The organism is Xenorhabdus aichiensis (assembly GCF_028598775.1).
GTDB lineage: Bacteria > Pseudomonadota > Gammaproteobacteria > Enterobacterales > Enterobacteriaceae > Xenorhabdus > Xenorhabdus bovienii.
On record NZ_JAQRFO010000001.1, the window covers coordinates 173,015 to 230,685 of the forward strand.

General features: G+C 43.2%; 44 protein-coding genes and 1 other annotated feature (2 of these 45 running past the window's edge). Of the genes, 22 read left to right on the forward strand and 22 right to left on the reverse strand.

The features are described from left to right. From pyrF to PSI22_RS00870, 3 genes are all read right to left on the reverse strand, one after another. Positions 1 to 686, reverse strand: the 5' portion of a protein-coding gene (gene pyrF / locus PSI22_RS00860) for an orotidine-5'-phosphate decarboxylase (protein WP_273577877.1). The gene continues 55 nt to the left of window position 1, outside the view; only the first 686 of its 741 coding nucleotides appear in the window; the start codon lies at positions 684 to 686; the stop codon falls past the left edge of the window. A 99-nt stretch (positions 687 to 785) separates the two neighbouring features. Next, positions 786 to 1,955, reverse strand: a complete 1,170-nt coding sequence (lapB, locus tag PSI22_RS00865; protein WP_273577878.1) for a lipopolysaccharide assembly protein LapB — start codon at positions 1,953 to 1,955, stop codon at positions 786 to 788. Positions 1,956 to 1,961: 6 nt separating this feature from the next. Beyond that, complete coding sequence (locus PSI22_RS00870) at positions 1,962 to 2,276, reverse strand: LapA family protein (protein ID WP_273577879.1); 315 nt, start codon at positions 2,274 to 2,276, stop codon at positions 1,962 to 1,964. Positions 2,277 to 2,694: 418 nt separating this feature from the next. Between PSI22_RS00870 and ribA the strand changes: the two genes are divergently transcribed. After that, the gene (gene ribA / locus PSI22_RS00875) at positions 2,695 to 3,303 is read left to right on the forward strand and encodes a GTP cyclohydrolase II (protein WP_273577880.1); all 609 of its coding nucleotides are present in this window, start codon (positions 2,695 to 2,697) and stop codon (positions 3,301 to 3,303) included. A gap of 106 nt (positions 3,304 to 3,409) precedes the next feature. On the opposite strand, the gene acnA is transcribed toward ribA, so the two are convergent. Next, positions 3,410 to 6,085 (reverse strand): aconitate hydratase AcnA, encoded by a 2,676-nt coding sequence (acnA, locus tag PSI22_RS00880; RefSeq protein WP_273577881.1) that lies wholly within the window; start codon positions 6,083 to 6,085, stop codon positions 3,410 to 3,412. 215 nt (positions 6,086 to 6,300) lie between these two features. On the opposite strand from acnA, the gene PSI22_RS00885 reads away from it, so the two are divergent. Continuing rightward, positions 6,301 to 7,122, forward strand: a complete 822-nt coding sequence (locus PSI22_RS00885; RefSeq protein ID WP_273577882.1) for an Evf family palmitoylated virulence factor — start codon at positions 6,301 to 6,303, stop codon at positions 7,120 to 7,122. Between the two features lie 384 nt (positions 7,123 to 7,506). Here the strand turns inward: PSI22_RS00885 and cysB are convergent, their stop codons facing one another. Together cysB and topA are read right to left on the reverse strand one after the other, a co-directional pair. Then, positions 7,507 to 8,481 (reverse strand): HTH-type transcriptional regulator CysB, encoded by a 975-nt coding sequence (cysB, locus tag PSI22_RS00890; RefSeq protein ID WP_038183224.1) that lies wholly within the window; start codon positions 8,479 to 8,481, stop codon positions 7,507 to 7,509. Between the two features lie 339 nt (positions 8,482 to 8,820). Continuing rightward, positions 8,821 to 11,412 carry a type I DNA topoisomerase gene (gene topA, locus PSI22_RS00895; RefSeq protein ID WP_273577883.1) on the reverse strand — a complete coding sequence of 864 codons (2,592 nt, stop codon included), beginning with the start codon at positions 11,410 to 11,412 and terminating at the stop codon, positions 8,821 to 8,823. Positions 11,413 to 11,718: 306 nt separating this feature from the next. Here topA and PSI22_RS00900 point away from each other — a divergent pair, with 306 nt between their 5' ends. Further along, positions 11,719 to 11,970: a YciN family protein gene (locus PSI22_RS00900; protein ID WP_273577884.1), complete on the forward strand. Its 252-nt coding sequence runs from the start codon at positions 11,719 to 11,721 to the stop codon at positions 11,968 to 11,970. Positions 11,971 to 12,097: 127 nt separating this feature from the next. Here the strand turns inward: PSI22_RS00900 and sohB are convergent, their stop codons facing one another. Next, positions 12,098 to 13,144, reverse strand: coding sequence for a protease SohB (sohB, locus tag PSI22_RS00905; protein WP_273577885.1), 1,047 nt, complete (start codon positions 13,142 to 13,144; stop codon positions 12,098 to 12,100). Positions 13,145 to 13,403: 259 nt separating this feature from the next. Here sohB and PSI22_RS00910 point away from each other — a divergent pair, with 259 nt between their 5' ends. Next, on the forward strand, positions 13,404 to 14,168 hold the full coding sequence (locus tag PSI22_RS00910; protein ID WP_273577886.1) for a YciK family oxidoreductase: 765 nt from the start codon (positions 13,404 to 13,406) through the stop codon (positions 14,166 to 14,168). Further along, the gene (gene cobO, locus PSI22_RS00915) at positions 14,168 to 14,764 is read left to right on the forward strand and encodes a cob(I)yrinic acid a,c-diamide adenosyltransferase (protein WP_370688962.1); all 597 of its coding nucleotides are present in this window, start codon (positions 14,168 to 14,170) and stop codon (positions 14,762 to 14,764) included. Before PSI22_RS00910 ends, cobO begins: the two co-directional genes overlap by 1 nt. Before the next feature lie 73 nt (positions 14,765 to 14,837). On the opposite strand, the gene rluB is transcribed toward cobO, so the two are convergent. From rluB to PSI22_RS00945, 6 genes are all read right to left on the reverse strand, one after another. Continuing rightward, a complete protein-coding gene (gene rluB, locus PSI22_RS00920) occupies positions 14,838 to 15,791 on the reverse strand; it encodes a 23S rRNA pseudouridine(2605) synthase RluB (RefSeq protein ID WP_273577887.1) in 954 nt (317 codons plus the stop codon). A gap of 65 nt (positions 15,792 to 15,856) precedes the next feature. Continuing rightward, positions 15,857 to 16,477: an L-threonylcarbamoyladenylate synthase gene (locus PSI22_RS00925; RefSeq protein WP_038197573.1), complete on the reverse strand. Its 621-nt coding sequence runs from the start codon at positions 16,475 to 16,477 to the stop codon at positions 15,857 to 15,859. A gap of 28 nt (positions 16,478 to 16,505) precedes the next feature. Then, a complete protein-coding gene (gene rnm, locus PSI22_RS00930; protein ID WP_273577888.1) occupies positions 16,506 to 17,366 on the reverse strand; it encodes an RNase RNM in 861 nt (286 codons plus the stop codon). Positions 17,367 to 17,642: 276 nt separating this feature from the next. Then, positions 17,643 to 19,823 carry a hypothetical protein gene (locus tag PSI22_RS00935; protein WP_273577889.1) on the reverse strand — a complete coding sequence of 727 codons (2,181 nt, stop codon included), beginning with the start codon at positions 19,821 to 19,823 and terminating at the stop codon, positions 17,643 to 17,645. Then, on the reverse strand, positions 19,775 to 22,648 hold the full coding sequence (locus PSI22_RS00940; RefSeq protein WP_273577890.1) for a trypsin-like serine protease: 2,874 nt from the start codon (positions 22,646 to 22,648) through the stop codon (positions 19,775 to 19,777). Before PSI22_RS00940 ends, PSI22_RS00935 begins: the two co-directional genes overlap by 49 nt. Before the next feature lie 28 nt (positions 22,649 to 22,676). Beyond that, entirely contained in the window at positions 22,677 to 24,476 is a 1,800-nt protein-coding gene (locus PSI22_RS00945) for a hypothetical protein (RefSeq protein ID WP_273577891.1), read from the reverse strand. A gap of 464 nt (positions 24,477 to 24,940) precedes the next feature. After that, positions 24,941 to 25,040: a sequence feature (Trp leader region), on the forward strand. A 38-nt stretch (positions 25,041 to 25,078) separates the two neighbouring features. Between PSI22_RS00945 and PSI22_RS00950 the strand changes: the two genes are divergently transcribed. The 7 genes from PSI22_RS00950 to PSI22_RS00980 all read left to right on the forward strand — a co-directional run bounded on the left by PSI22_RS00950 (position 25,079) and on the right by PSI22_RS00980 (position 32,156). Beyond that, positions 25,079 to 26,638: an anthranilate synthase component 1 gene (locus PSI22_RS00950; RefSeq protein ID WP_273577892.1), complete on the forward strand. Its 1,560-nt coding sequence runs from the start codon at positions 25,079 to 25,081 to the stop codon at positions 26,636 to 26,638. Then, the gene (locus PSI22_RS00955; protein ID WP_273577893.1) at positions 26,638 to 27,216 is read left to right on the forward strand and encodes a glutamine amidotransferase-related protein; all 579 of its coding nucleotides are present in this window, start codon (positions 26,638 to 26,640) and stop codon (positions 27,214 to 27,216) included. The genes PSI22_RS00950 and PSI22_RS00955 overlap by 1 nt, the downstream gene beginning before the upstream one ends. Positions 27,217 to 27,230: 14 nt before the next feature. Further along, complete coding sequence (gene trpD, locus PSI22_RS00960; RefSeq protein ID WP_273577894.1) at positions 27,231 to 28,229, forward strand: anthranilate phosphoribosyltransferase; 999 nt, start codon at positions 27,231 to 27,233, stop codon at positions 28,227 to 28,229. A gap of 2 nt (positions 28,230 to 28,231) precedes the next feature. Continuing rightward, the gene (trpCF, locus tag PSI22_RS00965; RefSeq protein ID WP_273577895.1) at positions 28,232 to 29,596 is read left to right on the forward strand and encodes a bifunctional indole-3-glycerol-phosphate synthase TrpC/phosphoribosylanthranilate isomerase TrpF; all 1,365 of its coding nucleotides are present in this window, start codon (positions 28,232 to 28,234) and stop codon (positions 29,594 to 29,596) included. Positions 29,597 to 29,627: 31 nt separating this feature from the next. After that, positions 29,628 to 30,818, forward strand: a complete 1,191-nt coding sequence (gene trpB, locus PSI22_RS00970) for a tryptophan synthase subunit beta (RefSeq protein WP_273577896.1) — start codon at positions 29,628 to 29,630, stop codon at positions 30,816 to 30,818. Next, on the forward strand, positions 30,818 to 31,624 hold the full coding sequence (gene trpA, locus PSI22_RS00975) for a tryptophan synthase subunit alpha (protein WP_038225135.1): 807 nt from the start codon (positions 30,818 to 30,820) through the stop codon (positions 31,622 to 31,624). Before trpB ends, trpA begins: the two co-directional genes overlap by 1 nt. A 217-nt stretch (positions 31,625 to 31,841) precedes the next feature. Continuing rightward, the gene (locus PSI22_RS00980) at positions 31,842 to 32,156 is read left to right on the forward strand and encodes a BON domain-containing protein (RefSeq protein WP_273577897.1); all 315 of its coding nucleotides are present in this window, start codon (positions 31,842 to 31,844) and stop codon (positions 32,154 to 32,156) included. A 129-nt stretch (positions 32,157 to 32,285) separates the two neighbouring features. Here the strand turns inward: PSI22_RS00980 and ompW are convergent, their stop codons facing one another. Next, positions 32,286 to 32,930 carry an outer membrane protein OmpW gene (gene ompW / locus PSI22_RS00985; protein ID WP_273577898.1) on the reverse strand — a complete coding sequence of 215 codons (645 nt, stop codon included), beginning with the start codon at positions 32,928 to 32,930 and terminating at the stop codon, positions 32,286 to 32,288. Between the two features lie 463 nt (positions 32,931 to 33,393). On the opposite strand from ompW, the gene PSI22_RS00990 reads away from it, so the two are divergent. The 6 genes from PSI22_RS00990 to PSI22_RS01015 all read left to right on the forward strand — a co-directional run bounded on the left by PSI22_RS00990 (position 33,394) and on the right by PSI22_RS01015 (position 38,770). After that, complete coding sequence (locus tag PSI22_RS00990) at positions 33,394 to 34,152, forward strand: YciC family protein (RefSeq protein WP_273577899.1); 759 nt, start codon at positions 33,394 to 33,396, stop codon at positions 34,150 to 34,152. Between the two features lie 290 nt (positions 34,153 to 34,442). Continuing rightward, a protein-coding gene (locus PSI22_RS00995) for an IS6 family transposase (RefSeq protein WP_273577900.1) occupies positions 34,443 to 35,137 on the forward strand; the annotation gives its coding sequence in 2 pieces (ribosomal slippage) (positions 34,443 to 35,007 and positions 35,007 to 35,137; 696 coding nt in all). A 171-nt stretch (positions 35,138 to 35,308) separates the two neighbouring features. After that, positions 35,309 to 36,670 (forward strand): DNA-3-methyladenine glycosylase 2, encoded by a 1,362-nt coding sequence (locus PSI22_RS01000; protein WP_273577901.1) that lies wholly within the window; start codon positions 35,309 to 35,311, stop codon positions 36,668 to 36,670. A gap of 82 nt (positions 36,671 to 36,752) precedes the next feature. Continuing rightward, entirely contained in the window at positions 36,753 to 37,088 is a 336-nt protein-coding gene (locus PSI22_RS01005; protein WP_273577902.1) for a hypothetical protein, read from the forward strand. Position 37,089: 1 nt separating this feature from the next. Further along, positions 37,090 to 37,983 (forward strand): class I SAM-dependent methyltransferase, encoded by an 894-nt coding sequence (locus PSI22_RS01010; RefSeq protein WP_273577903.1) that lies wholly within the window; start codon positions 37,090 to 37,092, stop codon positions 37,981 to 37,983. 1 nt (position 37,984) lies between these two features. Next, positions 37,985 to 38,770, forward strand: a complete 786-nt coding sequence (locus PSI22_RS01015) for an isocitrate lyase/PEP mutase family protein (RefSeq protein ID WP_273577904.1) — start codon at positions 37,985 to 37,987, stop codon at positions 38,768 to 38,770. Positions 38,771 to 39,059: 289 nt separating this feature from the next. On the opposite strand, the gene PSI22_RS01020 is transcribed toward PSI22_RS01015, so the two are convergent. Together PSI22_RS01020 and PSI22_RS01025 are read right to left on the reverse strand one after the other, a co-directional pair. Then, complete coding sequence (locus PSI22_RS01020; protein ID WP_273577905.1) at positions 39,060 to 46,685, reverse strand: TcdA/TcdB pore-forming domain-containing protein; 7,626 nt, start codon at positions 46,683 to 46,685, stop codon at positions 39,060 to 39,062. A 703-nt stretch (positions 46,686 to 47,388) separates the two neighbouring features. After that, positions 47,389 to 49,101 (reverse strand): SulP family inorganic anion transporter, encoded by a 1,713-nt coding sequence (locus PSI22_RS01025; RefSeq protein ID WP_273577906.1) that lies wholly within the window; start codon positions 49,099 to 49,101, stop codon positions 47,389 to 47,391. 225 nt (positions 49,102 to 49,326) lie between these two features. Here PSI22_RS01025 and PSI22_RS01030 point away from each other — a divergent pair, with 225 nt between their 5' ends. Both PSI22_RS01030 and yciA read left to right on the forward strand, forming a co-directional pair. Continuing rightward, entirely contained in the window at positions 49,327 to 49,863 is a 537-nt protein-coding gene (locus tag PSI22_RS01030; protein WP_273577907.1) for a septation protein A, read from the forward strand. Between the two features lie 72 nt (positions 49,864 to 49,935). After that, the gene (gene yciA, locus PSI22_RS01035; protein ID WP_273577908.1) at positions 49,936 to 50,370 is read left to right on the forward strand and encodes an acyl-CoA thioester hydrolase YciA; all 435 of its coding nucleotides are present in this window, start codon (positions 49,936 to 49,938) and stop codon (positions 50,368 to 50,370) included. A 105-nt stretch (positions 50,371 to 50,475) separates the two neighbouring features. Here yciA and tonB read toward each other — a convergent pair whose 3' ends face one another. Together tonB and PSI22_RS01045 are read right to left on the reverse strand one after the other, a co-directional pair. After that, entirely contained in the window at positions 50,476 to 51,162 is a 687-nt protein-coding gene (tonB, locus tag PSI22_RS01040; RefSeq protein ID WP_370688963.1) for a TonB system transport protein TonB, read from the reverse strand. Between the two features lie 119 nt (positions 51,163 to 51,281). Then, entirely contained in the window at positions 51,282 to 51,461 is a 180-nt protein-coding gene (locus tag PSI22_RS01045; RefSeq protein ID WP_273577910.1) for a YciY family protein, read from the reverse strand. A 319-nt stretch (positions 51,462 to 51,780) separates the two neighbouring features. On the opposite strand from PSI22_RS01045, the gene cls reads away from it, so the two are divergent. Together cls and PSI22_RS01055 are read left to right on the forward strand one after the other, a co-directional pair. Beyond that, positions 51,781 to 53,241, forward strand: coding sequence for a cardiolipin synthase (gene cls, locus PSI22_RS01050; RefSeq protein ID WP_273577911.1), 1,461 nt, complete (start codon positions 51,781 to 51,783; stop codon positions 53,239 to 53,241). 152 nt (positions 53,242 to 53,393) lie between these two features. Next, positions 53,394 to 53,747 carry an HI1450 family dsDNA-mimic protein gene (locus PSI22_RS01055; RefSeq protein ID WP_273577912.1) on the forward strand — a complete coding sequence of 118 codons (354 nt, stop codon included), beginning with the start codon at positions 53,394 to 53,396 and terminating at the stop codon, positions 53,745 to 53,747. A 94-nt stretch (positions 53,748 to 53,841) separates the two neighbouring features. Here the strand turns inward: PSI22_RS01055 and oppF are convergent, their stop codons facing one another. The 4 genes in view from oppF to oppB are tightly spaced (at most 14 nt apart) and all read right to left on the reverse strand, a layout consistent with a single transcriptional unit that may run on beyond the window. Further along, a complete protein-coding gene (gene oppF / locus PSI22_RS01060) occupies positions 53,842 to 54,843 on the reverse strand; it encodes a murein tripeptide/oligopeptide ABC transporter ATP binding protein OppF (RefSeq protein ID WP_273577913.1) in 1,002 nt (333 codons plus the stop codon). Then, entirely contained in the window at positions 54,840 to 55,847 is a 1,008-nt protein-coding gene (locus PSI22_RS01065) for an ABC transporter ATP-binding protein (RefSeq protein WP_273577914.1), read from the reverse strand. Before PSI22_RS01065 ends, oppF begins: the two co-directional genes overlap by 4 nt. A 9-nt stretch (positions 55,848 to 55,856) precedes the next feature. Further along, positions 55,857 to 56,765, reverse strand: coding sequence for an oligopeptide ABC transporter permease OppC (gene oppC / locus PSI22_RS01070; protein WP_038195238.1), 909 nt, complete (start codon positions 56,763 to 56,765; stop codon positions 55,857 to 55,859). 14 nt (positions 56,766 to 56,779) lie between these two features. Next, positions 56,780 to 57,671 carry the 3' portion of an oligopeptide ABC transporter permease OppB gene (oppB, locus tag PSI22_RS01075; RefSeq protein WP_273577915.1) on the reverse strand. Its footprint extends 29 nt past the window's final position, so 892 of the gene's 921 nt are visible here — the last part of the coding sequence; its start codon lies off the right edge, out of view; its stop codon occupies positions 56,780 to 56,782.

Below are 57,671 nucleotides of genomic sequence, written 5' to 3' on the forward strand. Positions count from 1 at the left end.
TTTTCTGCTCGGGTAATCGGACGCCCGATCACCATATAATCCACGCCAGCCTGAATGGCTTGAGGCGGTGTCATGATGCGGCGCTGATCTCCAGCCTCTACGCCTTCAGGGCGAATGCCTGGCGTAACCAGTTGGAATTCCTGTCCGCAGACTGCTTTCAATTGCTGTGCTTCATGAGCAGAACATACCACACCATCCAAACCACATTGTTTTGTCAATGTCGCCAAACGCTCTGCGTGCTGTGCTGGTGTCACATCAATACCAACGCCCAGCAGATCGGATTGTTCCATACTGGTTAAAACTGTCACTGCGATCAACAAAGGCGCGTCTTTACCATATGGCAACAAAGCCTCTTTAGCGGCGGTCATCATTCTCGCACCACCACTGGCATGAACATTCACCATCCAAACACCCAATTCAGCCGCTACTGCTACCGCTCTTGCCGTTGTATTAGGAATATCGTGAAATTTGAGATCCAAAAACACCTCGAAGCCACGCTGATGCAATACCTGAATAAATTGCGGGCCATTCAGCGTAAACATCTCTTTACCCACTTTAAGACGGCAGGACTGCGGATCAATCTTGTCAACAAATGCTAACGCCGCGTCCTGATTGTCATAATCCAATGCGACAATAACAGGTGAATCAATCTGCTTACCTAAAGTTTGAGCTGTGTGGGATGTCATTTTTCAGCCTTTAATTTACTAATGAAAAGTAAACATGTCCGTAATGAAACATGTATTAATGAAAACACGCAGATATAGCCGCTCATAATAGTGACACTGTCACTGACCATCCAGACCCCGGATTGGTTTGATAGTGTCCCATGAACGACATGATGGGCAATGCCAATAAAGTGAGCGGGAAGTGAAACCACATTTATGGCACCGATAGTCGGGTTTAGTACGGATCTGTTCACCCACCATATTGCGCAGAAGGAGCAAGCTCTCTTTGGCACGCCCCTCTTCTGCGTCTGCCAAATGGTAGTCCATCAGGCGATAAAACAGCCGCATAGTTGGATGGCGTTCCAACTGGCGGTTAATATAATTTTGAGCGATATCACGCCCTTCTTTTTTCTCGATAATATCAGCCAGGTAAAGCTCTGCAATGGCGCCACATTTTTCTTCCACGCAACATTGAACAAAAGCCTCCCATTCTTCCGGTTGAGACAAGTTCTGGTAACATTCTTCCAGCATTGGCAAAGATTCACTGACCAGTTGTTTATCCTGTTCGAGAATACGTTTCAGCAGCTCCGTCGCTTTGGCATATTCCTTCTGCGCTATATAAATGCGGCCGAACATAATTGACACACGGGCACAGTTTTTATCTGCCTGAGCCGCCTTGTTGAGATGCCCTAGTGCTTCAGTGAAATCATCACTGCCCATGCATTGTAGCGCTAACTCGCAGTAAAAATGGGCGATCTCTTCCCGAAAGTGGTGTTTACCTAGTTTGACTAGCTTCTCAGAAACATCGATGGCTTTGTTCCAGTCACTGGTTGACTGATAGATGGTTAATAAGGAATTAAAAGCATTCTCACGGAAATCGGCTTCATCAACTAATTGAATGAACATGTTTTCTGCTCGGTCATACACACCAGCAGCCATATAGTCACGCCCAAGCTGTTGGATAGCTAACAAACGCTGTTCAAATGTCAGAGATGCACTTTCCATAAGTGACTGGTGAATGCGGATAGCTCTTTCAACTTCACCACGGGAACGGAATAGATTTCCCAGCGTTAAATGTGCCTCAAATGCTGAACTATCTTCTTTTAGCATATCAAGAAATAAATCGACCGCCTTATCTTGTTGATTAGAAAGTAAAAAATTAACACCATCAACATATTCACGTGAGAGACGGTCAGCAGATTGCTGTTTATCTTGTTGAGCACTTCTGCGCCCCATATACCAGCCATAAGCAGCGGCAATAGGAAGCAACAGAAACAACAGCTCTAACATGGAAAATTATTCCTTGGTCAATACTACAGGCGATGCGGTTTTTACGGATGATTCAGCCGGCTGTTCCAATTGGGCTTCCAGACGCTTAATTTTACGTTTCGCACGTCGCAATGACACACAGACACGCAGGTAAAAACCCCCACAAATCCCCCAGCCAAGCACAAAACCGATAGCAAACAATACGGACAGCAGTGTGGATATCGAGTAATCACCTTTGGCAATCAGATAATTAAATGTCACTACCTGATCATTATTTGCTCCCAGAGTCACTGAGATAACAAAAACAACCAGTGCCAGTAATAAAATTAGAAAATATTTCACATTCTTTCCTGTTATCGATTGTTGCTAATTGATTATGCCAAATAACAGACATAGCGGCTCGTTAAATTAGCATTTCTCGTCCACGCAAAGGAAGTAATTTATTGCAACAAATGTTGATTTGCTCCTTTTTGTGACATTATTCTATTTATCTGCTGACAAATACACCCATTTTGACCCAAATAGCGACATCCTGTGTACCAGTGTCTATCTGCAAAAATTTGTTTATAGTTTAGCATGTTAACATTCTCTTCATCCGTTCACTTGGTGCTTTTATATACGGACAGGTGAATTATTTCTGTTATAATCTGTAAGCATTATATGCGCTGTAATCAGAAAAAATTTTTTGCGTAGTTTTAGCTGATTTCTAAACGGGTATTGTTCTAAGTATCGCAATATTTATAACGAGCTAAATCAACATATGAATACTAAAATACAGCTAAAACGAGTAGCTGAAGCGAAACTGCCCACGCCTTGGGGCGAATTTCTGATGATTGGATTTGAAGAAATTAAAACGGGCCGTGACCATGTTGCTCTTGTTTTCGGTGATATTTCCGGCGATGAACCTGTTCTATCACGAATCCATTCAGAATGTCTTACTGGGGATGCTTTATTCAGTCTGAGATGTGACTGTGGTTTTCAGTTGGAAACTGCTCTTTCACAAATTAGCAAGGAAGGTAGAGGTGTTCTGCTGTATCATCGGCAAGAAGGCCGAAATATTGGTCTGCTGAATAAGATTCGCGCCTATGCATTACAGGATAAGGGCGTTGATACCGTAGAAGCCAACCATCAACTAGGCTTTGCTGCTGATGAGCGAGATTTCACCCTATGCTCAGATATGTATAAGTTGCTGGGTATTCATGCAATCCGTCTTCTAACAAACAACCCTAAAAAAGTTGAGATCATGATAGAAGCAGGCATTAATATCGTCGAGCGTGTACCACTGGTTGTAGGGCGTAATCCTAAAAACGCTTATTATCTGGATACCAAAGCCAGCCGAATGGGTCATTTACTATCCAAATCAAACTGAAATTTCTCTGTTTATCTCTACAAAAAAATAAAAACTGCGTCGGTCGGTGTAGACGCAGTTTCTTTCTAAATGTTCATATTCCTGAAGATGAATTATACGGTCACTATTATTTCAGCATATTACGGATCACATAATGCAAGATACCATCATTATAGAAATACGCCAGTTCCGTATTGGTATCGATGCGACAACGGGCATCAATGACAGTTTCTTTTCCATTGGCATAATTGATTTTCACCGCAATAGTCTGCCCGGGTTCAATATATCCCAATCCTGCAATATCGATTCGTTCATCACCAGTCAGGTTTAGCGTCTTACGGCTGACACCTTGTGGGAATTCCAGTGGCAATACGCCCATTCCAATCAGATTAGAACGGTGGATACGTTCAAAAGATTCCGCAATCACGACCCTTGCCCCCAGCAGCCTAGTTCCTTTCGCTGCCCAATCACGGCTTGAACCGGAACCATATTCTTTACCTGCAATAATGGCCAACGGTGTCTTTTCTTCCTGATAAAGCATGGCCGCGTCATAAATCGCCAACTGAGCTTGAGATGGAATATGGCGAGTGTATCCTCCTTCCACACCAGGCACCATTTCGTTGCGGATACGGATATTGGCAAACGTCCCACGCATCATAACTTCATGATTGCCACGCCTTGAACCGTAAGAGTTAAAATCTTTCGGCGAAACGCCATGTTCCTGCAAGTATCGTCCTGCTGGGCTGTCAGCTTTTATATTTCCCGCCGGAGAAATATGATCCGTTGTGACTGAATCCCCCAAGATCACAAGTATATTGGCTTGGTGGATATCAGTTATCGGCTTGGGCTCAATCGTCATATCGCTGAAAAAAGGGGGAAGGCGAATATAGGTTGAATCCTGCTGCCAAGAATAAGTTTCTGAGCTTTCCACTTCCAACGATTGCCAATTTTCATCACCATCAAAAACGGCATTGTATTCTTTGTGGAACATCTCTGTACTGACTTTACCAACAGCTTCAGCGACTTCTTGACTATCCGGCCAGATATCTTGCAGATAGATATCATGTCCTTGTTGATCTTGCCCTAATGGCTCCCTAGTGAGATCTTTTTTCATATTGCCAGAAAGTGCATAGGCAACCACCAGTGGCGGAGATGCCAGCCAGTTAGTTTTCACCAGAGGATGAATGCGCCCTTCAAAATTCCGGTTACCGGAAAGCACCGCGCCAACCATCAGATCAGATTGCTTAATCGCTACTTCAATCGGCTCTGGCAATGGGCCTGAGTTACCGATACAAGTGGTACAACCATATCCCACTAGATTGAAACCCAGTTTTTCCAGATATGGCATGAGCCCTGCCAGTTCAAGGTAATCCGTTACTACCTTGGAGCCGGGTGCCAGCGAGGTTTTAACCCACGGTTGACGTTGCAAACCTTTTTCAATTGCTTTTTTGGCAAGTAAACCTGCTGTCATCAAGACACTGGGATTAGATGTATTTGTACAGGAAGTGATGGCAGCAATAACTACAGCGCCATCTTGCAGTACAAAAGTCTGATTATCGAGAATGACTGACGTATCCGCCTGATGCTCCTGTATTTTATGGATGTCCAGTTCCATGGCAGCTTGGAATGCCTGTGGTACATCGCCAAGTGCCACTCTATCCTGAGGGCGTTTCGGCCCTGCCAAGCTAACTTCAACCGTGGACATATCCAACTCAAGGTTGTTGGTGAAAATGGGTTCATCCCCTGCGTTACGCCATAATCCCTGCTTCTTACAGTAGGCTTCAACTAAGGCAATTTCATCTTCATTGCGTCCAGTTAAGCGCAAATAGCCCAGTGTAATATCATCAACGGGGAAGAAACCGCAGGTTGCGCCATATTCAGGCGCCATATTGGCAATAGTCGCTCTATCTGCCAATGGCAAATCAGACAGCCCATCACCATAGAATTCGACAAACTTGCCAACCACGCCATGCTTGCGCAGCATCTGCGTCACCGTCAGGACAAGGTCGGTTGCCGTGATCCCTTCCCGCAATTTCCCGATCAGTTTAAAACCAACGACATCCGGGATCAGCATGGAGACAGGCTGCCCCAACATAGCAGCTTCGGCTTCAATTCCCCCAACACCCCAACCTAATACACCGAGTCCGTTAATCATGGTTGTATGAGAATCCGTCCCCACCAACGTATCAGGATAGGCAAAATCCTTGCCATTCTGGTTTTCATGCCAAACCGATTTACCAAGATATTCAAGGTTAACCTGATGGCAAATTCCTGTTCCGGGAGGCACAACGCGGAAACGATTAAAGGCTTTTTGCCCCCAACGTAAAAATAGATAACGTTCATAGTTACGTTCCATCTCAATCTGAACGTTTTCTTCAAACGCCTGCTCTGTACCGAATTTATCTACCATGACTGAGTGGTCAATCACGAGATCAACGGGAGACAAAGGATTAACTTGTTCAACATTACCACCAAGCTGCAGAACCGCTTCCCGCATGGCTGCAAGATCCACTACAGCCGGAACGCCGGTAAAATCCTGCATTAACACACGGGCGGGACGATAAGCGATTTCCCTGTCTGCATGACCGTTTTTCTGCCATTCCACCAATGCTTTCAAATCCTCTTCCACAACAGAATCGCCATCAATATTGCGCAGGAGATTTTCAAGCAGGACTTTCATGGACTTAGGCAAACGGGCTATCTCACCCAATTGTTCAGATAACAGGGATAAACTGTAATAATGATATGTTTTACTGCCAATGGAGAGTGTTGATGCACAGTCCGTTTTCAATTTAAACGACATAACTCCTCCTTTCTTATTATGGCCAGCTACACCATTAAACATAACATACTAGCGAACATTTGTTATTCAGTTACCACACATTTTGCTAACCGGCTGTAAACTCTCATTTATTGACAAATTTTAGTGATGACATCCTGAAAGCACATGTGTTTTATTCATGGCTAAAGCACACATGCAGTGCTGAATATCATTACTTAAATACTGGAGGGTGAATTATGGATATCAAAGTCGACAAAAACCGCCAACACTATTTAAACCATATAGCGCAGGCTGAACAATTTTTTTCCGATGGAATTGAGGATAACTTTTCCCTGTCAGACCACCAATTCAGTGATATAGATGGGCTTGTCCAATTTGTCATTACTTCACAAATCAACGAAAAATCCGGTGTGATACAGCGGTTAAATGAAATAAAGAAAACACAGATTGCCCTTTCCTCAATTGCGACGGATTATATTATTAAATATGCTAATACCCATGGCCAACAATATAGAACTGACGTACAATTCTGGGGCGATATCATAGAGAAACTGCCATTAATGAGCGTTAGGAATATAGAAAGCCAAACCTACAGCCACGTAATGAAAGGATTTTCAATCGCGACGAACTTGCTGCAACTTATCATGGATATTGTTTTGAATACAAACTCTTCCAGCATGAAAAGTTTTTCTCAGTTCCTGCAAAAACAAGGAGATGCCATTAGGCTTGGGTTGAAAAAGAATAACGATCATTACTCTACTCTGACTTTGGCCAGTGTCATTGAAGCTGTTGGAGTTGAAGATCAAGTGATTTATATTCCAAAAATGAAACTGTACAAAGTGAATTTTGACAGAAGCAACTCAGAAATTGCTTCAAATTGTGCTTCCAATGAAAATATCAATGTCGAATTCACTTACTCTTCCTGCATTTCATTATTTGATTATCAAGCATTGGAAGATCCCGAAATTAAGGCATCCTTTGATCTATTCATTCGTAATAACAAAAAATCATCAATAGAGAATTCTGATAATTTTTTCAACGGTGAATTTAAAGTGTAATTTAAGGTACAGTTAAAATTACTTATCTGATTATTATAAAAGTAATTTTTATTATAGAAACACTTCGTGTATCTGACAATAACCTGTGCAGCCTACTCTTATTCATGTTTCAACACTGTATTATTAATTTTTAAATAAAAAAGCCATCAGTATCAACTGATGGCTATCACATTATCAAACTAAACTTATATCCTTTAATTGCGATAAAAACAGCTAAATCTAATCCCGTATTCCTGTAGGTTCGAGTAAATGATTTCCACACTTTAGTATTCCTGATTTTTTTGCATCGGTTATTCTTTTTAAGCCAACTCTAGATGACAAAATCAACAAAAAATAGAGGGAGATAACATCAGCTACCTTCCTCTGATTTTCATTATAGATTCTTTATGCTATCGGTAATTCGATGTCCTTGAACATCTCTTCAATTTCTTCATTAGATCGCAACGCGATAGCTTTATCAACCACATCTCGTGTTAAATGCGGAGCAAAACGCCAGATAAAATCATACATATAACTACGTAGGAAACTACTGCGACGGAAACCAATCTTTGTCGTGCTATAGCTGAATTTATCACGCATATCAATGCGCACCAAATCGCTGTCCTGAACAGGTTCTACCGCCATACTGGCAATCACGCCAACTCCTAGCCCTAACCGAACATAAGTCTTAATCACATCAGCATCTGTCGCTGTGAATACTATCTTAGGTTTAAGACCAGCCTGGTCAAAGGCAACATCCAACTCAGAACGCCCCGTAAAACCAAAGGTGTATGTCACAATCGGGTATTCCGCCAACTCCTCAATCGTTACGTTTTGCCTGGCTGCCAGAGGATGATCTTTCGTAACCACTACAGAGCGGTTCCAATGATAACAAGGCAACATAATCAGATCGCTATAGAGATGAAGGGCTTCGGTTGCTATCGCAAAGTCGCTGTTTCCCTTACATACTTCTTCCGCAATTTGAGTGGGTGAACCTTGATGCATATGAAGGGAAACATTGGGATAGCGCTCAATAAAACCTTTGATAACCGGAGGCAAGGCATACCTTGCTTGGGTGTGTGTAGTTGCAATATACAGAGACCCACGATCCGGATAAGTATGTTCACTGGCTACGGAACGGATTGAATCAATTTTTGACAGTACTTCACGTGAAATACGGACAACTTCTTCACCGGCCGGTGTAACATGTGTCAGATGTTTGCCACTGCGAGCAAATATTTGGATACCCAATTCATCTTCAAGCATTCTGACTTGTTTGCTGATCCCTGGTTGAGAGGTGTACAATCCTTCTGCCGTAGAAGATACATTCAGGTTATGGTTAACCACCTCTACAATATAACGTAATTGCTGTAGTTTCATATCAGCGCTGTCCCTAATAATAAAATGTACGAATGTTTTGTAGTCTAAACATGTTCTATATTGCTAATGGTTATTTTCTTATAACTATACAGAATATATATTTATAGGTATATAACTACTATATCACCTGCTGTATATTTATATAACAAATAATTGGGGATGATAACGATTATCGTACATTTATTGCAGAAATATTATGTTTTAATTCTATAGAAAAACAAAAAAGCCAGTCCTAATTGACTGGCTTTTTAGAAAGAAAAATTATGTTTTTAGTAAAAAAAGAAATATCCATCTGAATATATTTCAATGAACTGACATACTAACCCATCACTAAAATCATTACTTTTCTTTTGCTACCCAAGCACCATCAACAAAAAATGCGGCCCATCCGGTCGCCTTACCGTTTTTCTCCGAAGAGACATATTGCTGCTTCGTCTTACGGCTAAAACGCACTACTGTTTTATGACCTTCAGGGTCAGCAACAGGAGCCTTAGACAGATAGCGTAACTTCTCCGGCAAGCGATCCTTGAACTTGACAAGTTCCTCAACCAACGGTGCTCGTGTTTCACGCGATTTAGGGAACGTGTTGGCTGCAAGAAATACACCAGCAGCACCATCGCGCAGAACAAAATAGGCATCCGATTTTTCACATGGCAATTCAGGTAATGGAACCGGATCTTCTTTCGGGGGGGCAACTTCCCCGCTACGGAGGATCTTACGGGTGTTTTTGCACTCTTCGCTTGTGCATCCCATGTATTTACCGAAACGACCCATTTTTAAGTGCATTTCTGAACCACATTTATCACACTCAACGATTGGGCCATCATAACCTTTGATTCGGAATTCGCCCTCTTCCACTTCATAACCATCACATGCAGGATTATTACCACAAACATGTAATTTACGTTGGTTATCAATCAGATAGCTGTCCATCGCTGTACCGCATTCTTTACAGCGATGGCGGGCACGCAGTGCATTAGTTTCCGCATCATCCCCTTCCAGAATGTTCAGGATTTCGTTTTCCGGGATCAAATTGATGGTTTGCTTGCAACGCTCTTTCGGTGATAGCGCATAGCCAGAGCAACCAAGAAACACTCCTGTTGTCGCCGTACGAATACCCATTGGGCGGCTACACGTCGGACAATCAATAGAAGTGATTACCATTGGATTCGGACGCATACCGCCTTCATCAGGATCTTTGCCAGCAACATCAAGCTGTTCACTGAAATTGGTGAAAAACTCGTCAAGCACCCCTTTCCAGTTAGCTTCGTTATTGGCGACGTGATCGAGCTGGTCTTCCATTCTTGCGGTAAAATCATAGCTCATTAATTCGTTGAAGTTCTCTTCTAAACGATCATTAACGATTTCACCCATTTTTTCCGCATAGAATCGACGGTTTTCACCTCGCACATAACCACGATCCTGAATGGTTGAAATAATTGACGCATAAGTCGATGGGCGGCCAATGCCACGCTTTTCCAGCTCCCTGACCAGAGATGCTTCACTGAAACGTGCCGGTGGTTTCGTGAAATGCTGGCTTGGGCTCAACTGTTGCAAGTCAAGTTCAGTACCAACTTCAACCACTGGTAAAGTATGGTCTTCATCCCCCTTGCGCAATGCTGGCATCACTTTCGTCCAACCATCGAAACGCAATGTACGACCTTTGGCACGGAGTTCAAAATTCCCCGCCTGAACTGTTAGCGTAGTGGAATCGTATTTCGCTGGCATCATCTGACAGGCAATGAACTGGCGCCAGATAAGCTGATACAGTTTTTGTGCATCGGCTTCCATATCTTTCAGTTCTTCCGCCATGACATCTACATTGGAAGGCCGGATAGCTTCATGAGCCTCCTGCGAATTCTCCTTACTGCTGTAGATATTGGCCGTTTTTGGCAAATATTTGTCACCAAAGTGATCATTGATATAACCGCGAACCATGTCCAGTGCATCCTGACTCAAATTGGTAGAGTCAGTACGCATGTACGTGATATGTCCTGCTTCATATAACCGCTGTGCCATCATCATCGTTTTCTTGACACCGAATCCAAGCCGCGTACTGGCAGCCTGTTGCAGTGTTGAAGTAATGAATGGTGCACTCGGTTTACTGGAAGTCGGGCGGTCTTCACGATCAAGGACTTTGTATCCGGCTTTTTCAAGCAAGGATACCGCAGCCTGTGTTTGCTGTGCGTTAACGGGCTTGAATGGTTTTCCCCCTTCATGGGTAACTTCCATATGGAGCGCTATGTCTCCTTTAGCCATTAAGTCCGCATGCAATTGCCAGTATTCTTCTGGCACAAAGGCCTTGATTTCACGCTCCCGCTCAACAATAAGGCGAACCGCCACGGATTGAACGCGCCCGGCAGACAGCCCCCTGGCGACTTTCTTCCACAACAGCGGTGAAACCATATAACCCACGACGCGATCCATAAAACGGCGCGCCTGCTGTGCATTTACACGGTCGATGTTCAGTTCACCAGGATTGTCAAAAGCCTGAGTGATGGCATTTTTGGTGATCTCGTTGAATACAACCCGACTGAAACGCTCCTCTCCTCCACCGATAACTTCTCGTAGGTGCCATGCAATGGCTTCCCCTTCGCGGTCAAGGTCCGTCGCGAGATAGATATGATCGGCTTTCTCAGCAAGCGTTTTCAGTTCTGCGACAACTTTTTCCTTACCGGGCAAAATTTGGTAATCCGCTTCCCAACCGTGATAGGGATCAACTCCCATTCGGTTAACCAGCGCTGTCTTCTCATCCTTTTTCTTTTTATTCTTATCGGTTGATGAGTTCGAACTCTTTTGACTCGCTGCTCCACTGGTCGGCAAATCACGGATATGACCTACACTGGATTTTACAACGTAGTCATTCCCCAGATATTTATTGATTGTTTTGGCTTTTGCCGGGGACTCCACTATAACAAGAGCTTTACCCATAGTTACCTTTACCTAATTATCTTCTTTTCAGATGGCGGAAATCACGGCGTTATGTTGCGATATATAAAATAAATTCTCTTTTTATATTGCGATAGATTTGCAAGATATCAACTAATTTTTATCTTGTACTTTGCTCAAGCGCAAAAACCTTTGAAATATTTAAGGTATTTTATATACCAGCACATGCCATGCAATTGTATGATTTAACAGTTGTAAACAAAATCTTCCATCTGCATGACGAAAAGCCCACACTCTACCTGATAAAAAACGATGCGCAACAACTTATTTTTTGGAGGAGCATAATCGATGCAAACTAAAACATTACCCATTAAGCGTAAACAGTTACTGGAAAAAGCAAATAAAATCATTAGGAAACACGACGATTTTATTCAGGGAATGTATGCAGATGATGTAGAACAAAAAGGCGAAGTGCTCGTTTTTAAGGGAGAATATTTTTTGGATAGCTATAATCTGCCTACCACGAAAAGTACCGCTGTGTTTAATATGTTTAAACATTTAGCACATATATTATCCGAAAAGTATCATTTAGCAGACTAGAAATTTTATGGGGTAATCCCTGATAGATCATCAATTATTGTATGGGTAATAAGGGATAGCCAAACCGTCACTTTCCACCTTATTACCCTTTATTGTTCTATATCTGTTCTAGCTGATACCTAAATTATCAGAACAGTGGCTTTTCGCCCCTTTGCCACCAGCGCATGAACAATTTATCAACATTCTCCATTGCACTGCCCATGAAACGCTCTATCACACGTTTACGACGAGAATAACTGACCCCGACGACTTCACAGTGTTCGATCTGTTCAATCAGGAAATCATCACTGACACCCACATCATCAATTAACCCATTTTCTTTTGCCTGCGTACCATACCAATATTCGCCAGTGGCTACTTTTTCCACATCCAAAGATGGACGATGCTGATAAATAAATGATTTGAATAATTTATGAGTTTCGTTCAAATCTTCCTGAAATTTCTGCCGTCCCTGCTCAGTATTTTCTCCCAAAACAGTCAGAGTACGTTTGTATTCCCCGGCAGTATGCAGTTCTACATCAATATCATTTTTCTTGAGCAATCGGTGGATATTCGGGAGCTGGGCCACAACACCGATAGAACCAATAATCGCAAAAGGGGCAGCAATAATGCGATCTGCCACACAAGCCATCATGTAACCACCACTTGCGGCAACTTTATCCACGGCAATCGTCAGACGTATTCCTTTCTGCCGTAGACGAGCCAACTGAGATGCAGCAAGCCCATAACCATGTACCATGCCTCCGGGGCTTTCTAAACGCAGTAACACTTCATCCTTGCTATCTGCCACAGCGAGTATGGCGCTTATCTCTTCACGGAGGGAATCAACTTCATGGGCATCCATACTACCTTTAAAATCCAGAACATAAAGGTTCGGTTTCTGTAAACCTTTCTGACTCGCTTTAGCCTCTGCCTTTTTCTGCTTGGCATCATTTTTCTGCTGTTTTTTTAACGCCTTCTGCCAAATTTTCTGCTCTGCTTCACTCATCCGAGCCTGCTGCATCTGGCGCTGTTTTTCCCTGTATGATTCACCCAAATTGGTCAGACGCAACTCCCCTTTGTGCATGGTTTTACGTACACCCAATCCGATACAAAATACTGCCAGAACGACGACTGCTAATAACATAGTAACCACTTTGGCCAAGAACAGTCCGTATAGAGATAAATACTCCACAGATCCACCTTATCTTCAATTATGATGAACAATATTCTTCATTCTAACTAAAAACCGGAGGCTGTGCTCTAACAGTTTACTTGCATCCTATCTCATCAGAGCTCTGTTCTTTTCTGTCTATATTGAGCAAATTTGACGGGGGCATTAAGTTTTGTTCTGATGACAGACTTCATGTGTCAGCCTAAAATGGCAGATGCCATACGCCTTAAGTAATAGCTTTAAAAAAACAGGTTCCTAAAAACCATAGGAAGATAGTCAGATGTTAGATTACCAACCCAATCATGATCTGCTGCAACAGAAAATCATTTTAGTCACTGGTGCCGGAGACGGCATTGGTCGTGAAGCGGCGCTAACTTATGCTCGCCACGGTGCACAGGTTATTTTGCTGGGGCGCACAACAGCAAAACTGGAAGCGGTCAAACAGCAAATCGAAAACGAAAGCGGCTTGCCGGTTACCATTTACACAATGGATCTTTTAACCGTGACAGCCGAAGAATGCCAGGCCTTTGCAAATGAACTCACTCAGCGTTATCCCCGTCTGGACGGTGTATTACACAATGCAGGTCTACTGGGTGTTGTCGCACCTGTCATAGAACAGCCTGTTCAGCTTTGGCATGAAGTCATGCAAGTGAATGTCAACGCGACTTTCATGCTGACTCAGGTGTTAATTCCCCTGTTATTGAAATCCCCCAACGGCTCTCTGGTATTTACCAGTTCCAGTGTGGGGCGTGAAGGAAGAAGTGGCTGGGGTGCATATGCTGTTTCCAAATTTGCAACAGAAGGCCTAATGCAGGTTTTAGCGCAGGAGTATCAGGAAACTGCCTTGCGTATTAACTGCATTAATCCTGGAGGTACACGCACCAGTATGCGTGCGAGTGCATTTCCTGATGAAAATGCGACCAAATTAAAAATCCCTGCCGAGATCATGCCGGTCTATCTCTATCTGATGGGTGATGACAGCCTGAGTGATTCAGGTATCAGCTTTGATGCTCAGCCGGGTCGTAAAGCGGGGCCTGCCAAATAATGCCAATGGATAACGGACAGTACAAGAAAAGGCAACAGCGCCTGAAAGAGAAAGTCGATGCCCGCATTGACGCTGCCCAACAAAAACGGGGTATCGTCATAGTATTCACCGGAAATGGTAAAGGGAAAACAACCGCTGCGTTTGGCACAGTCACTCGTGCAATCGGCCATGGTCAGCGTGCCGGCGTTATTCAATTTATCAAGGGAACATGGGAAAGCGGCGAAAGGAACCTACTGGCACAACAGGGTGTTGAGTTTCATGTCATGGCGACAGGGTTCACATGGGAGACGCAAAACCGTGAAACTGACATCGCAGCCTGCCAAGCTGTATGGCAACATGCCCTGACGATGTTATCCGATCCCTCATTGCAGCTTGTCGTTCTGGATGAACTGACCTATATGGTCAGTTACAAATATCTTGACCTAACCGATGTACTTACTGCACTCAAACAACGTCCTGCCCATCAGTCTGTCATTATTACCGGACGGGGCTGCCATCGTGAATTACTTGAACTTGCAGATACCATTACGGAAATGCGCCCAGTAAAACATGCGTTTGATGCGGGAATCAAAGCTCAGAAAGGGGTTGATTGGTAAGATTGATTAGTAAAATAGATAAAAAGCCGCTGTTTCAGCCTTGATATAACACTGAAACAGCGACCCTGGAACATTAACGGCCTTTAGGTGCCGCTTTTCTTCCTGCATTCTGACGAGAACTACTTGCAGGGCGTTTCCCCGCTGGACGGGAGGAGCCGACCTGAGAATGCCGTTTTACTGCCCGGCGGATCTGATTGGCCTTGATACGGCGTTGATCACGCTCAACCGCAACTTTGGACATGGTTTCTTCATTTAAATCAACCAACTGACGTAAATAGTTAGTCTGCTCCAGCCCCAGTTCTGTCCATCCACCACGAGGTAAACCTTTCGGTAGATCGATATCACCATAACGGACACGGATCAAGCGGCTAACTTGCACGCCAACAGCTTCCCACAAACGCCTAACTTCACGGTTACGACCTTCCGTCAGTGTCACGTTGTACCACTGGTTGATACCTTCACCACCCTTGAATGAGATAGTTTTGAAGGAGGCAGGCCCGTCTTCCAACTGAACACCCTGTGTCAACTGACGAAGTTTCGCATTGTCTACTTCACCGAAAACGCGAACAGCATATTCACGCTCAACTTCACAGCGCGGATGCATCAGGCGGTTTGCCAGTTCTCCATCCGTCGTAAACAGCAACAGTCCGCAAGTATTGATGTCCAGACGCCCTACGGCAATCCAGCGAGCATCCTGCATTTTAGGCAGGCGATCAAACACTGTTGGACGCCCTTCAGGATCATGTCGAGTACACAGCTCACCTTCAGGCTTATAATAGGCCAGAACGCGACAAATCGTTTTTTGTGGCTCTTTGATATTTAAGATACGCCCATCAAGGCGAATTTTTATGGAGGGTTTGACTTCGATTCGATCACCCAACGTTGCGGTCTTGCCATCGATGCTAATCCGTCCCTCTTGGATATAGCCCTCAATTTCGCGGCGAGAACCATGGCCAGCACGCGCGAGAATTTTTTGTAACTTTTCTGTTCTTTCTGTTTTTTGCGTTTTTTGTGTTTTATCGCTCATTGAGCAACCTCTGTTGTCGCCTTCACAGGCGTCGTGTCATAAAATAAAAATGTGAATCATTCACCTTATAGAAAAGGTGTTACATCCCCTTCACCTTCGCGCAGAACCTCCGGAAAATCTCCGGTCAAATCAATTACCGTCGTCGGTTGCTGCCCAAGATAACCACCGTGAATAATTAAATCAACCTGTTTACCCAGCACATCCTTAATCTCTTCTGGATCAGATTCCGCAAAATCATTTCCGGGTAAAATCAAGCTACATGACATCAGTGGCTCTCTCATTCCTTCCAGTAATGCCAAAGCAATAGGATTGGAAGGGACACGTAGGCCGATAGTTTTACGCTTTTCGTTCATCAAACGACGGGGAACGTCTTTCGTCGCCTGTAAAATAAAGGTGTAATTACCGGGCGTATTATTTTTTATCAATCTGAATGCCTGATTATCCACATGCGCATAAGTCGCAATTTCAGAAAGATCACGGCACATCAGGGTAAAATTGTGGCGTCCATCCAATTGGCGAATACGGCATATGCGTGTCATGGCATCCTTGTTTTCAAGGCAACACCCAATAGCGTAGCCTGAATCAGTAGGATAAATGACAACTCCACCCTTTTTTAACACATCTACACTTTGCCCAATTAAGCGGGATTGTGGATTGTCAGGATGGATATAAAAAAACTGGCTCACAAGTATAACCTCTTACTCTATGCAGCCCCTAGCGTGACCAATCATGCCATATCGGTATTACATCACCGGGTAACCACAAATTGCGCCCTAGCTCTATCCATGAACAGGGTTGGTGAAAATCCGAGCCTAATGATACTTTAAGTCCATATTCCTTTGCCAATTGACCAAGTTGTTGCCTTTCATTAGGTGCCTGCTGGCACTGCGCAACTTCCATTGCATCACCGCCATGTTGTTGAAACCAGGCTATCAAACGCTTCAGCCATTTCATCGATAAATCATACCTGCCCGGATGGGCAATCACAGCCTGCCCCCCAGCTTGATGAATAGTTTCAATAGCCTGCTCAATTGTACACCATTGCGGAGGGACATAACCGATTTTTCCCTTCGCCAGATACTTTTTGAACACTTTCGGGATCGTAGGTTCAATGCCTGTTTCAATCAAATAACGGGCAAAATGCCCACGGGTGACCTGCCCACCATTCGCCAATCGAGATGCACCTTCCCAAGTGTCAGGAATACCCGCCTTAGCAAGACGCAGCCCAATTTCAATACCACGCTGTTTCCTCAACGTCTCCTGATTGGAGAGAAAGTTTGTCAAAAAAACGCAATCAGTATCGATATTCAGGGCGACAATATGGATTTCAAAATTTTCCCATAATGTCGAAATTTCAACGCCGGATACCAACGTCAAAGGCAAATTATTTTGCTGAATATGGTTTAAGGCAGGAGGAATACCATCCGTAGTATCATGATCGGTGATTGCCAGTACGTTGATACCCATAGAAACCGCCCTATCCACAAGCTGTTCCGGTGATAAAACTCCATCTGAAGCGGTCGTATGGCTATGCAGGTCATAGCGTCTTATCAGTTCACTGGCGGCTTCAGTCATTGTACTGTACCTGTTTTTGTCGTGTGAGAAACAAGGGTACTATCTATCAAGTGATATCAAGTATGAAGCGGGGATGATAACACAGAAAATGGAACCGATTTTGCCAGATCATAAGTTATGATTTATAAACAATCAAAAAGCTAACACTGAAAGAGGTGTTAGTTTTTCTCTATCTTTATAAATAATAATATGCGACTGTAAAACTCCAGTCGCATATTAAATACCAAAAAAATATTGAATTAAATTGTTTCATACACAAATAAAAAAATGAAATACTCATTTAAGATATGAATGGTAACGAAAATTGCTTTCAGAATAAGTTTCTTGTCCACAAAATGGAGCAGAAACGGTTAAATTTTGCTTTCCAAATCCATTACGTTCTACTGTAGAACTCCAGTTTCCTTGATCATCTGCAATTACACTCCCTTGTTTAATATCTGTAGGTGAACTAGCTCCGTTATAAATATCTACATTCTGAATTTTATATGAAACTACCATTCTTGGCGGCGCTTTTCCTGACACATTAAGAGATATTGGCGAGTGGTATGAAACCACTATATCCCCATTTGACGGATAAGTGATGTTTAAAACATCCACGCTTACCTTATTTTCTGCTTTATTTTCAAAAAGATGGTCATTAACCATAAGGGATTGTGTAGCCTCTATCTGATATGTTCCCAACTGTGCATTATTTATACTACAACTCCATTTACCATCCGTTTTTGAAGTCTGTATGGGGCCACAGTCCCAAGAACTTCCATTTACAGATTTTGCTTTCAGAGAAACATACGCACCTTTCGTTGCCGTTCCCGTAATTGGAATAAAAATAGTTCCATTGCTCTCTATAGTAGGAGTATATTCCACTGGCGTCTTCGCAATTTTACTTGCACTTGTAACCGTACAGATTGGCTCAGCAGTAGAATCAATGGTAATATCCGATATACCAACTTCATAATTTCGTGTTATAGCTTTGCCAGATGGCACATCATCCACCCATTGTTGCGCTAAAAACCGATAAGCACCTGGGATAGACTGAATCGCAGGGCAATTCCAATCCTGATTTTCATCAACCAAAACATCACAGATTTGCTTGCCTGAAACGGAAACTGTGATTCTCGCCCCTGCCTGACCTTTGCCGTTGATTTTATATGTTGAAGTCGTAATTTGTTCTCCTTCTGTCGGTACAAGCACACGCATTTGCAAATTAGCGCCATAACGCACTTTGAAGCTCCTGTTAATCTGGGAACCTGCATCATCCACCACAGCCACATCATAATCTCCCGGTACGGAACTGTAAGGCCCGCATGCCCAGGTGTAATCCTTCATATTAAGCTTCGCATTACAGTCATTATGGCCGCCAAACGCTTTCACCGTGACTGTCTTAGCGTTACTCGGTATCGTGCCGCTAAAGGTATATGAAGGCATTTTGATAACTTCATTTTCTTGGGGCGTTTCTACGGTTAACGTGGTTTCACCGGAGTCAGGAGCTATCTCAAATGTAACCTTCACTGTGGATTGTCGCAGTTTGTCCAAAAAAGCCGTCGCCACTAATTTTTGTTCCCCTTTAACTGAGGTATCCAACCCATCGGCCCACTCCCAGTTTCCCTTTTCATCCACAGTGACTCCATTCTTACAGACCTGAGAAAGCACTTTTTTATCCAAACAGACCGTTGTTCCCGGTTCGCCTGTCCCTTTCGGTAAGATGCTGTCAAGGTGCCGATATATCCCGTCGTTATGCGGTTGCGTGATAACTACTGGCCTGACGGTTTTCGTCTGGACTTCAAAAGACGCTTGCGCAGTTGAATCTAACTGATTATCGATAAATTGATCTGCGGAGAGGGTATATTTGCCATCTTCCGGCTGATAAGGCCCACATGACCATTGGCCTGATGAGGTATCAACAGTAGTATTACAATCATCGGCGCCACCAAAACCTTCGATATATACCTGAGATCCCTTTTCTCCCGTACCTGAAATTGTAAAAGGTAGTTTTGTTATTTTAGCTCCATGATTGGGGGCAGTGATGTTTATTTTTGTTTCGGTAACTTCATACTTACGCGTGACCTGTGAGGTTCTTTCATACGTATCGCCCAATTCACCCAATTGAGCCGAGCCTGTTTTTTGATATTGAGCCGCATAAAGGAAAAACGTCCCTTTATTAGCTACGGTCAAGGCAGGGTTATCGGGGCACGTCCACTTTCCTTCTTTATCCACCGTTGCGGTACAAATGATCCCCTCACTTGAAATCGGTAAAGTCACTTTTTCTGGTGGCAGGGTATATTCAGAACCTGCAACAAAAACAAGTTGACCGGGGCTTCCCTGACCTTTAATGGTAATTCCGTCATCTAATTTATATTGCGCATCCGGTTTAGGTTCAGTAATACGCATCGGAACAGTAAAAGTCCATCTTATAGGCTCACCGACGTTCCCTCCACTTTGGGTTTCCTGTAACTCCATCGTATAGGTATCACCCCCGAAAATAGCCCCCGGATGAATCGTGAACTCCCAAAAGAAGCCAAGTGCACCGCTGAGTAAGGAGGCAATTCCCTCACCGCACCAAAAATCCCGCCAATCAAACTACTCAGAAAACCACCAAATCCGCCACCTCCACCGCCTCCGGCAGGGCCGCTAAATGTGCCAGAAAAGGTAATAGGGTTATCTGGATCAATGGTTGAATTATTCTTGGGGTTATTTATCTCAAATTTTTTCTTTTCGGGCTTATCATCATTTTTATCTTCGACGGTAATGTGTGTAATATCTGTGGCAACCACTTTTCCTTCTTTTATCAATTCAGCGGTCAGTTCATAAGTACCCACAGGAAAAATTATTGGTCTGTCACACTGCCAGTTACCATTGTCACTGACCACAGCTCCCGAGCAAATAACTGTTTCTTGTGCAAGGTTTTGAATATTTTCCTTCAATTCTGATGAGCTATCGATCCTGCGTCTTTTAATATCGACCTCATCTCCCGGCACATTAGATCGCCCTGACAAAAAACTTGGGGTACCGACAATTTCTGTCCCTCCTTCAGAAGGATTTTTAATCTCGACATTAGGAGTTTTTATACTAAAGTAGCTTTTATCAGGAGACGATCCCTGCCAATTTTTTTTGATATCAGCCAATCCCAATGGATGATATTTGTCTACTACTTCAATACGATAGAGGCTGTCTTTCAATGTAGAAGGAAGAGTGATATCCCAAATAGGAAATTTCTTTTTATTTTTATAATCACCATATTTTATTGGAATAACCCCAGAATTTTGTTCTTTGTCTAATCTGGCTTCGGAATAATAATTTTCATTCTCTCCTTCTATGTTTATAGAATATTCTGAAGATAAAAGTATATCACCATTCTGCAAAATATAACGGCTATCATCACCTCCAATACCAGATAATTTTTGACCTTTAAGTTCAGTAGATATAATCTCTTTTGGATTGCTAATTCTATGCTTATCAATAAATTCAGGGCTAAAATAGCCCGAGCCAAAATAATTCGATTTGCCAAGAAATAATTTAGGATCAAGAGGGTCAGCATCCTCAATCTTTTGCATTGCGCCTATTTTATAGGAACGTTCCCTACCTTCCTCAACATTGAGTAAATAAAATTTATCTTGATTAATTTTATCATTTTTACAATCTAAGTGTGTTTGGCTAAATATACAAAAAAGCTTAGCTTCCTTAACGTAATTTACGCTAAAATCCACCATTTTTTTGTATTTTATTTCTGTATTTTCTGTAACGTTTAATTTAATATATTCTTTTGGCTGAAAGAGTATATCAACCTGATCATAAATATTTGTTTCTTTTGTTTTTTGATTTGCAGTTATTTTATAATTCCACTTTATGTTATCATTAGGATTGTCAATTTTATTTATAATTTCAAAATCTATAGTACATGACCAGAGTCCATAATATGTTGTTTTTATTAAACTCTTATTTTCGAGATCTTTACATAATTCTTCTTGTATGTAACTACGACCACTTATATTAGATTGCAATGTCAATTGAACGTCTGAACCAGGATCAGCATAGCCACGCACCGTAAAATCCTTAGTAGATACAATTGTATTATCGACTGGATAAACAATACCAAATGCTTTCGCAATAGAGGGGATTTTTGCTTCTACAATATCTTCTCTCCATGACTTACCTTGCGGTGGAGCCTCCGCCTCCTTAGCTGTAATAGTTACCTTATAATCGTTTTCCTCACCAAGGATTTCAGTAATAAATTCATTACGTGGAATGTCGCACTTCCATTTCCCCTGACTATTAACTGATTCCTTACATGAAAATAAGTGTTCTTGACCTTCATCAATAGAATAAAAAAGATTTATTTTACTCGATGGTCTTCCCCAACCCTCAACATGAATATACTCACTTCGTTTTGCTAAGTGGGAATTCCAATCTGGGTTATCAATCCAAATCTGTTCCATCTCCTTAGAAAACCATTGTCCAAAAATAAGATTTTTGCCAAAATAGTTATCATCATACTTTCCAGTAACATCTGAAAATATGAAAAAAGGATAATCACGTTTATCATTTCCATCTTTTCTTTCAAACGTATCAAATCCCCAAGAAGCTACGCCAATAATTGTATCGTCCCAAATCATTGGGCCACCAGAATCCCCCCACTGTATAACCCCCGGCTTTAAATCTTTACTTTTATTTGCTTCTACCATCAACCCCTGCCAACCTCTAGCATCAAGAGCTGGAGTAACAATTTTCACATCAGCTCGACGCTGGGTTACATCATTATTTACTTGAACACCTGTTTTTTCATTAATTCCCAATAAACCATAACCATAAATATAAGATGCATAATAATTGTTATTTAGTTTTTCATAAGCTCCATCGTAATTAAAGAAACGGCGAACACGCCCGTATTTTTTTAATTCTACTGGTTCATTCAGCTGTAGAAGTGCAAAATCATAACCCCCATATTCTTTAACTTTTTCATATGATGAAGTGCCGATTGTTTTTTTATCATAACTCATCACAATATATTCTTTGGCCATATGCTCTTCCTTCATACAATGTGCAGCAGTTAATACATAGTTTGGCGCGATTAACGAACCACTACATAGCTGATGCTTTTTATTATTCATATCCCTATAAAAAATACTAACAACCCAATACTTACATTTATCATCGGAACTATCTTCACAACTTTTTTCCCCTCCAGCAATACTCTCTAAAGGTGGGTATTTCAATGTAGCATCAGAAAATGAATTATCGAAATAAAATAAAACAAACAATATAAATATCGATCTAATAATAATCATAGCAATCTCCTTAAATATGCAGTGATAGTTATTCATGGTTAACGCAAGTCATCCCTCGATCACCACCTGTACATTTTAATATTTTTTCATCTCGCGATGTATAATTGGAATCACCAGCATCCTCTCGAAAAGTAATAATATATATTCCTCTTCTGGCATAATGTTTAACTTTATCTTTCCAATTACCCATGGTGTCTGGATCTCCTTCATCTAATTCAATCCCATTCAGAAATATTTGAACTACAGTTTCTAAACCTTCATCATGAACATAAATATATGGCATAGATGTTCCATAAAATTCGGTGAAAACATTGTTGTTTTTAGTTTCTACAGAAAAAATTTTAGAACTCAGTACAGTTACTTCAGCACTACTATTTTGAATAGGAACTTCTGCTGTTTCACTATTATCAGCCCGAATTTTTATAATTCCTATAGGTAGACCTTTCGCTTCGACACTCCACTTATTGTCCACAACATTTCCATTAAAAGACTGGCCTGGGTCATCTTGAGAACCTAAAGATTTCACATTAATAACAACAATAGTTCCATCAATGGCCCTACCACCAATTGAGATATCCTGTATATCACCAGTCGTTGAAGAAACTACTTCATAATTTTTAGGCTTAGTTATCGCAAACGGACAGTCCGGCGTATGATAGGAAATGTTTGATCCTATTAAACTGGGTAAAATTGATTGACTAGCAGACGGTGTTCCAAATGAATTAGTAGACACAGATACGTTATAGTTAATACCGCAAACGGCTTCTAAACCTCCCAGACTCCATTTGCCAGTTCCAGTATCAACATCTGGAGTGTAGCTTTTTGTCGGCGCATAAATAGATCCATCTTTTTGGTAACCCGTTATTTGTACCTGCATATGTCTGGCATTATCAGCCGTATCACTATTCACTCGGCCTGATAAGCTATATTCCCCTGCCGGAATGGTCTGCCCATTTTGAATTGAGGTAATTGTTGCTTCACAGGGTGGACCGTTAAAGGTTACATCAGAATTTTCCATGGTCTGAATGCCAACTGTGCCGGTAATACCACAATTTATCCAGAGTTGCCCACTCCAGATTTCTGCAACTGTTGTAGATCGAACAGAATAAGTATAACCATTAAAATTTGTAACAAGAGTAGGTAACCCCCCATCTTCCATAAAGCCTTTTCCTGAAATTGTAATATAGTTATTTTCAACTGTTGCATTCGGTTTAGGTGAGATAATTGTTGGAGGCTCCCAATTGTTATCGTCTTTGATGGTTATAACAATATTGCTGGGATTATTACTTGTATTACTATTAATATTTTTATTTAAACAATTTACTCCGTTACATGTAGCAGTCATTTCAAGATGGCAATCATCAGTTTCAACTATGCTCTGCCACACAAGATACGCCCCTGGAAACGATGGTAAATACGTCTCCATTCTAAAAACACATGATTTATATTTCTTACCCTTCTTATAAGTACTTACTTCCCATTTTACTAACTTATTTGCACCTGAGCATCCCTGAAAAAAATAATTACTATCCTCAAGACTCTCATTATGCTTATCCCCAGGTTTCAAGTTTATATATTCATCTCCAACTTTATACATACATTGGTGACCTAACATTTTAATTTCCAAATTATCATTCTTACTGTCATTTTTAAAAATCATATTATAATCTGCAGATAGATTACTTTTGTTTTTATTTTTTCCTAATTCATCATAATTTCCGCTTAAAACAATATCATCACTCATTAATTCAATTGCACCAGCATTATTAAAAGCAATCAAGGTAATGAAAAATAATATTAAATATAAAATAATTTTACTTGCTTTCATAAACATAGACCTCAATTAAAAACTGATATTATGATTAAAATCAAAATAACATTTTTAAATCACGACAAGGCTATTAAAATATATTTGCAATTGAATTATTATTATAAAAAATAATACCAATTGATGTAATCCCTCAATGCATCTAATAAAATACAAAAAAACAGTCAATATATTTATAATATGAAAAAATATTAGATATTTATAAAAACATTAATTTATTATCATATTTTAAATTAATTTTAACTATATTAGTAACAATAGAAATATTACCCAATAAATTTCAAATCACCGTTTTTCCAATTTACACCCTCCCCTTATTATATTTCTAAAGACATCAAAAAATCATTGACAAGCAAGCCTTGATCCAGTTAACTAGTACAAAGGTCAGCGGGACGCTTTACTATTTATCCTTATTCCACTTAACAAACTAAGGCACAGAGAAAATGATCGTATTTATGCAGGCAATTCGCTGGTGGCGCAACTTCCCGTTCAGGGCGGTTGAATCACGCACATAAGTATAGATACGAAAGTGCCGCAACCCGCCCCAAAAGCGGGTTTTTTTATAACCAAAATTTGTGGCTAAAGGTAGCAACGGGGCAAGTATGATGAATAAAAATTTTAAGATTTCAATCAATCAAGTAGACACTGTTTACCAAACAGACCCAACTCTACTTTTCAATCAGCTTTGTAGTAATCGCCCAGCCACGTTATTACTGGAATCAGCTGAAATAAGCAGCAAAAGGAATTTGAAAAGCCTGTTAATCATCGACAGTGCCATGAGAATTACAGCCAACGAACGGCAAGTCACTTTTGAAGCCCTCACCGAAAATGGCCGAAATCTACTGCCTATACTCACCGATTTACTCTCAGCAAAAGCCCAATTGCATGTTGGATTACATATTCTCCAGGCACAGTTTCCCGCAACTGGGCACAATCTGGATGAAGATAGCCGTTTAAAGGCCGATTCTATTTTCGATGCATTGCGGACACTAATGACATTATCCCCCCTTACTGGAACTCCAGACGCAATTTTCGTGGGCGGACTGTTTGCTTACGATTTAGTTGCAGGATTTGAACCGCTTCCCAAGGTCAAAACTCATCAACGTTGCCCTGATTTCTGTTTTTATCTCGCAGAAACGCTATTAGTGATCGACCATCGAAATAAACACGCATTCTTGCAAACGTCACTGTTTGGTGAATCAGATTCAGAAAAACAGCGTCTTCATGACCGCCTGACCACATTAACTGCTGCCATTTCGAAACCCGGCCAACCACTTGAATCTGTGAAATTACCAGACATGACCATTGCCTGTAATCAAAGTGATGACCAATATGCAGACATCGTGCAGCAATTACAGCAATCCATCCGTCAAGGCGACATTTTTCAGGCAGTTCCGTCACGGCGTTTCACCTTACCCTGTCCTTCTCCACTCAATGCTTACCAAACGCTGAAACATCAAAACCCCAGTCCTTATATGTTCTTCATGCAGGATCAGGACTTTTGTCTGTTTGGTGCTTCTCCAGAAAGTGCCCTTAAATATGATACCCGCAGTCGTCAGATCGAAATCTACCCAATAGCCGGAACACGTCCCCGTGGACGCAATGCCAACGGCACACTGGATGCCGATCTAGATAGCCGGATTGAACTGGAAATGCGTACCGATGCCAAAGAGCTTTCTGAACACCTGATGCTGGTTGATTTGGCGCGCAACGATTTAGCACGTATTTGTGAACCGGGTAGCCGCTATGTGGCAGATTTAACCAAAGTTGATCGCTATTCGTTTGTCATGCATCTCGTTTCTCGTGTCGTAGGCACACTCCGCCACGATCTGGATGTCTTTCATGCTTATCAAGCGTGCATGAATATGGGCACATTGACAGGAGCCCCGAAAGTTCGGGCGATGCAACTCATTGCACAACATGAAGGTGAACGACGTGGCAGTTATGGTGGTGCCGTCGGTTATTTCACTGGCAAGGGGGATTTTGATACGTGCATTGTGATCCGCTCTGCCTATGTAGAAAACGGCATAGCTGCCGTTCAAGTAGGTGCGGGCATTGTTTTAGATTCCATTCCCGAATCAGAAGTCGATGAAACTCACAGTAAAGCCAGAGCCGTTATTCGTGCGATTATTCAGGCACACAAGGCGGAGGTAACATTCTAATGGCAAATATTCTTTTGCTCGATAATGTTGATTCGTTTACCTATAACCTCGTGGATCAACTGCGTGCCAGTGATCATCAGGTCGTTATCTACCGTAATACAGTGTCAACAGAAACAATCATGGCACAACTTAGTATGATGGAATCACCGCTTCTAATGTTATCACCCGGCCCGGGAAAGCCGGCAGATGCTGGCTGTATGCCCCAGTTGCTCAAACGTATCATTAGCCAAGTTCCTGTGATTGGGATATGTCTTGGGCACCAAGCGATTATTGAAGCTTATGGTGGAACAATCTCTGCCGCCAGAGAAATTCTGCACGGAAAGGCCACTCTGGCCACTCATGATGGACAGGCCATGTTTTCCGGCCTAATCAACCCCCTGCCCGTTGCCCGTTATCATTCCCTTGCAGGGATGAGTATTCCCGACACGCTGGTGGTCTCGGCTTCTTGTGGTGATACAGTGATGGCGGTACGTCATGACAGGCATAAAGTCTGTGGGTTCCAGTTCCATCCTGAATCCATCCTGACCACACAGGGAGCTAAATTACTTGAACAAACTCTGGCATGGGTACAGGAATAATAAGGAATAGGAAAATGCAGTTAATTTTCGAAAAATTGTTCAGTGCCCAAACACTGACACAACAAGAAAGCCAACAATTATTTACCGCGATTGTTTGTGGTGAACTGAGTGACGCTCAATTGGCGGCTGTACTGGTCAGCATGAAACTGCACGGCGAGCAGCCACAGGAAATTGCGGGTGCGGCACAGGCATTATTGGCGAATGCCTCACCCTTTCCACGTCCTGATTACACATTCTGCGATATCGTAGGTACAGGCGGAGATGGGACAAACAGCATCAATATTTCCACAACCAGCGCCTTTGTTGCGGCTGCCTGTGGCCTTAAAGTGGCAAAACATGGAAATCGCAGCACCTCCAGCCGTTCGGGATCATCCGATTTACTGACCGCGTTTGGCATCGCATTAGATGCCAGTGCCGAGGATTCACGCAGTGCGCTGGATGAGATCGGCGTTTGTTTTTTGTTCGCGCCACAATATCACAGTGGATTCCGCCATGTTGTACAGGTTCGCCAACAGTTGAAAGTTCGCACATTATTTAATGTACTCGGTCCATTGATCAACCCGGCACGTCCCCCGCGGGCACTGATTGGTGTTTACAGCCCCGAACTGGTGGCTCCCATCGCCCATACATTGCAGGTATTGGGCTATCAGCGCGCCGCAGTTGTGCATAGTGGAGGAATGGATGAAGTTGCCTTACATGCCCCCACTCTCGTTGCGGAACTAAATCACGGTGAAATTATCCAGTATCAATTAACCGCAAAAGATTTTGGATTACCGAACCACCCAATATCTTCACTGAAAGGGGGAACACCGGAAGAAAACTGCAATATATTGAGACTGTTACTACAAGGTCGTGGACAAAAAGCGCATGTTGATGCCGTGGCCGCAAATGTGGCTCTCTTGATGAAAATCCACGGACGAGAAAACCTACGGGAAAATACTCAAGTGGCATTGAATACGATTTACAGCGGTCAAGCCTACGAAAAAGTGACCGCATTAGCGGCAAGGATTTAACCATGAAAAACAATATATTACAGAAAATTGTTGATGATAAGGTGGCATATCTGGTCAAACGCAAAACAGAGCAGCCATTGGAAAGCTTTATCGATTCCATTGTACCGAGCCATCGTCGGTTTTATCAGGCACTGAGCCATAAGCAAACAGTTTTTATTCTGGAATGTAAAAAAGCTTCCCCTTCAAAAGGGTTAATTCGTACAGATTTCGATCCGGTTCGCATTGCTAAAACTTACCAACCTTATGCTGCCGCAATCTCTGTGCTGACAGATGAAAAATATTTTCAGGGCAACTATGATTTTCTCCGCAGGGTTAGCTCTGCGGTACACCAGCCGGTTTTGTGCAAAGATTTCATCATTGATGCCTATCAGGTTTATCTGGCTCGTTATTATCAGGCCGATGCCATTTTGTTAATGCTTTCGGTGATTAATGATGAGACTTATCGTGAGCTGTCCACATTGGCACACAGCCTTGATATGGGCGTATTGACGGAAGTCAGCACCGAAGATGAACGTCGCCGGGCAATTGTGCTGGGAGCAAAAGTCATCGGCATTAACAATCGAGATCTGCGTGATCTGTCCATAGATTTAGATCGCACTCGCAGGCTGGCAACTGATTTACCAGAAGGCACCATTATCATCAGCGAATCTGGCATCAGCCAACATCAACAGGTACGTGAATTAAGCCGATTTGCCCACGGTTTCCTGATAGGCAGTGCTTTAATGGTACAGCCAGATTTAGATCTCGCCTTGCGTCGATTGATTCTGGGTGACAATAAAATTTGTGGTCTTACCCGTCCACAAGATGCCAAAACTGCGTTACAGGCCGGTGCGGTTTATGGCGGCTTAATTTTCGCGGAAAAATCACCGCGCAAAATTAATTTGCAACAAGCCCAGCAGATCATCAATGAAGCTCCCCTGCAATATGTTGGCGTATTTCAAAACCAACCATTAGATTTTGTCAGTGGCATCGCCCGACAACTTTCATTGAATGCAGTTCAGTTGCATGGCAATGAAGATAAAAACTACATCAATGCACTTCGTCCTTTACTACCTGAATATTGTGAGATTTGGAAAGCTATTGATATGTCAAAGGCTACAGAATTTTCCGAAATATCCAATATCGACCATTTATTGCTGGATAATGGGGCGGGAGGAACAGGGAAAACCTTTGACTGGCAATCAATCGATCAGCGTTTTCAACGTAACAGCATACTGGCCGGTGGGTTAAATGCTGAAAACTGCCAACAGGCAGCTGCGCTAGGATGTTATGGACTAGATTTTAATTCTGGTGTCGAAACAAGCGTTGGCATCAAAAGCAGTCAAAAAATCAAACTAATATTCCAACAATTACGCTGTTATCACTAACCTTACAAACAGAAAACGGACGATGCGAATAATGAGTAAACTGAATCCTTATTTTGGTGACTTTGGTGGGCAGTTTGTTCCCCAAATCTTGATCCCCGCACTTGATCAGTTAGAAGAAGTATTTATTGAGGCGCAAAACGATCCTGAATTTCAACAAGCCTTTCAGGATCTACTAAAAAACTACGCAGGCCGCCCTACCGCCTTAACGTTATGCCAGAACCTGACCAAAGGCACAAAAAGTCGTCTGTATTTAAAACGGGAAGATTTGCTCCACGGTGGCGCACACAAGACCAATCAGGTATTAGGACAGGCATTGCTGGCAAAGCGAATGGGTAAAAACGAAATCATTGCCGAGACTGGAGCCGGTCAGCATGGTGTGGCAACCGCACTAGCCTGTGCACTTTTGGGGCTAAAATGCCGTATTTACATGGGGGCCAAAGACATTGAACGCCAATCCCCCAATGTCTTTCGTATGCGTCTGATGGGCGCTGAAGTCATTCCTGTTCACAGTGGCGCCGCAACCCTGAAAGACGCCTGCAACGAGGCGATGCGTGACTGGTCTGGTTGCTATGACAAAGCCCATTATTTGCTGGGAACCGCCGCCGGCCCCCATCCTTATCCAACGATAGTGCGTGAATTTCAACGAATGATCGGCGAGGAAGCCAAGGCGCAGATTATGGAAAAAGAGGGGCGTTTACCCGATGCCGTTATCGCCTGTATTGGCGGCGGCTCGAATGCTATTGGCCTGTTCGCTGAATTCATTCCAGAAACCGATGTTCGCCTGATTGGTGTCGAACCGGCAGGACATGGTATCGAAACCGGAGAACATGGTGCGCCATTGAAACATGGCAAGCTAGGGATCTACTTCGGCATGAAATCTCCGATCATGCAGACGGAAGACGGGCAAATTGAAGAATCTTACTCTATTTCCGCCGGACTGGATTTTCCTTCTGTCGGCCCCCAACACGCTTACCTAAACAATATTGGACGCGCTGATTATGTTTCAGTCACTGACGATGAGGCAATTGACGCATTCAAGGCTCTGTCGCGCAACGAAGGCATCATTCCCGCGTTAGAGTCCTCACATGCACTTGCCTACGCCTTGAAAATGATCCATCAGGCTCCTGATAAAGAACAATTATTGATTGTTAATTTATCTGGCCGTGGCGACAAAGACATCTTTACCGTACACGATATTTTGCAATCCAGGGGGGAAATCTGATGGAACGTTATGAGCAGCTATTTAAAAAACTAGAAAGCCAAAATCAGGGCGCTTTTGTTCCTTTTGTCACCTTGGGCGATCCTAATCCTGAGTTATCTCTGGAGATTATTGACGCACTTATCGCTGGCGGAGCGGATGCGCTGGAATTAGGTATTCCATTTTCCGATCCTCTCGCTGATGGCCCTACCATCCAAAACGCGAATTTACGGGCATTATCTTCCAATGTTACACCTGCATTGTGTTTTGAGCTGCTGTCTCAAATCCGAGCCAAATATCCTGATATCCCGATTGGATTGCTGATGTATGCAAATCTGGTTTTTCACAATGGGATCGATGAATTTTATCGCCGCTGTAAAAATGCTGGTGTTGATTCTGTTTTGATCGCTGACGTACCGTTATCAGAATCACATGATTTCCGCTCAACTGCATTGAAATATGACATTGCTCCGATATTAATTTGTCCACCAAATGCAGATGATGATCTACTGCGTGAAATAGCAGTATGTGGGCGAGGTTACACTTATCTGCTGTCAAGAGCCGGGGTCACTGGAACTCAGAATCGAGCTGAACATCCACTAACGCACCTAGTTAATAAGCTCAAAGAGTATCATGCCGCTCCTGCACTACAAGGTTTTGGCATATCGGAGCCCGCACAAGTCACATCAGTACTCGATAGCGGCGCGGCTGGCGCTATTTCCGGCTCCGCCGTGGTAAAAATCATTGAAGATAATTTAAACCAGCCCCAAATTATGCTGGAAAAACTAGTGACGTTTGTCCGCACCATGAAAACCGCGACACAACGTTAATCTTCTCCCTTCCTCCATCATCTATTGATGGGGGAAGCTATTACCGCCAACCCATCACCATCCGGGAATAAATATTTCCCCTATCATTTGTAGGTTTTCCTGTTTTCAATAATACTTTCTGATTACGGCCATTACACAATGGCATGATACCTAAAGTAGAAACGAGAATAATGTTTCGATAAATAAGCATTGTTCTTGAGATCAACGGAGCATAATTATGAAACTATTAAAAGTAGTCTCTACGTTTTTTGTTGCTACTGTTATAGCGATGACGATCTCTGCATGTGCCCCAACAGCAACAACAGAAAGTACCGGGAATTACATTGACGATACCGTCATTACAGCCAAAGTAAAATCAGCATTACTCGAGGCCAAAAATCTAAAATCCAGAGAAATCAGTGTAGAGACTTTCAAAGGCCGTGTGCAGTTAAGTGGATTCGTTAGCTCTCCTGAAGACGTCACACGTGCAATACAAATCACTAAAGGAATTAAGGGTGTCAATACCGTGATTAATTCAATCAAGCTTCGATAATCCGTTAGAACCTATATCCACAGACGTAAAAATGGGGCAGATTAGGCCCCATTGGTTCTCTCTTATGCCAAACACATATAGAACTTACTTACTCTATTACCATCTAATAAAATATTACATATCAATCTGTTAGAATTTATAACCCACACCAAACATAAACACCCATGGATCAAGGCGAGTTTTATATTTTTGTTCTGCATCACCCGCTTTGAATCTCACATCAGTTTCGATATTCATCCACCACAATGAGGTATTCAATATCCAATTTTTATCCAACTGATAATCTAAACCAACCTGACCAGCAACACCCCAAGAATCTTTCAGATCCAGACTATTTAATTTCGCTGCTTCAACGGTTGCATTATTGTCATTAAATTTTTCGCTAAAAAATGTGGTGTAATTTAAACCAATCCCCACATAAGGACGTAAGTTATTTTCTTTGGAGCCAAAATAATATTGCGCCATCAAAGTTGGGGGCAAATGCTTAACTTTAGCCACATCACCGGCTTTCGGTAAATTGACACGATGCTGAAAAGGTGTAGCGGCTAATAATTCAACACCAATGTTATCGGTGATCATATAACCAAAAGTCAAACCCAACTGCGTATTATTATTTACGCCGAAAGACCCCTGACCTAACACATCATCAGATCCAGCATTCGGTCTTACCGTTGCTGTACCCGCGCGGAACAGGAAATCACCTGCTTCATGAGCAAAGGTCAATGACGGAGCTAACGCAGCCGCAGCCAATACAAGCGCAGAAATCTTTTTCATTATCCATCCCATTTATGTGGTTTTAAATCAGCCAAAAATATACCTGTTTGTTTACCTTTGTGACCCAAGGCAGATCACATCTTTTAAATATTTTTGTCAAAATAAAGTATTGATGAATTTATTATTTCATCTACCAAATATTTCAAATTGATCTAAATCAAAATTAATTGGATATTAATCTTATGACTATTCGACGCTATATCTTTATATGATTTTTTAACCAACAATAATAATTAAGAATACAAGTATTAGGTTGATAAAAAATATCACTTCTATTCCAATTAATTAACATAACATTAATAGATCCATCATTTGGTTAAAAATCACCCATTACCTCCCCTGCTCTCTTCTATCTGTTAATGTCCCTCAACCGTTACCTGCTTTATCTTTTAGGTATCCAATAATCCCCCGAACAAGGTACAATTGAGTATCATTGTTGTTTTATCTGATAGGAGCCACTTTCATGCCCATCACGGCAAATATCCTGTATCGTGACAGCTTCAACTTTTTTAAGAACCAACTGTTGAATATTTTCATACTCTCTGTCTTGGCCGCGTTGGTGGCAGCACTGCTTGAACATCTCCTGATGCCTGATGGTGAACAGCTCAAACTACTGGTTGAGATACAAAACGCCTTTAAAGAATCAGGTAATACAGGAGTCAAAAATTTTGTGGCGCAATTGACGCCAGAAGAACAGTTAATGTTCTTACGCACAGCATTCGGTATTCTATTTTCCAACATATTCGGTAGTACATTGCTGACCGCCAATGTGTTGTTACTTATCAATGCCATTTCTAACGGGCACCAAACCAATGCGCTCCATGCCAGCAAATCATCAATAGGATCGTTGCCTAAAATGTTTTTGCTGATGTTTATCTGTACCCTGTTGATTCAATTAGGTTACGCGTTAATGTTCATTCCCGGCATACTGCTTTCTATTGCATTTGCATTTGCCCCTGTTTTTCTGCTTGAAAAAGGAAGAGGTGTTTTCTCATCCATGCAGGAAAGCTGGAAATTGGCGTTTACCAATCTGCGTCTGTTAGCCCCCGCCATACTGCTATGGTTTGCAATAAAACTAATTATAGCTCTTGGTTTCGCTAGCATGCCCGATATCGTGCTGTTAATACTGAATAACCTACTGTCTTCCATGCTGCTGATTTACCTATTCCGCTTATATATGCTGACTAAATCGCAAAACAAATCTGCAAACGGTATGCAATAAAATAAATCACCTCGCCCTACCGCCGAGTCTGTCACAAAAGCTCGGTGTTTCTTTCTAAAGGGGGAAAGTAAACCCCCCATCACATTTTTTACTGCCTGTTATTTGCACTAATAACAGGCAATAAATCACCCATAATATCAAAGCAATCACGTAATGCAGAAAATACCGGTTCTACCCTTGTTATTTTCAGAAGACGATTGCACCAATTAACAGGGCATAACGACTGGTGGGTTCTGTCGCATTAAGCGGTCATCAGGTAAGCTCCCCTGTTTTTGAGCGAGTCCAGAGCGATGTCCCTTATCCGAAAAGCGTTCAAACGTCTGCACTATCCTGTTGATATTATCGCCCAGTGTGTTCGTTGGTATCTGGCCTACGCGCTGAGCCTGCATAATCTCGAGGAAATGCTCGTTGAGCGGGGGATAACCGTCGATCATTCCACGCTTTCCCGCTGGGTTCATCGTCTGATCCCGTTGATGGTCAAATGCTATCGGCGGAGTCAGCCTGCGGTTGGACGTCGGTGGCGAATGGACGAAACCTCTATCAAAATCAAAGGGCAATGGCGTTACCTTTACCGTGCTGTGGATTCAGACGGCAATACGGTTGATTTTTTGTTGACCACCCATCGAGATAAGGAGGCCGCCTTGCGTTTCTTTAAGAAAGCCATACGCCAGCATGGACAACCAGACGTGGTAACGATTGATAAAAGTGGCGCCAATAAAGCCGCAGTGGGCGAGTTAAACAAGGAAAAAACAAAGGATAACGACATCATTATCCGGCAGAATAAGTATCTTAATAACCTGATTGAACAGGATCACCGCAACGTCAAACGGCGGACACGTCCTATGCTGGGATTCAAAACTTCAGACGGGCTCAGACCGTGTTGGTCGGGATTGAATGGGTCAGCCTGTTGCGCAAAGGACAATACCGACAAAAAGAAGGGTGTCCGATTTCACCGACAGCCTTTTTCTATCAATTAGCTGAGTAAAAATCAATCATCTTATCTTCACTCGTACTTTCTTTGTTAGTGCGATAGAACCTGCAATTGTCCTGAATAAAATGTTAAGTTCCAATTTTAGGAAGATTTATGATTTACGTTAAGCTAATCTGTGTAAGTTAAGTTATTCTATGTAAGATAAATTTACTCAATGGTGAAGCCATGAAGAGTCTGTACCAACAAGCGAGAATGAGTAGAGACGCAAGGTTTGATGGCAAATTTTTCATTTGTGTAAAAACGACTAAGATATTTTGCAGGACAATTTGCCCAGCAAAATTGCCCTTAGAAAAAAATGTGATTTATGTTACTGACAGAGAGCAAGCCATAGGGCTTGGCTTCAGACCATGCCTACGCTGTAAGCCAGAATTTGCGCCTAACTATGGCGAAATTAGTAAAGGTAGCTTGCTTTATAATAAAGCGTCTCAAAAAATAATAAGCGGAGAATGGTTAAGCCTTTCTATCCCCGAAATAGCCAAACAATTAAACACGTCACAGAGGAATTTAAATAAAATTTTCCGAAGTAGTACAGGCATGAGTGCGAAAGAATACCAAAATAACCATAAAAGCATCTTGGCGAAAGCGCTACTGCAAAATTCAAATTTAAGTCTAACCGACATAGCAAATACTTGCGGTTACTCGTCTCTCAGTTCGTTTTATTATTTAATCAATAAATATTTGAGAGTAAATATGAAATCTATAAAAACCAACAAGCAAGATTGCAGTGTGAAGAAAGTCATAACCTACCCCCTAAGCCACCCGTATGACTGGGGTCACTTCTTATCATTTCAACAAAAGCGGCTCGTTGAAGGAATGGAATGGATTCGCGGTGAAACATATGGACGGACTTTTAACACACCAAATTGCAAAGGGCACTTTGAAGTATGCCCAGCGAAAAGCGGACTATCGATATCCATTCAAACAAATAATATGGGTTCTTTTGGGTGTATATACCAAAAAATCATTAAAATGTTTGATTTGAATGTTAATTTAACATACATAGAAGATTTTCTTTCTAATAAGTACCCAGAAATAAAAATATCAAAAGGTTTAAGAATTCCTGGGGTGTTTAGTGAATTTGAAGCGGGTTTAAGAGCAATTTGCGGACAACAAGTCACAGTATCTGCGGCGACCAAGTTGTTCAACCAGGTCGTGCATAACTTTGGGTATACGGACACTAATGGTCTTGTTTATATGCCTTTACCAATTGATATCGTAGATGATAGCAACTTGGCTATATTAAAAACGGTAAATAGCAAAAAAAATACTATCCTTGCTTTGGCAACGTGGTTTGCAAAAAATAGCTCTAAGTCACCTGAGTATGACATAAGTAATATATTGTCAATAAAAGGTATTGGCCCTTGGACACTAGATTATATCAAATTAAGAGCAAATAAAGATCCAAATATATGGATGGGTTCTGATTTAGGAATTAAGAAGGCGATAAAAAAATATAATAATTTTGATCATGTAAAGTCGTACCCCTGGAGTAGTTATTTATCTATCCAATTATGGAATATAATCTAGTTATTTTTTAGCTTCGTAAGTAATAACGATAACATAAATTTAATTAAAACTATAATTTTATATTTATAGGGTAACTCCTTATATGAGTGAATTTAGCTATTTATCTGCTCCAAAATCGAGCAGAGACAGATTAGATATATATAAATTTTGGTATGATGTTTACCATGAAGAAATGAAAAGGAAAGATACCTTACCCATATTTGCTGGATCACCGCCAGTTGCCGAGGGTCTACTCACACAAAGAGCAGTATTGTGCCTAATTGACAAAGAGCACCCTCCTTATGCAGCAATACTACCTCCTATCCCTAATATTTATATCTATGATGCGGCACAACTATCTGGGGCAGTTTATTTTTCTGATGGAGAAATAAAAAATAAGCTAGAAATAGAAAACTTTAATAACTTAAATAAGCGATAATATGAGAAACGATAAAACCCACCAAGACATTATAGAGAGCGCAAGCATAACTTCTCTCATGCGGTACCTTCTTTCATCTGATAGTGAGGTGGTTCCTAACCCTGATAACTATGGGAAGTATTTTGTAAACGGAAAGTGGGAAGGATACCTTAAAGATGTAGGTGCTGCGAAACTAGAATTACAACGCAAGCTACCCGGCTGTATGTACTATCACTTGATTAGAACTTTAAAGTTTGACGATAGTTTAATTAAGTGGGTTAGTAATGAGAAAAATTCTCAAATTGTTATTTTAGGTGCAGGTTTTGACTCAAGAGCAATGAGGTATAGTGAATTGCTCGATGAACATAATGTTTCTGTCTATGAAATAGATTTATCTGCAATGCTTGATTTTAAAAAAGGAGTTATTGCTAAATATAAATTACAACACTGTGTGGGCTACCACCATATCCCTTGCAACTTTAATGACAAAAAATTATCCGGTTGTATGCTAGATGGAGGGATCTCTAAAAATAAAAATACTTTAGTTTTGTGGGAGGGGGTCACTTACTTCTTACCGGATGAAATAATCCAGAGCACTATAGTAGAACTCAGAGAGCTCTTTAAGGAAAAGCTTCAGATAACGTTAGACTATGCGTTTAGGGACTATATCGAAGGTGATTTAAATTTTTATGGAGCTAAAGAGCTGCATGATGTTCTCGTGGAAATTTCAGAGCCACACTTTTTTGGCCTGAATTTCAACGAAAGTGAAAAATACTTCGCAAATCTTGGTTTTAAAACCACCGAGAACCTAACAGCATTAATGCTAGAGTCAAAATATTTAAGGGATGGCTTCGGAAAATCCGCAGGACTTCCTCACGTTTTTAATGCAATGACAGATATAGTTAGAGGAGAATAGAGTGAAATATAGCAAATTATTTAAAGACCTACATTCAAAAAGTGACTTTTTTGTATTACCGAACGCATGGGATGTTCCATCTGCTAAGTTTTATGAGTCACTTGGCTACAAAGCTGTTGGTACGTCAAGCGCGGCACTTTCATATCTAAATGGAAAAAGCGATGGTGAAAATATTTCATTTTCAGCAGTCTTGTCTCATGCAAAGCAACTACTATCCGAGATTAAAGTACCATTATCAATAGATATTGAAAAAGGGTACGCCTCTTCGGCAAAAGAAATCGCAGTAAACGTTCTAAAACTTGCAGAACTTGGTTGCTCAGGGGTCAATATAGAAGACTCACTTAAAAGCGGAGATCTTTTACCCGCATCTGACTTTGCAAAAATACTCGAAAGTATTAAATCAGAACTAATCGCGAGCGGCTATAGTAATTTTGTATTGAATGCTAGAACTGATACGTATTTAAGTGGTTCTGTTGGAGAGAAGGTTAGAGAAACAATCAAAAGAGAAAACGTTTACCGTAACTGTGGAGCTGATTGCTTGTTTGTACCAGGACTGGTAAGCATAGAAGAAATACAGGATATTTCTAAAGTCACGGAGCTTCCACTTAACGTAATGAATATGCCTAGTATAGCTAATATAAGTGCTTTGGCAGAAAGCGGTGTAAATAGGTTTAGCCTAGGTAATTCAGTTTTTGATGATGTGTACTCCTATTTCCGGAGTGTGGCATCAAGATCACTGAAAGACGGTAATTTTTCAGCTCACTATAATCACTCAGCTCTTAACTAGTTATAAGGGAGTGGCCTTATTAAAGGCCACTTTTAGGAGTCTGAGATGACCCTGCTCCTGTTACGTATGGTGCCCCTTACAAGGAAAATAAGATGAGCACTTCCCACCAATATTTGACCTGCGGTGAGAAGTCAGAGACGTAAAGGAGTGGCTCCCCTCAGGTTTACGGCATCATAGTACCTGGATTGAGATGCATTTCGTATCCGAATACTGGAGCAACTTTGGCCATGAGCCAGTAAGACAGATTTTGCAGCAGCCATTCAGGTTCTATCGCAACTGCGGTAGAGCGCTACATCCGGGGTATAAGTACTGAATGCGCCGGAATAGATGAAAACGACTCTAACTTCTCTGTACGCTCAGCTGGTTTTATCCTGAGTTCACCTTCCTCTGATACCAGCTCGAAACAACTGACATCGGGGTTTAATACCGTCAGTTTGTCCATTTTTCTCAGTAAGTGAATTACCTTCATCTTCTTCAGCGTCGGAGTTCCGGTGCTTTCAAGCCTCATATAGCGCTGCGCCGCCTGTTCAATACTGACAATGCATATACTGGTGTCTTCTGATGCCTGATGAAGCAGCACTAGATTTTGGCCACTGCGCCAGAGTGACAGGTTGGCTATGCAGGTATCAGAAAACCGGATGGCTGAACCCTGACCCCGATCATCTATCGTAATATGCCGGTAGTGAGTCAGCGCCTCAGGGGGGGAAAGCCAGTAATACGATTCTTTTGAACGTCCGGTGATAGCCAGCCGATCGGTGCCCGCCAGTTGCGGCAGACGGATTTTTTCCCCCAAAGGAACCTGACCCACCTGCAACACCAGACTCTCCGGTGTTCGGTTAACAAAACAGTAATTCCCCTCTAGGGTGGAATTTTCTTCGCTGACTTGCCACAATTCTCCGGTAGTCTGGTCATGAACATAACTGGCCTCCTGCCCGGCGACCTGACCCAAGTAATGCAGAACATGATTCGAGTTAACTATGCTGGAACGAAGCGTTTTTCCTTCCTCCGGCAGGTACCAAGCAGGATAACCATGCTCAGAAAACAGTCTAACGGCTTGCGGTAATTCAGCCTCATTCCTGAGCGCCACAATAGCTGAGGCAATTTGACTGTCCGGGCGACCCTGCACATGCCAAGCAATCAGCACCGGGCGGTCTGTCATCTTGGCATCAGCTGACAGCAGTAAGACCGCGCCATCCGGGGTTTCCAGCCGGAGTGTATTGCCCTGACGAACCGCACTGCGGTATTGATGGCTGGCCCGGAGCCAGGGTTGCACTGCAGCAGGTTCCTCAGAGAGCTCCCGATTTTCACTCAACTTAAGGTCAAGCTCCGCCGACAGTGGCTGACGATATAACTGATGGTTATCGGTGTCAAAAATCCATGCCTGACTGCCATCCTCCGCTAAACCAAGATAGGTCAGAGTGTGTTCTGTAATGAGACCAACTCCGCCCTGCACCACCCGACCTGCCGTACTGTCATACCAGGCACTGATTGGTTTTCCGTTGCTATCCTGCAATCCCAGCAGCAGCAGGGTGCTGAACCGATCTGGATTATCCCGCGCCAGCTGACTCAGTGCGGCTGTCAGACCATTCTGGTGAGGTTGCTGCAGCCAGTCTGCTGTCACCCCGATCAAACGGATACTGCCCTGATCATCTGCCAGCCACAGCACCCCTCTACTGGAAAGTGCAACCAACTGCTTGTTCGCTATGGATACGGATCTGATATCATCAACAGCCACCTTGCTGGCCGGAGTGCCGGACAGGCCATTATCCTTCTGAAAATAAAGACTATGTCTCTGATGGCTGTAAAAATAATACCCCGGTTTATCACCGGTCGTGGTGAAAACGCGGGTGAAATCAGCCGTCAGGGCCAGCAGAGCCGGATTTTTCTTTTTCAGCTCAGCTAGGATGTCGGCATCCTCCTGATCCGGATTTATCCGGTTCATTCTGACCACATTCTGCAGCTGTTTTCCATCAGTCTGTAACCAGTAATGTCTATCCACACCAGCTACTCGCCCAGAAAGACTGATCACCTCCGCCGGGCTGCCTTTAACCTGACGTTCCGGCGCACAAAGATCGCCGGTGAACCACTGATTCGCCGCCAGTGGTGCCAGAAGGCCATTAAACTCACCGTCACTGGAATCAAGGGGGACAGGCAGCGCGACAAAGTTTTTTTCACTGATTTTATCCAGGCCCGCCAGCATGACCGTATTCCCGTCAACTGCCACCAGTTTCAGTGCTTCCTCTGCCACCTGATAAGTATACGAGATATAGCCCTCATCCAGCTGCCGTTCCACCACAAACCAGAGCTGGTCATTGCCCTGCATCACATGGCTGCTGATTTTCTCCTGATCACTCCCCGGAAATTTTATCGGCAGATACTGCCGCAGAACTTCGCCACTGACAATATCCACTTGCCAGAGCGTGGTATCCCGGCAAAACCACGCCTTATTACCTTCAACTTTCGCCAGCTCTGCATAGCTGAGAAAATCTGCTGCGTCAGGGACGTTGGTGTAAATCATACGATCACGACCGGTCTCATAGAATGCACGGCCGACAGGACGGCTTTGCGGTGAGTGCTGGTAGTGTTCCACGACTAAATATGGCCTGTTGTGATGTTCAGAATTGCTTAACTGCCTGAGATGATCATGCAACGCCTGCAGGCTGTTAAACTGCATAGCATCCGTTACGCTCTCTGTTATCTGCCACTGATTCTCTTTGTTTTGCTTGACAGAAAATATCCCTGCATTATTTATCAGGGAAATATTATCCGACTTTTCAGGCAGGGTTATCTTTATACTGCCGATATGCAGTAGTTGTCTGTTATCTTTTTTGCTGAGACTGGTGTTAACATTAGAGCTGATATGACGGGCATCCAGTATCCAGTGGGTACCGGTATTTCCCTGTAAGGACAGAGAAACACCCTCCTGCAAGCTGATGCGATATTTGCCCTTCCCGCCAGTCAATTGATAGGACAGGATCCCGTGGTCCTTCTCCGGCAACTGCTGAATGACAATATCCCGGTCTTCATCGTCCAGAATGATGTCAATCGGCGTCGCAACAAATTCCGGCTTTATACGGCGTACCACGCGCTCTCCGGGAAAAGCATAAAAATCAAAGTCGAATCGTCCGTCTTCTTCCAGTCGGCGCAGAACGTCAAATCCCCGATCGTTGCGGGCTGTGACGAAGGGCAGGATCATATATTCGTAATTAATGTAGGACTTCATAGTAACTGGCAAGATCAGTATGTCGTTGCTTCTAGGACGAAAATGGAAGTTGACCTGCGCCTGTTTGTGACCGATGCCTTCGCGGATATTAATTGCATGCTTTTTATTAGTATCAGCCGCCCTACCGGGCCACCAGAAAAAGTAATTACTCCTACCCGAGCCCCATGAGTAAGTCGGGTCGTTGCGATAGAGATACTGACTGTCGAAAGTCAGGTGACCGTGGCGCAAATCGAGCTGACGGATCACTGCGCCGGGGATCGGTTCCATCACCGTATAACGGCTGCCATCTGCTGCCACTTTTTCCGTCTGCCGATATCCACCCTGCTGATAAGCTGCTTCCAGATCGGCAAAATAATTACCTACCGCCTGTGCATCACTGGCTACCCTGCCGAACGCCTCGGCCAGAGCCGTAAAACCAATACCCAAACCAGCCAGTGGTACCGCCAGCGAGGAGGCAAAACCAGCAACAATGGGGGCACCGAGGATACCGGCACCAATACCCACGCCAGTTGTAACCAGGCCAGCACTGTCAAACGCCAGCTGGGTACCATAAACAGCCTTCTGGGATTCATTCTGTGCATGCGCCAGTTCTATGCCATCCAGTGCCACACTGAGGATATTTAACCCCGCCCCGACACCAGTGCTGACATGGGACAGTGATGAAAACAGGCTGCTGGTCACTCCCCGGCCTTCACTGGCCACCGCCCTGTACAAACTGGCGAGTTTAGCACCGTCCTCCAGCGTACCATGAGCCATCTGCGCCAGGTTAACATAAGTGTGCACCCGCAGTGCGGTCTCTAACGTATTGGGCATCGTATTGGGCATCTTATCACTGGCTACGGTGGTGCGGTTTCTATCGGCAAACCAAGGGATCAGAGTCTTAACTATAAAGGCGGTATTCAGTCCGTGAACAGCATCTGCTTCGGGGATACCTGTGCGCAGGGTGAGTTTCCCTTTGGTATACTCATGAGTTTTGCTGACAGTCTCGAGATCTTTATCATAAGAATGAATAAAATCAATAATACGTCGGTCATCCGTCGTGAATGTCTGGGGAGGAAGCTCAGACCGTGCCGTATTAATAAACTGTAAAGAATAACTTCCCGGCTGGGACTCACCTTCCCTGAGGCTACCCAGTACTGGCAGCCATTCTTCTGCGGACAGTGCATTTTTACTGTACAGCTGCTCCGTGGCCTGCTGAAAATCCTCTGCACGGTTAAGCATCTCCAGTAGCCGGATGTCAATCTGCACATTGTCTGGAACCGGAGCCGTTTTGTTTCCCAGTGGCGGGTTAACCATACCCCCTGCAGGGACTGATTTACCTGGCGTTACGGTTATCGCCCATTCACTATTCTCCGGATTAAAAACAAGCACGGCTTTATTACCGTTTTCTATGAGTTGTTTCCGGCCTTCAGGGCTGACAGTAATTTGAGTGGTATAAGCCTTAACAGAAAGTGGACGAATACGCTGGTCAAGCGACTGAGCAAACTTTAGCGCATAGCTTTTCTGCTGGTCTTCACCAGCCAGTGAACAGCTCACCATACTGATATGTTCAGGAGACGTTTTAACGCCGGAGTCTATATAGAACTGGCTGAGTTGTGACGCCAGAGCTTCCGGAGTACGTTTGGCCAGCGTCTGGTGATTAAGCTTATCCCCACCATCGCGGCTATGACCAACCAGTTGCCAGCGGATTTTTTCTTTATCCTTCAGGATAGTCAGGTCACCATGAACCACCTGGTATTGACCCCGGGCATCCAGCTGCACCAGCACCGAATCAGTGTGTTTTCCCACTAATTTTGCTGCCGCTTCCCTGACTACAGGGTCGTTTTCAAGCTGAATAATCAGCTGACCATCAAAGCGGGACATTCCACCCTCATGGTGAGCCTCAACTACAGGCTTTTCCCAATTACTGACAGGTTTTTCATCGAACGGAGCAATGCCCTCTGGTTCATGACGGTAGCGACCGTCTTCCTGATCCAACAGTGCCGGCATAAAACGCGGTGAATAGAACTTCTTGGCCTCTGGCAAGCCCTGATTGATGATCGGCAAGACGTGTGCCATCACTCCGTCATACAATTCACCCTGCAACGCCTTCTCTCTGCCTTCAGCGCGGTACTCGTCAAACATCTGTAACATACCCTTGCCGATACTGTCTGCACTCTTCGGTTCGTAACGCGCAGCGACATAGAAGGTTTCAAAGAACGAGTGATAGCCGTTACGGATCATGAAGGCCGCATTGGCCATCTGGAAGTTCCAGTACTCCTTGACGCTCAACGTGTCACCAAACAACTCCGGTAAGACATTGCTGACAGTCTGAGTGGTCCCTGAAATTCCGCCTACGAACGGGGTATCCAGGTCATTCATGTAACGTGTAGCCTTATTCTCGGGATCCGGACGGAATTGGTTGTAGCTGCGGTACTTATCGTCCTTGATCAGGTTCGAACCATCGTGATATACCTGCTCCTCAGGGCTGGTATTGAGGATCAGAAACGGGTCTGGCTGATTCAGCCGGTTATTGATTATGACCTTGTTGTCACCTTTTTCCGACATCAGCTCAGCATGGGGATTTACCGGGACTGCAAGCTTGGAAAAGCTATCGGCTACCGGGCGCAAGACATGGAACAAGACCTGTTTGCGCAGGCTCCTGCCCTCATTGCTCAACAGAGCTGCTTTAACGGCCGGATACAATTGCTCATCGGTTCTCTCAAAGTTCTCGGGACCGACCAACAACAAGGCGAGTAGCTTTCTGTCCAGCGAGCGCTCAACCTCGATCTGATTGAAGACCTGTATTTTCGGGTTGTTTGGATGCTGTTCTGCATTGGCGCGGTTGATCCGCTGGGTTTCTTCTTCGGTGGCCTGAATGCGCCATTGTTCGTATTGCAGTGCCAGCAACCCCTTAACTTGGGCGATGTCACTTTGCACATAGCTATTTTTTAGGATCTTGTCCACGGTTGTGGAGGAGAATACTAGACTATTCAGTTTATTCGCCAGTTTGGACAATAGCGGGTCATTATCGATGTGTTCCCAGACCGAAGTGGCAAACGCCTGTTCCCACAACACCTTGTTCAGGTTATTGCCCTTGATATCGCGCATTCTGTTATCGGTGTACTCCGACTCCAACACCCCTGCGGGGGTGATGTGGTTGCGTTCGAGCAAACGCACCAGTTGCTGCTCGAACACTTTGCGTTCGCTGCTGCCTTCAAACAAACGACTGGCCTTCGCACCATCGTCTCGCAATCGATCCAGCTTCTCGAAAAATGCGGCGTTGTATTGATACAATTCGGCGGTCTGTGCCTTACTCAAGTGACTACTGCTGACTTTGTCGCCGTCAACGTTCATCACCCCAAAGGGTGTTGCGGACAGGTAGGTTTTGCTCGGGGTTTTGCCCTGTGGAATTTCCAGCAAGTACTGGCGATTGCCAAAACCGACCGAGCGTTCCAGCTCATGGATATTAATGAAAAGCCCATCACGATCCAGGTCATAACTGTTCTGGCGAAAATCCTCCAAGCCGATAGTCTGGAAGCTGGTGATATCAGCATTCTGGTTGATCAGGTCACTCAAGGTGCCGGCCAATGGAACCTCATGGGTGTGGCCGGACACCTTAATCCCAATTTGATTCGGTACCTTGCGGTCAACGCTGATCAACAGTATCTTGCGATCGTTATCCAGAAAATGCTCCTTGAAGCCTTCACGCTCGGTGCTTTCCGAAACCAGGTAGTTAGCGAAGTACTTTTCGACGAATTCGATTTTGACCAGTACCGAGCGAATTGGTGCATAGGTCGGAGAGCGAAAGGATGGCGGCTCACTCTTAAGCCGGTATTGTTGTTGCCAGGCCAGGGAGCGGGCTGGAGTACCAAAGGAAAAGTTGAATACCCCGTCCTTAGGCACGACCAGCCTGCCGTCCTTCAGGAAGAAGTCCTTGAAGCGGCCATCGGGGCTGGCATTAACCAGAGCGACGTTCATGCGGATGTAGCCAGGACGTTCCTCCATCATTAACAGTGAAACATTTACCGGCAAATCATCAGAGGCCAGAGGCACTTCGATCAGCTTGCTGAAAGCCTTAGCTTCTTTTGTCTCTTCCTTAGAGGATGTATCGAGTAAGGCAATGTAGCGGGCTTTGACATCTTTGTAGGCCTGCAGCTTGGAAAACAGCCTCACGTATTTTGGGCTGAACGTGGAGTCAGTCACCTGCATAGTCAGTTGCTGTTCCAGATTCTTGATCTCGGTATCCAACTTAGCCTGCTTGACCGCCGCATCCTCCCTCAGAGTCATCGCATTCAAGGTCTTGGAACCGCCGGGACTGAGCATATCCAAGGCCTTTTTCCTAGAGCTGTTAAAGTGCGTTATGGCCGCCTGCTGGCGGCTGTATAACCGGATGTCGCGATCCAGTTGCTGCTTGTAGGCCTTGATCGCCGGCGTGTCAGATTTACCGTCCATCTGCTGCCGTCTTTGCTGTAACGTCTGCAACTGGTCGCCGACAGAAACAGGGTTATCCTGCATCTGAAAATGCTGAGCAGCCAGCACATTCAGGGTACTCTGCTGCATTTCTTGCAGCCGTTCGTTTACCTGCCTGATATAGTCGGCACGCGCGTTGGTATTCATGTTGAACCATTCGGTCTGACGACCCGCCACCTCGATCTGTCGATCGATCAGAGTATTGAGCAATTTTTTGAAGTCTTTCGACATATAAACCATTACAGTAATCCTTTGTCTGTTTTTGAGCGAAGCTCTTTGCGTCGCGAAAATTAGTCAGAATATCTAAAGATATGTAACTATGTTGATAATTATTATCAAAATAATAACCAATATCAATTGCGATTTAAGCAAATAATTACATACATAAATCAATTAGTTGATTTATAACGATGATGTTTGTTATCTATTTGTTTTCGTTTATTTTATTATCTGGATATGACGTCAAAGGCTTTATAACGACCTTTGCCAGTTCCGATATGACGGTATGCTATTTGGAACATTTGGTATCTTCGTCATTTTCGGATAGCGGAACCGGGCATGAAAAAAACAGATGTAGCGCTATTATGAAATCTTATTTAATTACTTTGGTTTTGTTAGCGCTAATTTCTTTTTGCAGTTTAGACATAATCTGTCTCCTTTAATTTATTTATATTTAACCTGAAAAAATCTGATTTTTGCAGACAATAAAATATATATCATATTTTTCAAATAAAAATAAATATTACATAAACAACCTATACTCATATAAATATAAATATAAATATAAATATAAATATAAATATATTAAACAATAATCCTGTGTGAACGGAAGGTGTCAGTTTTCGTGTGAATAGCGCCATAAAAGATCTGTGTTTGAAATGGGAACACAGATCTTAGCTGATAATGGTAACCTTTTGCGAGAACCTCTAAAGGGCGAGGTATCCTACACACATTCTTCTTTTTTTTCTTCTACTTGCTGCTTACTTTGAATCAAACGAATGGCAAAATAGAGATCAGGTACGACAATCAAATCTTCATCACTACGACTAAGCCTGTTCTGCTTGATCCAGTAATTTAATTCTGTTCTGCGCCCCGCCAGTACTAAAATCACATCCTTTTCTTTCAATTCCGTAATCAGCTCATCCAACACAGCAAAAACGCTTACGTCATCATAAGTAAAACTAACCGCTGCATCTACCACCAGCCATGTAGGGTGCTTCGATGCTCTCTCTACATGCTGTAATACCCGTTTTTTGAAATACCCAACATTGAAGTAAGTTAAAGGCGAATTAAAGCGGTACATCATGATGCCATCCACTGACGCTATATCATTGCCTTGGTTGATAGAGTGGATCATCCCTTGCTCATTCACCCCCAACAGTTGATCGGAGGGACGAAAAATGATGCGCAGAAATTGCAATAGACCAAGCAATACCGCAAAGCCAATACCATCAATCACACCAACCAGCAAAACAGCTACCAATGTGAAAATGGATAGCGTAAAAGCCCGGCGGTTACGTTTTCGATATGACCAGATATTTTTTAACCCCAACAATGACCATGTGGAAAAGATCAAAACAATACCCAGTGATGACAGAGGGATATACCCCAGAAATTCTGTCATAAACAGCAGTACCAAAAATATAGTAATGGCAGCAATGACCGACACCATCTGTGTTTTACCACCAATGGCATCATTAACCGCAGTACGGCTACTAGCAGCACTGACAGCAAATCCCAGTGATAATGATGAGGCAATATTGGCAATGCCCAATGCCCGCAGTTCCAAATCCGCATCAACTTGGTAACCATTTTTACTGGCAAAGCTACGAGCCGTCATCATAAAGCTGACAAAGCTGATGACCGCAAGGTTAATGGAGGGAACAACCAAGTCACGCATAACACCAAGTTGAAATTCAGGCATTGGGACGATGGGCAAACCGCTCTCCATATTGCCAACAATCTGGATGCCATATTGATTCAGCTCAAATTGCCAGCTCACATAGGTTGAAACGATCATCGCTATCAGTGGTGCTGGCCAACCTGGATGCAAAAAACGCACACCTAACAATATCAGTAAAGTCATCACTGACATGCCTACTGTTGGCCAGTGAGATTCCAATAATTTATGAGGAAGCTCAATTAAACGCTCAATTAATTCCGGAGGTAAACCCGAAAGTCCGAATACTTTAGCAAGCTGATCAGCCATGATGGTAATCGCTACGCCATTGATAAAGCCTTTTAAAATGGGACGTGACAGAAAATCGGCAAATGCGCCCAGTCGAAAATGGCTCGCTAAAATACACCAGAATCCGGTCATCAGTGTCATGATAATGGCAAGCTGCCAGCGAACATGTTCATTTCCCAAGGCCAATGGTGCAACAGCGGCGGCAATCACGGCGCATGTTGCGGCATCAGGCCCGACAATCAACTGACGGGAAGTGCCAAATAAAGCATAAGCAAACATCGGTAAGATACAGGCATACAGACCAATGATGGCGCTTATTCCCATTAACTCCGCATAAGCAATTGCAACGGGTAATGCGACCGCAGCAACCGAGAGGCCTGACCGTATATCATGACTAAAATACTCTTTGCGGTAATAGCAAAAATTCTCCAACCCCGGCATCCAGCGATGTAATCTTTTCCACAACATGATATTTAGTCCTTTCGTGAATGGAGCGCATTATAATGCGGTGTTAAATAAAAACTCACAACCCTACCCCTGGCTTCTCAGCTTCTCTGTTCGTTATGATAAAATTAGCTAAATAGGGCTAAACATGTTTTTTCACCTGATAAATAAACCATTTCATTGAGATCTGATACACTCTGGCACAAATTCAAGAACATGCCACCATCGGCACTACAGTGGATTCAATTTATGAAACAACTTTTAGATTTTTTGCCATTAGTCGTTTTTTTCATCGTCTACAAAATGTATGACATTTTTTATGCATCAGGGGCATTGATCGCAGCAACAGGATTGGCCGTTATCATCACCTACCTGATTTACCGCAAAGTTGAGAAATCATCTTTGATCACTTTTATTGTGGTTGCTATCTTTGGCACACTGACACTGGCTTTTCACAGTGATTTATTCATTAAATGGAAAGTGACGGTAATTTATACTATTTTTGCCTTAGCACTGCTTATCAGCCAATGGTTTATGGAAAAAACATTGATTCAGAGGATGCTGGGTAAAGAACTGGAGTTGCCGGACTTTACCTGGAAAAAATTAAACATAGCTTGGGCGATTTTCTTTATTGCCTGTGCACTGGCAAATATTTATGTCGCTTTCTGGCTACCTCAGGATGTTTGGGTAAACTTTAAAGTGTTCGGGTTAACAGCATTGACGCTGGTTTTTACCGTGTTGAGTGTGGTATATATCTACCGTCATCTACCTCGCGAACAAAAATAATGACCTTCATATGGATACCTGCCGAAGCATTGGCAGGTATTGTTGTATTCACCAAATAAAGCAAGTTTTCTAATGACACAACAACAATGCTTACCAAACGGAGAATTGGTCCTCCGTACACTGGCCATGCCCGCTGATACCAATGCCAATGGGGATATTTTCGGTGGCTGGCTGATGTCTCAAATGGATATTGGCGGCGCAATTCTGGCAAAAGAGATTGCAGAGGGGCGCGTAGTGACTGTTAGCGTAGATGGCATCAGTTTTCTAAAACCAGTTGCGGTAGGTGACGTCGTCTGCTGTTATGCCCGTTGTCTAAAAACGGGAAATTCATCTATCACAATTCATATTGAAGTTTGGGTGAAAAAAGTGGCATCCGAACCGGTTGGACAGCGTTATCGTGCAACAGATGCAGTTTTCACGTATGTCGCTGTTAATGAAGATAATACTTCCCGACGTTTACCCGAAGGAAAAACTCAGTTCAAACTGGAAAGCAGTGATTCAAAGTAATGATTCATTAGGAACGTGACCCCATAAACTAAAGGAGCGTATTTATTACGCTCCTCAGACTGTGGGGGACGTTTTGCGTCCCCCTGTTTTTGATGAAAATATTGATTAAGACTGTGAAATACCAGTCAGCTTAAATTCAATAGTTGTCACATACCCCGTTGCAGGTGCTTTTTCATAACGCCATTTTCTCATCGCTTGCTTCACTTCCCGCTCAAAGACGTTTTTAGGATCGGCAGCAATAATTTCAATATTTTTGACCCTACCATCTTCGTCAATATCATATTTTACCTTAACCATTCCCTCTGTACCCAACTGCCACGCCCGGGATGGATAAACAGGCACCGATCTGCTTAATGCTTTTGGTCCATTCTGCACTTTAGGTTTGTCATTAAGGGCAGGATGGGTTGGTTTTAACTGATTATTCCGGTTATTCGCCATTTGAGAATCGTCAGAAACTGGTTTGACAGGTTGTTCCGATGTTTTCTCTACTTTTCTTTCCCTCGGCTTAGGCTCCTTTTTAACAACCTTTTTCTCTTCCGGCTTTTTCTCAGGTTTAGGCAGAGCAACCTTAGCAATAGGTTCGGGTTCAGGCTCTGGTTCAGGTGGTTCAGGAATTGATTCAGGCATGGCAGGCTCCGAGACAGGGGCTTTTTCCGCTGCCAGTTGGATCATAGCAACAGATATGGGAGTCGCTTCTAGCTGTTTTTCGGGTTCAATAGCATGAAAGAGCGCCGCAGCAATAGAAACATGTAAACAAACAGAAAGTAATACCGGCCAGTGTATCCAACGCATAAGAGAATTCTTGATTAGCAGCATGATAGTCAGTTTTCGGATAGCTACTAGTTTAAATGCAAATGACTATCATATTCAATCATGATTCAAAAACATCTGTATCATGCCACACATTATAGTTAGAGATACTCCCCGCTCTGCACAAACAGAATCGACCTGCGACGCCTGTCACCATTAGCCTTGCGCAACGAATAGATGTGTAAATTGCGACGTGATTGCCCCTCTAACCAGCGACGACGACGGCGGATGTTTTGGCGAATCATTCGCCATCGCCCTACTTCATTCCTGCTATGTTTCATAAAGTGTCTCGATTTAACCCTCTCATTCAGCTGAGTGCAGTATTCTTAATCCCCACTGCCAGTAATGTCAACCAATGGAAGGTTTAACACAATGCTGTATTGAATCTAAGTCATTAGTTAATAGATATATAATTGATTCATGATTTAACTGAATCAAATTACATAATACCTGTGAGACTACATCAGGTATGATATTGGTAATGTTTTGATTATTCTCTGCTAAGTTGACTACATTTAGCTAATGGTTTGTTAGGGTTTCCATAAAATGGCGACAAAAAATAGTATGAAATACTTAAATAAACAGGATTGATTGCCACGTATGACAACCTTTTATTCAGTACTGAACTGGCTGGCTATTTTCTTATACTGGTTGATTATTGCCGGTATCACAATTCGTGTTTTAATGAAACGTCGGCCTGTAACATCAGCAATGACTTGGGTACTTATCATTTATATCCTTCCTTTGGTTGGAATTGTCGCTTATCTGTCATTTGGCGAATTGTATCTAGGCAAACGCAGAGTCGAACAAGCCAAACAAATGCGTTCATCTGTCGCTAAATGGCTCTCTGAATTAAGAAAATCCCCCCATATTTTTGCCCATGAAAATAGCAAAGTAGCTGAACCACTATTCCAATTATGCGAGCGGCGCCAGAGAATCAAAGGAGTCAGGGGCAATAAAATGCAACTGATGACTTCTTATGATCATTCTCTGAAATCCATCGTTAATGATATTGAAAAAGCCAACCATAATATCGAAATGGTATTCTATATATGGCAGGCAGGCGGGTTAGTTGATCAGGTTACTGATGCCTTGATGTGTGCCGCTAAACGCGGTGTCAAATGTCGTATCATGGTGGATTCCGCAGGAAGCTGGCAATTTTTCCGCAGCCCATATCCTGACATCATGCGTAAGGCGGGTATTGAATTTGTCGAATCACTAAAGGTTAATATCTTCCGTCTGTTCTTACGTCGCATGGATTTACGTCAACATAGAAAAATTATTCTTATAGATAATCATATTTCATACACTGGCAGCATGAATATGGTTGACCCGCGCTTTTTCAAACAAGATGCAGGATTCGGCCAATGGGTCGATATCATGGTAAGAATGGAAGGCCCGGTCACAACGACCCTGGGGATTATCTATGCTTTCGACTGGGAAATGGAAACAGGTCAGCGCCACCTTCCACCACCGCCTGACAGCACTATTATGCCTTTCGAGCAAGCCAGTGGACATACAGCTCAGGTTATTGCTTCTGGGCCAGGGTTTCCTGATGAGTTGATCCAGCAGTCCTTAATGACAGCTATCTTTTCAGCCAGAGAGCAACTTATTCTTACCACGCCTTACTTTGTACCCAGTGATGATTTAATGCACGCAATTTGTACCGCTGCCATGCGCGGCGTTGATGTCAGCATTATTCTTCCAAGCCAGAACAATTCATTTCTCGTTCGCTGGGCAAGCCGGGCATTTTTTACGGAATTGCTAGAAGCTGGCGTAAAAATTTATCAGTTTGAAGATGGTTTGTTACATACTAAAAGCGTTTTGGTGGATGGACAACTCAGCATGGTAGGCTCTGTTAATCTGGATATGCGTAGCCTGTGGCTAAATTTTGAAATCACGGTTGTGATTGATGATAAGCACTTCGGCAATGATTTAACATTCGTCCAGCAGAGCTATATTGCACGCTCGACTCTGCTTGATAATGAGGAATGGGCGAAACGCCCACTCTGGCACCGTATTCTTGAACGTATCTGTTATTTTTTCAGCCCACTTTTATAACATTTTGCCTAAAAGAATATTTCCATTATCATCAGTCAATATTTTCCACAGCCCCATTAGCATCATTGGGGCTGTGATTAGCAGTAAGGGTATTCAATCACTATAGATCATGTTTTAATTTCTCTTTGTTATTAATTTCGGACAATGCCATCATGGAAAATAAACCAATACATTCTCTCCAATTAGATTTCAATAATCGAATGACTGAGGATGAAACGCTTGAAAAAGCCTATGATATCTTTCTGGAACAAGCGATCGCCAATCTCGATCCAGCAGATAGTTTATTGTTTAATTTACAATTTGAAGAACGAGGCGGCGCTGAATTATTAGAACCCTCAGCGATATGGCTTGAACATATTGATTTTGATTTACATCCTGATTTTTTTGCAGAAGTTATTATTGGCTTGGCAGCATCTGAGGATGCTGAAATTGATGATATCTTTGCACGAGTATTAATCTGTCGGGAAAAATCTCACCCAATCTGCCAGATCTTATGGAAAAAATAATTCACCTGAACCGTCCTTGCCTATAAATAAGCCCTCCACAACGAGGGCTTAAAATATATATTCGTGACAGTGTCACACTAAACAGACACTAAAGCTATAGCGGATCAACCTTAAGACAAGACACGGCATGTTTGAAGCTACCTTCAAGCAATGGACGTGTTTTGGCACATTCTGCATCAGCCATTGGGCAACGGGTTCGAAATACACAACCGGATGGTGGATTAATAGGCGAAGGCAGCTCTCCCTCCAGCAATTCGATGCGTTTGTTTCGCTCTTTGTCTGGATCAGGAATGGGAACGGCTGACATTAAGGCGCGGGTATAAGGATGTAACGGATTATGATAAACCTCATCATAAGTCCCCAACTCCACTGCATTCCCCAAATACATCACTAATACGCGGTCTGAAATATGTTTCACTATCGACAGATCGTGAGCAATAAATATCAGGGAAAGCCCCATTTCCCGCTGTAATTCCTGCAATAGATTCACAACCTGTGCCTGAATGGAAACATCCAACGCAGAAACCGGCTCATCACAGATAACCAGTTTAGGCTCTAGAATCAGCGCACGGGCAATCCCAATACGCTGGCATTGCCCCCCTGAAAACTCATGGGGATAGCGGTTAATCAGGTTAGGCAACAACCCTACCCGCATCATCATATTTTTGACTTTTTCTTTTATTTCCCCAGATTTCATTTTGGGGTGATAGGTTCTGAGCGGTTCAGCAATAATGTCACCAATCGTCATACGCGGATTAAGGGATGCCAGAGGATCTTGGAAAATCATCTGAATATCGTTACGAACATTTCGCCACTGATTGCCACTCATATCCAGCAGGTTTTGTCCAAGCCACGTTACCGTACCGCCAGAGGCTTTAACTAGACCGATAACCGCTCTGGCAAGCGTCGATTTACCGCAGCCTGATTCACCCACTACGCCCAGCGTTTCTCCTTCGTACAATCTCAGTGTAACGCCATCGACTGCCTTCAGAGTTTTTGCTGGTTGCCAGAACCATTGTTTCCCGTCTTTAATGTCAAAATAAACTTTTAGGTCATCGACTTCCAACAGGACTCGTTTTTCAGCTGCTGCGTTCATACCAATTCCTCCTGAGGTTTAAAGCAGGCACGCAAGCGCCCAAGATCAAAATGTTCCAACTGTGGCTCTTCGTTGGCACAACGCTCAGTGGCAAATTGACAACGCGGCTGGAATGGGCATCCTTTTGGCAGTCTCAGTAAGTTAGGTGGGTTGCCCTGAATAGTCGTCAATGATTCCTCATCGTCATCCAGTCGAGGAACCGCATCAAGCAACCCAATCGAATATGGATGGGTCGGGCGATAAAATATGTCACGCGCAGAACCATATTCCATGGTTCTGCCCGCATACATGACCAGTACTTTGTCACAGATACCTGCAACGACACCCAGATCATGGGTAATCAGGATGATGGCAGTATTAAACTCTCTTTTCAGCTCGTTGAGCAGTATCATGATCTGTGCCTGAACAGTGACATCCAGTGCTGTTGTCGGTTCATCCGCAATCAACAGTTTGGGCTGGCATAATAATGCCATTGCAATCATGACACGTTGACGCATACCACCGGAGAATTCATGCGGGTACATTTTCATCCGCTTACGCGCTTCTGGCATTTTGACAGCATCCAACATACGAATGGATTCTTCGACAGCTTCACTTTTACTGATGCGCTTATGCAACATCAAGACTTCAGTTAGCTGTTCACCCACTCGCATATAAGGATTAAGGGAAGTCATTGGATCTTGAAATATCATTGAGATCTCTTCCGCCCGCATTCGGTTTAGATCTTTTTCTTTCAGGTTAAGTATTTCTCTTCCATTAAAAGCAGCAGAACCACTTACAACACCATTACTGGCTAATAATCCCATCAGGGCAAAAGCAGTCTGTGATTTACCAGAGCCGGATTCTCCCACTATGCCCAGCGTTTCTCCCGCTTTTAAATCAAAGTTCAGTTTATTTACGGCTATCACACTGCCATCGGGTGTACTGAACGCGACATTCAGATCTTTCACCGTTAATAGTGGCTCAGCACTTTTAGCATTTTTTGAAGCTTCTACGCTATTCATAGGCTCTCCTTAACGGTCTTTCGGGTCGAGGGCATCTCGCAGGCCGTCACCAATAAAGTTAAAACAAAACAGGGTCAGTACTAGAAAACCAGCCGGAAACAACAACAACCACGGGGCGACTTCCATTGAATTGGCACCATCGCTTAATAAGGCTCCCCAGCTACTGAGCGGCTCCTGCGTTCCCAATCCAAGGAAGCTCAGGAAGGATTCAAACAGGATCATGCTTGGCACCAGCAATGAGGCATAAACCACCACAACTCCCAATACATTCGGTACGATATGGCGCAAAACGATATGACGGGTAGATACACCGCCAACTAATGCGGCTTCAATAAACTCCTTACGCTTGAGGCTTAATGTTTGACCACGGACGATACGCGCCATGTCCAACCATGACACCATGCCTATTGCCACGAAAATCAACAGGATGTTTTGCCCGAAGAAAGTCACCAGCAGGATCACGAAGAACATGAATGGGAAGGAGTTTAATATTTCCAGCAGGCGCATCATGATCATATCGACTTTACCGCCAAGATAGCCTGATGTCGCTCCATACAGCGTGCCGACTATCACAGCAATCAAAGCGGCTGCAATACCGACCATCAATGAAATACGCCCACCGATAGCGACACGAACCAGCAGATCACGCCCTGATGAGTCGGTGCCAAAATAGTGGCTAGATTCGGAATCAGGTGGCATCGTCATCATATTCCAATCCGTATCGTCGTAGGCAAATTGAGACAACACTGGCGCAAAAATCACAAATAATGTGATGAGAAGCAGCACACACAAACTCGTAATCGCTGCCTTGTTGTGGATAAAACGGCGTCGTGCGTCCTGCCACAAACTGCGGCCTTCAACTTCCAGTTGCTCAGAAAAATTTTCCAGAGCTTCGCTATTTCGTTTATTTAGTAACATTGCGTGCTCCAGTCTCAATAACGAATTTTCGGATCAATGACGGCATACAGCACGTCAACAATGGCATTGAACAGAATAGTCAATCCTCCTACCAAAATCGTCAGGCTCAATACCAGTGAATAATCACGGTTTAAGGCGCCATTAACGAACAACTGACCCAGTCCTGGTAAGCCAAAGATGGTTTCGATAACCATTGAACCCGTAATGATGCCCACAAATGCAGGCCCCATATAAGAAATGACCGGCAATAAGGCAGGTTTCAAAGCATGACGGAAGATAATCGCTCGCAATGGCAGCCCTTTGGCTCGTGCCGTACGAATAAAGTTTGAATGCAGTACTTCTATCATAGAACCACGGGTAATACGGGAGATGCTGGCAATATAAGCAAGGGACAAAGCCACCATCGGCAGGATCATGTACTTCGGTGCACCGCCGTTCCAGCCACCACCCGGCAGCCACTTCAATATAATGGCAAAAACCAGTACCAATAAGGGGGCAACCACAAAGCTGGGGATCACCACCCCTGTCATGGCAAACCCCATCACCGTGTAATCCCATTTAGTATTCTGGTTCAGTGCTGCGATAGTGCCCGCACTGACGCCCAATACGACGGCCATAATAAAAGCAGCAAATCCCAATTTGGCAGAAACTGGCAATGCTTCCGCCACCAAATCGTTAACACTGTAATCTTTGTATTTGAATGATGGGCCAAAATCCCCTTTTGAAAGCTGGACTAAGTAATTGAAGTATTGTTTATAGATAGGATCATTCAGATGATATTTCGCTTCGATATTTGCCATCACTTCTGGCGGTAATTTTCGCTCACCCGTAAATGGACTGCCTGGTGCCAACCGCATCATGAAAAATGAAATAGTAATTAGAATTAAAAGTGTCGGGATCGCCTCT

What these genes read in the sequence shown, in the direction of transcription:
- lapB (WP_273577878.1), bottom strand. Translation starts at nt 1,955, where the DNA reads ATGTTAGAGCTGTTGTTTCTGTTGCTTCCTATTGCCGCTGCTTATGGC.
- ribA (WP_273577880.1), top strand. Translation starts at nt 2,695, where the DNA reads ATGAATACTAAAATACAGCTAAAACGAGTAGCTGAAGCGAAACTGCCC.
- acnA (WP_273577881.1), bottom strand. Translation starts at nt 6,085, where the DNA reads ATGTCGTTTAAATTGAAAACGGACTGTGCATCAACACTCTCCATTGGC.
- PSI22_RS00885 (WP_273577882.1), top strand. Translation starts at nt 6,301, where the DNA reads ATGGATATCAAAGTCGACAAAAACCGCCAACACTATTTAAACCATATA.
- cysB (WP_038183224.1), bottom strand. Translation starts at nt 8,481, where the DNA reads ATGAAACTACAGCAATTACGTTATATTGTAGAGGTGGTTAACCATAAC.
- topA (WP_273577883.1), bottom strand. Translation starts at nt 11,412, where the DNA reads ATGGGTAAAGCTCTTGTTATAGTGGAGTCCCCGGCAAAAGCCAAAACA.
- PSI22_RS00900 (WP_273577884.1), top strand. Translation starts at nt 11,719, where the DNA reads ATGCAAACTAAAACATTACCCATTAAGCGTAAACAGTTACTGGAAAAA.
- PSI22_RS00910 (WP_273577886.1), top strand. Translation starts at nt 13,404, where the DNA reads ATGTTAGATTACCAACCCAATCATGATCTGCTGCAACAGAAAATCATT.
- cobO (WP_370688962.1), top strand. Translation starts at nt 14,168, where the DNA reads ATGCCAATGGATAACGGACAGTACAAGAAAAGGCAACAGCGCCTGAAA.
- rluB (WP_273577887.1), bottom strand. Translation starts at nt 15,791, where the DNA reads ATGAGCGATAAAACACAAAAAACGCAAAAAACAGAAAGAACAGAAAAG.
- rnm (WP_273577888.1), bottom strand. Translation starts at nt 17,366, where the DNA reads ATGACTGAAGCCGCCAGTGAACTGATAAGACGCTATGACCTGCATAGC.
- PSI22_RS00935 (WP_273577889.1), bottom strand. Translation starts at nt 19,823, where the DNA reads ATGGAGTTACAGGAAACCCAAAGTGGAGGGAACGTCGGTGAGCCTATA.
- PSI22_RS00940 (WP_273577890.1), bottom strand. Translation starts at nt 22,648, where the DNA reads ATGATTATTATTAGATCGATATTTATATTGTTTGTTTTATTTTATTTC.
- PSI22_RS00945 (WP_273577891.1), bottom strand. Translation starts at nt 24,476, where the DNA reads ATGAAAGCAAGTAAAATTATTTTATATTTAATATTATTTTTCATTACC.
- PSI22_RS00950 (WP_273577892.1), top strand. Translation starts at nt 25,079, where the DNA reads ATGATGAATAAAAATTTTAAGATTTCAATCAATCAAGTAGACACTGTT.
- PSI22_RS00955 (WP_273577893.1), top strand. Translation starts at nt 26,638, where the DNA reads ATGGCAAATATTCTTTTGCTCGATAATGTTGATTCGTTTACCTATAAC.
- trpD (WP_273577894.1), top strand. Translation starts at nt 27,231, where the DNA reads ATGCAGTTAATTTTCGAAAAATTGTTCAGTGCCCAAACACTGACACAA.
- trpCF (WP_273577895.1), top strand. Translation starts at nt 28,232, where the DNA reads ATGAAAAACAATATATTACAGAAAATTGTTGATGATAAGGTGGCATAT.
- trpB (WP_273577896.1), top strand. Translation starts at nt 29,628, where the DNA reads ATGAGTAAACTGAATCCTTATTTTGGTGACTTTGGTGGGCAGTTTGTT.
- trpA (WP_038225135.1), top strand. Translation starts at nt 30,818, where the DNA reads ATGGAACGTTATGAGCAGCTATTTAAAAAACTAGAAAGCCAAAATCAG.
- PSI22_RS00980 (WP_273577897.1), top strand. Translation starts at nt 31,842, where the DNA reads ATGAAACTATTAAAAGTAGTCTCTACGTTTTTTGTTGCTACTGTTATA.
- ompW (WP_273577898.1), bottom strand. Translation starts at nt 32,930, where the DNA reads ATGAAAAAGATTTCTGCGCTTGTATTGGCTGCGGCTGCGTTAGCTCCG.
- PSI22_RS00990 (WP_273577899.1), top strand. Translation starts at nt 33,394, where the DNA reads ATGCCCATCACGGCAAATATCCTGTATCGTGACAGCTTCAACTTTTTT.
- PSI22_RS01000 (WP_273577901.1), top strand. Translation starts at nt 35,309, where the DNA reads ATGAAGAGTCTGTACCAACAAGCGAGAATGAGTAGAGACGCAAGGTTT.
- PSI22_RS01005 (WP_273577902.1), top strand. Translation starts at nt 36,753, where the DNA reads ATGAGTGAATTTAGCTATTTATCTGCTCCAAAATCGAGCAGAGACAGA.
- PSI22_RS01010 (WP_273577903.1), top strand. Translation starts at nt 37,090, where the DNA reads ATGAGAAACGATAAAACCCACCAAGACATTATAGAGAGCGCAAGCATA.
- PSI22_RS01020 (WP_273577905.1), bottom strand. Translation starts at nt 46,685, where the DNA reads ATGGTTTATATGTCGAAAGACTTCAAAAAATTGCTCAATACTCTGATC.
- PSI22_RS01025 (WP_273577906.1), bottom strand. Translation starts at nt 49,101, where the DNA reads ATGTTGTGGAAAAGATTACATCGCTGGATGCCGGGGTTGGAGAATTTT.
- PSI22_RS01030 (WP_273577907.1), top strand. Translation starts at nt 49,327, where the DNA reads ATGAAACAACTTTTAGATTTTTTGCCATTAGTCGTTTTTTTCATCGTC.
- yciA (WP_273577908.1), top strand. Translation starts at nt 49,936, where the DNA reads ATGACACAACAACAATGCTTACCAAACGGAGAATTGGTCCTCCGTACA.
- tonB (WP_370688963.1), bottom strand. Translation starts at nt 51,162, where the DNA reads ATGCGTTGGATACACTGGCCGGTATTACTTTCTGTTTGTTTACATGTT.
- PSI22_RS01045 (WP_273577910.1), bottom strand. Translation starts at nt 51,461, where the DNA reads ATGAAACATAGCAGGAATGAAGTAGGGCGATGGCGAATGATTCGCCAA.
- cls (WP_273577911.1), top strand. Translation starts at nt 51,781, where the DNA reads ATGACAACCTTTTATTCAGTACTGAACTGGCTGGCTATTTTCTTATAC.
- PSI22_RS01055 (WP_273577912.1), top strand. Translation starts at nt 53,394, where the DNA reads ATGGAAAATAAACCAATACATTCTCTCCAATTAGATTTCAATAATCGA.
- oppF (WP_273577913.1), bottom strand. Translation starts at nt 54,843, where the DNA reads ATGAACGCAGCAGCTGAAAAACGAGTCCTGTTGGAAGTCGATGACCTA.
- PSI22_RS01065 (WP_273577914.1), bottom strand. Translation starts at nt 55,847, where the DNA reads ATGAATAGCGTAGAAGCTTCAAAAAATGCTAAAAGTGCTGAGCCACTA.
- oppC (WP_038195238.1), bottom strand. Translation starts at nt 56,765, where the DNA reads ATGTTACTAAATAAACGAAATAGCGAAGCTCTGGAAAATTTTTCTGAG.